This window comes from Longimicrobium sp., from assembly GCF_036388275.1.
In the GTDB taxonomy this organism is placed as follows: domain Bacteria; phylum Gemmatimonadota; class Gemmatimonadetes; order Longimicrobiales; family Longimicrobiaceae; genus Longimicrobium.
This window is the reverse complement of sequence record NZ_DASVSF010000108.1, coordinates 1-57,671: the sequence shown is the minus strand read 5'-3', so window position 1 is coordinate 57,671 and position 57,671 is coordinate 1. Positions and strand designations below refer to the sequence as shown.

General features: G+C 68.8%; 43 protein-coding genes, 1 pseudogene and 1 riboswitch (1 of these 45 running past the window's edge). Of the genes and pseudogenes, 29 read left to right on the top strand and 15 right to left on the bottom strand.

What is annotated here, in order from left to right:
• From VF632_RS24285 to VF632_RS24245, 9 genes are all read left to right on the top strand, one after another.
• A protein-coding gene (locus VF632_RS24285) for a putative bifunctional diguanylate cyclase/phosphodiesterase (protein WP_331025530.1) crosses the window boundary here: on the top strand, positions 1 to 2,078 show its 3' portion. Its footprint begins 40 nt before the window's first position; 2,078 of the gene's 2,118 nt are visible here — the last part of the coding sequence; its start codon lies beyond the left edge, outside the window; its stop codon occupies positions 2,076 to 2,078.
• A 90-nt stretch (positions 2,079 to 2,168) separates the two neighbouring features.
• A complete protein-coding gene (locus tag VF632_RS24280) occupies positions 2,169 to 2,810 on the top strand; it encodes an HD-GYP domain-containing protein (RefSeq protein ID WP_331025529.1) in 642 nt (213 codons plus the stop codon).
• A gap of 165 nt (positions 2,811 to 2,975) precedes the next feature.
• Entirely contained in the window at positions 2,976 to 4,415 is a 1,440-nt protein-coding gene (locus tag VF632_RS24275; RefSeq protein WP_331025528.1) for a TolC family protein, read from the top strand.
• 8 nt (positions 4,416 to 4,423) lie between these two features.
• Positions 4,424 to 5,596: an efflux RND transporter periplasmic adaptor subunit gene (locus VF632_RS24270; RefSeq protein WP_331025527.1), complete on the top strand. Its 1,173-nt coding sequence runs from the start codon at positions 4,424 to 4,426 to the stop codon at positions 5,594 to 5,596.
• Positions 5,597 to 5,843: 247 nt separating this feature from the next.
• The gene (locus VF632_RS24265) at positions 5,844 to 9,014 is read left to right on the top strand and encodes an efflux RND transporter permease subunit (protein ID WP_331025526.1); all 3,171 of its coding nucleotides are present in this window, start codon (positions 5,844 to 5,846) and stop codon (positions 9,012 to 9,014) included.
• 204 nt (positions 9,015 to 9,218) lie between these two features.
• A complete protein-coding gene (locus VF632_RS24260) occupies positions 9,219 to 10,499 on the top strand; it encodes a hypothetical protein (RefSeq protein WP_331025525.1) in 1,281 nt (426 codons plus the stop codon).
• Positions 10,500 to 10,504: 5 nt separating this feature from the next.
• On the top strand, positions 10,505 to 11,632 hold the full coding sequence (locus VF632_RS24255; protein ID WP_331025524.1) for a DUF262 domain-containing protein: 1,128 nt from the start codon (positions 10,505 to 10,507) through the stop codon (positions 11,630 to 11,632).
• 1 nt (position 11,633) lies between these two features.
• A complete protein-coding gene (locus tag VF632_RS24250; RefSeq protein ID WP_331025523.1) occupies positions 11,634 to 12,326 on the top strand; it encodes an MAE_28990/MAE_18760 family HEPN-like nuclease in 693 nt (230 codons plus the stop codon).
• Between the two features lie 426 nt (positions 12,327 to 12,752).
• Complete coding sequence (locus tag VF632_RS24245) at positions 12,753 to 12,923, top strand: hypothetical protein (protein WP_331025522.1); 171 nt, start codon at positions 12,753 to 12,755, stop codon at positions 12,921 to 12,923.
• Between the two features lie 95 nt (positions 12,924 to 13,018).
• Here the strand turns inward: VF632_RS24245 and VF632_RS24240 are convergent, their stop codons facing one another.
• Together VF632_RS24240 and VF632_RS24235 are read right to left on the bottom strand one after the other, a co-directional pair.
• Positions 13,019 to 13,519, bottom strand: coding sequence for a HEAT repeat domain-containing protein (locus VF632_RS24240; RefSeq protein ID WP_331025521.1), 501 nt, complete (start codon positions 13,517 to 13,519; stop codon positions 13,019 to 13,021).
• 1,001 nt (positions 13,520 to 14,520) lie between these two features.
• The gene (locus VF632_RS24235) at positions 14,521 to 15,756 is read right to left on the bottom strand and encodes a hypothetical protein (RefSeq protein WP_331025520.1); all 1,236 of its coding nucleotides are present in this window, start codon (positions 15,754 to 15,756) and stop codon (positions 14,521 to 14,523) included.
• A gap of 562 nt (positions 15,757 to 16,318) precedes the next feature.
• Positions 16,319 to 16,393, bottom strand: a riboswitch (cyclic di-GMP riboswitch).
• Between the two features lie 677 nt (positions 16,394 to 17,070).
• On the opposite strand from VF632_RS24235, the gene VF632_RS24230 reads away from it, so the two are divergent.
• Both VF632_RS24230 and VF632_RS24225 read left to right on the top strand, forming a co-directional pair.
• The gene (locus VF632_RS24230) at positions 17,071 to 17,256 is read left to right on the top strand and encodes a hypothetical protein (protein ID WP_331025519.1); all 186 of its coding nucleotides are present in this window, start codon (positions 17,071 to 17,073) and stop codon (positions 17,254 to 17,256) included.
• 148 nt (positions 17,257 to 17,404) lie between these two features.
• Complete coding sequence (locus VF632_RS24225; protein ID WP_331025518.1) at positions 17,405 to 18,064, top strand: DsbA family protein; 660 nt, start codon at positions 17,405 to 17,407, stop codon at positions 18,062 to 18,064.
• Between the two features lie 22 nt (positions 18,065 to 18,086).
• Here VF632_RS24225 and VF632_RS24220 read toward each other — a convergent pair whose 3' ends face one another.
• Positions 18,087 to 19,058, bottom strand: a complete 972-nt coding sequence (locus VF632_RS24220; RefSeq protein ID WP_331025570.1) for a carboxypeptidase-like regulatory domain-containing protein — start codon at positions 19,056 to 19,058, stop codon at positions 18,087 to 18,089.
• Between the two features lie 484 nt (positions 19,059 to 19,542).
• On the opposite strand from VF632_RS24220, the gene VF632_RS24215 reads away from it, so the two are divergent.
• Both VF632_RS24215 and VF632_RS24210 read left to right on the top strand, forming a co-directional pair.
• Entirely contained in the window at positions 19,543 to 20,652 is a 1,110-nt protein-coding gene (locus VF632_RS24215) for a hypothetical protein (protein WP_331025517.1), read from the top strand.
• A gap of 165 nt (positions 20,653 to 20,817) precedes the next feature.
• The gene (locus VF632_RS24210) at positions 20,818 to 21,936 is read left to right on the top strand and encodes a hypothetical protein (protein WP_331025516.1); all 1,119 of its coding nucleotides are present in this window, start codon (positions 20,818 to 20,820) and stop codon (positions 21,934 to 21,936) included.
• 42 nt (positions 21,937 to 21,978) lie between these two features.
• Here the strand turns inward: VF632_RS24210 and VF632_RS24205 are convergent, their stop codons facing one another.
• The 3 genes from VF632_RS24205 to VF632_RS24195 all read right to left on the bottom strand — a co-directional run bounded on the left by VF632_RS24205 (position 21,979) and on the right by VF632_RS24195 (position 23,880).
• Positions 21,979 to 22,227 (bottom strand): hypothetical protein, encoded by a 249-nt coding sequence (locus tag VF632_RS24205; protein WP_331025515.1) that lies wholly within the window; start codon positions 22,225 to 22,227, stop codon positions 21,979 to 21,981.
• A 607-nt stretch (positions 22,228 to 22,834) separates the two neighbouring features.
• The gene (locus VF632_RS24200; RefSeq protein ID WP_331025514.1) at positions 22,835 to 23,050 is read right to left on the bottom strand and encodes a hypothetical protein; all 216 of its coding nucleotides are present in this window, start codon (positions 23,048 to 23,050) and stop codon (positions 22,835 to 22,837) included.
• Complete coding sequence (locus VF632_RS24195) at positions 23,047 to 23,880, bottom strand: SPFH domain-containing protein (protein WP_331025513.1); 834 nt, start codon at positions 23,878 to 23,880, stop codon at positions 23,047 to 23,049. The genes VF632_RS24200 and VF632_RS24195 overlap by 4 nt, the downstream gene beginning before the upstream one ends.
• 398 nt (positions 23,881 to 24,278) lie before the next feature.
• Between VF632_RS24195 and VF632_RS24190 the strand changes: the two genes are divergently transcribed.
• Positions 24,279 to 24,731, top strand: coding sequence for a hypothetical protein (locus VF632_RS24190; RefSeq protein ID WP_331025512.1), 453 nt, complete (start codon positions 24,279 to 24,281; stop codon positions 24,729 to 24,731).
• A 167-nt stretch (positions 24,732 to 24,898) separates the two neighbouring features.
• On the opposite strand, the gene VF632_RS24185 is transcribed toward VF632_RS24190, so the two are convergent.
• Entirely contained in the window at positions 24,899 to 26,926 is a 2,028-nt protein-coding gene (locus VF632_RS24185; RefSeq protein WP_331025511.1) for a S9 family peptidase, read from the bottom strand.
• A 798-nt stretch (positions 26,927 to 27,724) separates the two neighbouring features.
• Here VF632_RS24185 and VF632_RS24180 point away from each other — a divergent pair.
• The 4 genes from VF632_RS24180 to VF632_RS24165 all read left to right on the top strand — a co-directional run bounded on the left by VF632_RS24180 (position 27,725) and on the right by VF632_RS24165 (position 33,103).
• Positions 27,725 to 29,044 carry a S8 family serine peptidase gene (locus VF632_RS24180; RefSeq protein WP_331025510.1) on the top strand — a complete coding sequence of 440 codons (1,320 nt, stop codon included), beginning with the start codon at positions 27,725 to 27,727 and terminating at the stop codon, positions 29,042 to 29,044.
• Between the two features lie 739 nt (positions 29,045 to 29,783).
• The gene (locus VF632_RS24175) at positions 29,784 to 31,640 is read left to right on the top strand and encodes a stage II sporulation protein M (protein ID WP_331025509.1); all 1,857 of its coding nucleotides are present in this window, start codon (positions 29,784 to 29,786) and stop codon (positions 31,638 to 31,640) included.
• 20 nt (positions 31,641 to 31,660) lie between these two features.
• Positions 31,661 to 32,158, top strand: coding sequence for a hypothetical protein (locus VF632_RS24170; RefSeq protein ID WP_331025508.1), 498 nt, complete (start codon positions 31,661 to 31,663; stop codon positions 32,156 to 32,158).
• Positions 32,159 to 32,248: 90 nt separating this feature from the next.
• Positions 32,249 to 33,103: an RNA methyltransferase gene (locus VF632_RS24165; RefSeq protein ID WP_331025507.1), complete on the top strand. Its 855-nt coding sequence runs from the start codon at positions 32,249 to 32,251 to the stop codon at positions 33,101 to 33,103.
• Between the two features lie 322 nt (positions 33,104 to 33,425).
• Here VF632_RS24165 and VF632_RS24160 read toward each other — a convergent pair whose 3' ends face one another.
• Both VF632_RS24160 and VF632_RS24155 read right to left on the bottom strand, forming a co-directional pair.
• Positions 33,426 to 34,538 (bottom strand): hypothetical protein, encoded by a 1,113-nt coding sequence (locus tag VF632_RS24160; protein ID WP_331025506.1) that lies wholly within the window; start codon positions 34,536 to 34,538, stop codon positions 33,426 to 33,428.
• Positions 34,539 to 34,698: 160 nt separating this feature from the next.
• A complete protein-coding gene (locus tag VF632_RS24155) occupies positions 34,699 to 35,127 on the bottom strand; it encodes a hypothetical protein (RefSeq protein WP_331025505.1) in 429 nt (142 codons plus the stop codon).
• Positions 35,128 to 35,257: 130 nt separating this feature from the next.
• Here VF632_RS24155 and VF632_RS24150 point away from each other — a divergent pair, with 130 nt between their 5' ends.
• From VF632_RS24150 to VF632_RS24130, 5 genes are all read left to right on the top strand, one after another.
• Entirely contained in the window at positions 35,258 to 37,894 is a 2,637-nt protein-coding gene (locus tag VF632_RS24150; protein ID WP_331025504.1) for a PIG-L family deacetylase, read from the top strand.
• A gap of 7 nt (positions 37,895 to 37,901) precedes the next feature.
• Positions 37,902 to 38,645, top strand: a complete 744-nt coding sequence (gene map / locus VF632_RS24145; protein ID WP_331025503.1) for a type I methionyl aminopeptidase — start codon at positions 37,902 to 37,904, stop codon at positions 38,643 to 38,645.
• Positions 38,646 to 39,271: 626 nt separating this feature from the next.
• A complete protein-coding gene (locus VF632_RS24140; protein WP_331025502.1) occupies positions 39,272 to 40,306 on the top strand; it encodes an extracellular solute-binding protein in 1,035 nt (344 codons plus the stop codon).
• 19 nt (positions 40,307 to 40,325) lie between these two features.
• Positions 40,326 to 40,577, top strand: coding sequence for a hypothetical protein (locus VF632_RS24135; RefSeq protein WP_331025501.1), 252 nt, complete (start codon positions 40,326 to 40,328; stop codon positions 40,575 to 40,577).
• 30 nt (positions 40,578 to 40,607) lie between these two features.
• Positions 40,608 to 41,669, top strand: a complete 1,062-nt coding sequence (locus VF632_RS24130) for an ABC transporter ATP-binding protein (RefSeq protein ID WP_331025500.1) — start codon at positions 40,608 to 40,610, stop codon at positions 41,667 to 41,669.
• Between the two features lie 100 nt (positions 41,670 to 41,769).
• Here the strand turns inward: VF632_RS24130 and VF632_RS24125 are convergent, their stop codons facing one another.
• Entirely contained in the window at positions 41,770 to 41,943 is a 174-nt protein-coding gene (locus VF632_RS24125; protein ID WP_331025499.1) for a hypothetical protein, read from the bottom strand.
• 199 nt (positions 41,944 to 42,142) lie between these two features.
• Here VF632_RS24125 and VF632_RS24120 point away from each other — a divergent pair, with 199 nt between their 5' ends.
• The 5 genes from VF632_RS24120 to VF632_RS24100 all read left to right on the top strand — a co-directional run bounded on the left by VF632_RS24120 (position 42,143) and on the right by VF632_RS24100 (position 52,393).
• Entirely contained in the window at positions 42,143 to 43,615 is a 1,473-nt protein-coding gene (locus tag VF632_RS24120) for an ATPase domain-containing protein (RefSeq protein ID WP_331025498.1), read from the top strand.
• On the top strand, positions 43,612 to 44,892 hold the full coding sequence (locus VF632_RS24115; protein WP_331025497.1) for a hybrid sensor histidine kinase/response regulator: 1,281 nt from the start codon (positions 43,612 to 43,614) through the stop codon (positions 44,890 to 44,892). Before VF632_RS24120 ends, VF632_RS24115 begins: the two co-directional genes overlap by 4 nt.
• A gap of 119 nt (positions 44,893 to 45,011) precedes the next feature.
• Positions 45,012 to 46,685 carry an iron ABC transporter permease gene (locus VF632_RS24110; protein ID WP_331025496.1) on the top strand — a complete coding sequence of 558 codons (1,674 nt, stop codon included), beginning with the start codon at positions 45,012 to 45,014 and terminating at the stop codon, positions 46,683 to 46,685.
• A 929-nt stretch (positions 46,686 to 47,614) separates the two neighbouring features.
• Positions 47,615 to 49,375 (top strand): hypothetical protein, encoded by a 1,761-nt coding sequence (locus tag VF632_RS24105; protein WP_331025495.1) that lies wholly within the window; start codon positions 47,615 to 47,617, stop codon positions 49,373 to 49,375.
• A gap of 690 nt (positions 49,376 to 50,065) precedes the next feature.
• On the top strand, positions 50,066 to 52,393 hold the full coding sequence (locus VF632_RS24100) for a DUF4344 domain-containing metallopeptidase (protein ID WP_331025494.1): 2,328 nt from the start codon (positions 50,066 to 50,068) through the stop codon (positions 52,391 to 52,393).
• 70 nt (positions 52,394 to 52,463) lie between these two features.
• Here VF632_RS24100 and VF632_RS24095 read toward each other — a convergent pair whose 3' ends face one another.
• Entirely contained in the window at positions 52,464 to 53,072 is a 609-nt protein-coding gene (locus tag VF632_RS24095) for a GntR family transcriptional regulator (protein WP_331025493.1), read from the bottom strand.
• 631 nt (positions 53,073 to 53,703) lie between these two features.
• On the opposite strand from VF632_RS24095, the gene VF632_RS24090 reads away from it, so the two are divergent.
• Complete coding sequence (locus VF632_RS24090) at positions 53,704 to 55,011, top strand: aminotransferase class V-fold PLP-dependent enzyme (RefSeq protein ID WP_331025492.1); 1,308 nt, start codon at positions 53,704 to 53,706, stop codon at positions 55,009 to 55,011.
• 72 nt (positions 55,012 to 55,083) lie between these two features.
• Here VF632_RS24090 and VF632_RS24085 read toward each other — a convergent pair whose 3' ends face one another.
• The 4 genes and pseudogenes from VF632_RS24085 to VF632_RS24070 all read right to left on the bottom strand — a co-directional run.
• Positions 55,084 to 55,407 carry a hypothetical protein gene (locus VF632_RS24085; RefSeq protein ID WP_331025491.1) on the bottom strand — a complete coding sequence of 108 codons (324 nt, stop codon included), beginning with the start codon at positions 55,405 to 55,407 and terminating at the stop codon, positions 55,084 to 55,086.
• Positions 55,408 to 55,588: 181 nt separating this feature from the next.
• Entirely contained in the window at positions 55,589 to 56,182 is a 594-nt protein-coding gene (gene pdxH / locus VF632_RS24080; protein WP_331025490.1) for a pyridoxamine 5'-phosphate oxidase, read from the bottom strand.
• Positions 56,183 to 56,206: 24 nt separating this feature from the next.
• A complete protein-coding gene (locus VF632_RS24075) occupies positions 56,207 to 56,851 on the bottom strand; it encodes a DUF2911 domain-containing protein (RefSeq protein WP_331025489.1) in 645 nt (214 codons plus the stop codon).
• A gap of 713 nt (positions 56,852 to 57,564) precedes the next feature.
• A pseudogene (locus VF632_RS24070) lies at positions 57,565 to 57,671 on the bottom strand (IS5/IS1182 family transposase); the annotation flags it as partial.

The following is a 57,671-nucleotide window of genomic DNA, read 5'->3' as shown; positions in this document are numbered from 1 at the left end:
CCGGCGCCGAGACCCTGCGCCGCCTGGCCGCGAACGCCGTCGCCCGGCTGAACCTGGGCGCCGCCGCCGTGCTGCTGGAAGGCGCCGGCCATCCTCCCGTGCACGCATCCGGCGCCCCGGAGCACCAGCAGGCGCTGCTGGCCGCCATCCTTCACCTGGGTCCGCCGCTGCGCGACGCCCGGAACGCGGGCGAATCCCGCACCTTCCGCGCACTCTCGACCGGCGATCCATCGCTCGTTTTTGGGCCCTCGCTCGCCCTCGTTCCGCTGCCCAACCCCGGCGAGGCGCCCGCCGGCTCGCTGGTGGCCCTCAACGTTCGGCCCTGGTCCGCGAGCGAGGTCGCCGCGCTGGAATGCATGGCCGCCGCGGCCATGGCCGAGGTCCGCGCGCAGGCCGCGGACGAGTCGCTGCGCGCGGCGCAGGCCCGGCTGGAGCTGCTGGAACGAGCGCTGGCGGCGGTGGATCGTGGGCTGACCATCACCGACGAGACGGGGGCCATCGTCTTCTCCAACCCCGCCGAGGCCCAGATGCATGGCTACCGGCTGGACGAGATGTACGGCCTTCCCGCCCGCGCGCTGGCCCCGCCCGAGCTGTGGAGCGCGCAGGGCGGCGTGCCCGCGCGCCCCGTGCGCCGCTGGGTGCGCGAGCGGGTGAACGTGCGGCGCGACGGCACCCGCTTTCCCGTGCGCCTGTGGTCGGACGTCGTCGCCGCCGACGACGAGCGGCCGATGGGGCTGGTGACGTGGTGCGAGGACCTGAGCGGGCGCGAGGAGTCGTCCGTCCCGGCCGGCGACGTGGACCGCGACGCGCTGACGCGCCTGCCCGACCGCGCCGCCTTCCTGCGCGCGCTGCAGCAGGCGTGCGAGGCCAAGGGCCAGCACGGAGCCGAGTTCGCGGTGCTGTTCGTGGACCTTGATCGCTTCAAGACGGTGAACGACCGCCTGGGCCACGCGGCGGGCGACGCGCTGCTGGCCGTGGTGGGCGAGCGCCTGGCCGCGTCCATCCGGCCCAGCGACATGGTGGCGCGCATTGGCGGCGACGAGTTCGCCGCGCTGCTGCACGGGGTGGAGCGCGAGCAGGACGCCCTCGCCGTCGTCCAGCGCATCCAGCGGCTGCTTGCCGTGCCCGCCACCATCGAAGGCGTGGAGATGTGCTGCTCGGCCAGCATCGGCGTGGCGCTGGGCGCGTGCGCGGAGACGCCGGAGGGGGTGCTGGCCATGGCCGACCGCGCCATGTACCGCGCCAAGACGCTGGGCGCCGGGCATCACGGCTTTTCCGAGCCGGGGGTGATGGCGCACGAAGAGGCCCTGCTGGAGGTGGAGAAGCAGCTTCAGCGCGCCATCGACCGCGACGAGCTGACGCTTCACTTTCAGCCCATCGTCTGCCTGGCCGACGGGGGGGTGGAAGGGCTGGAGGCGCTGGTGCGGTGGAACCACCCGGAGCGCGGGCTGCTGGGGCCGCAGGCGTTCCTTCCCGTGGCGGAAGAAACGGGGAAGATCGTGGACCTGGACCGCTGGGTGCTGGCGGCGGCGGCGCGGCAGCTGAAGGCGTGGACGGACCATCCCCTGCTGGGCGGCTTGCCCGTGAGCATCAACTTCTCCGGCCGGCACGTGGTGCATCCGCGCGCCGTGCAGGACGTTACCGACGCGCTGGCCCGCTTCGGGGTAGATGCGCGCCGGCTGATGATCGAGGTGACCGAGACCTCGTTCATGGAAGACTTCCAGACCGCCGCGTCCGTGCTGGCCACGCTGCGCGAGCTGGGCGTACGGATCTGCCTGGATGACTTCGGCACCGGCTACTCGTCCCTCGCCTACCTGCGCCAGTTCGGCTTCGACCGGCTGAAGATCGACCGCTCGTTCGTGCAGCGCATCGGCGAGAGCGCGGCGGACCAGGCCATCGTGCGCAGCATCGTGGGGCTGGCCGACGCGCTGGAACTGGCCGTGACGGCGGAGGGGGTGGAGACCGCCGCGCAGCAGGAAGCCGTGCACCGGCTGGGATGCCGCCACGCGCAGGGCTTCCTCTTCGCCCGTCCCATGCCCGTCGATGCGCTGGAGGGGTGGCTGGCGGCGCCGCGCTGAGGTGACGGCCCGCACGATCCCTCGTCATCCCCATGGACGCGGGTCCCCTCTCCGGACCGCGCCGCGTTTTCCCCCGCAGGAGAGTGACACGTGCTGGACTGGATGCGTCATCGGCAGCTGCACGGGCCGCCACCCCACGGCGTAGGTGACGGCGTGGACCCCGCGGAGCTGGAGGGCCACCTTCACGGCGCCCGGTCCCGGATCCTCGACGCCTTCGAACTGGCGCTGCAGGCGCGGGAGCCGCAGCTGGGGCTGATGGACCACGCCGCGCGGGTGGCGATGGTGGCCGGGCGCATCGCCGCGTCGATGGGCATTGGCGATGGCGACCGCTACATCCTGAACACGGCCGCGCAGCTTCACGAGATGGGGATGCTCTCGCTGCCGGCGGACCTGATCGAGCGCCGGGGCACGCTGTCTCCGCAGGAGCTGCAGTGGGTGCGCGGCCAGGCGCGGGTGAGCGCCGACATCGCCCGGGCGGCGTACCATCCCCGCATCGCCCTGCTGATCGAGAACCAGTACCGCGACCACACCGAGCTGCGCCGCGACGGGCTTTCCGAGCGCGACCTGGTGCTGGCCGGCATCTTTCGCGTCGCCGACGTGTTCGCCACCGTCACCTGGCCGCGCCCGTACCAGGCGGCCATGAGCGCGCCGACCCGCTCGCACCTGCTGCAGTCGGGCGCCGGCACCCGCTTCGATCCCCTCGCCGTCCACGCCGCGCTCTCCGCCCTGTAGCGCATCCAACGAATCCGCCGGAACGCGTGTCCTGTTGACGAGGGCCGCGTTCGCCGGGGGTTCAATCGCCCGTCCTCTGCGGCTAAATTAGCACCGTCCCGGTTCTTCCGGGCCGTTTCCCTCGCAGACGGCCGGCGCACGCGCCGGCCCGGGTGTACCTCCGTGATGACGAAGTTCCTTGCACGCGCCCCCCGGATGCACGGGGCCGCGTTTCTATTGCTGGCGCTGGCCGCCGCCGCGCCGCTTTCCGCACAGGCCGGCGACACGCTGGACCTGCCGCTGGAGCAGGCACTGCGCCTGGCCGGGCAGGGCGAAGAGGTCGGGCTCGCCGCGGGCCGGCTGGACGTGGCCTCCGCCGCCGTGGGCAGCGCCCGCGCGGCGCAGCTTCCCGCGCTGCGCCTCAACAGCAACTTCAGCCACGTCTTCGAGAACGCGCGCGCGCAGGCCGTGGGGCAGATCTTCAACCAGCCCAACACCTACGGCGCCAACCTGAACCTGTCCGTCCCCCTGTACCAGGGCGGCCGGGGGGTGCAGGGCATCCGCGCGGCCAGCCGCCAGCGCGAGGCGGCCGCGGCGGACCTGGAGGCCACGCAGACGGACGTGCAGCTGCTGACGCTGCAGGCGTACCTGCGCGCGCAGCTCGCCGAGCGGCTGGTGGCCATCCAGGACACCAACGTGGCGCTGGCCGCCGCGCGCGTCCGCCAGGCCGAGCAGTTCGAGGCGGCGGGCCGCGGCTCGCGCTACGACGTGCTTCGCGCACGGGTGGAGCGCAGCAACCTGGAGCCGCTGGCCATCCAGGCGCGCGGCGAGCGCGAGCTGGCGCTGCTGGAGCTGCGGCGGATCACCAACATTCCCGAGAATCGGCCCATCCGCCTGACCACCACCCTGCAGCCGGAGACGGTGGCCGCCATCGCGGATCGATCCGCGGGCGCGGCGCTGGTAGACTCGGCGGCGCTGGACGCGCTTCCCGGCGTGCGCGCCGCGCGGCTGCGGGCCCAGGCGTCGGATGCCCAGGCGCGCATCGCGCGCTCGGCCATGCTCCCCACCGTGTCGGTGAACCTGGTGAACGGCTGGGCCGCGTACCCGCAGGACTGGACGCTGCCGCTGCGGGTGGGCGCGCTGGAGACGGTGGACTGTCCCGCGGGCAGCGCCGACGACCGCGTGTGCACGCAGCAGAACGGCGGATGGTTCACGGACCGCTCGCTGCAGCTGGCCGTCAGCTTTCCCCTGTTCGACGGCATGCGCGGCCGCAACGACCTGCGCCAGGCGCGCGCCCTGGCGTCCGTGGCCGACCTGCAGGCGCAGCAGGCGCGGGAGACGGCGAACGCCCAGGCCGCCGCCGCGCGCGCCGAGATGGCCCGCGCGCGCGCCATCTTCGAGGCCGTGCGCCAGACCGTGGCCGAGGCAGAGGAGGCCTTTCGCCTGGCCTCGCTGCGCTACGCCCGCGGGCTGGGAACGCAGCTCGACGTGTCCGACGCGCAGCTGGCCCTGCTGACCGCGCGCACCAACGAGGCGCGCGCCACCTTCGATCTGTACCTGGCGGCGGCCGAGCAGGCGCGCGCGCTGGGCCGGCCCATTCCGTCGCCCTCGGCGACCGCACCGTGATCCCGTCGATGCACTTCCTGCATTCATCGCTTCGCGCCGTCGCCTGCGGCACCCTGCTGGCCACGGCGGCCGCCTGCTCCAAGGATGCGGGCGCCGAGACCCCCAAGGGCGGTCCGGGCGGCCCCGGCGGGGGGCGCGGCCCCTCCGTCACCCTGGCGGCTACGGACGTGACCACGCCCCAGCTGATGCCGCTGGAAGACGCCATTCCCGTCACCGGCAACCTGGAGCCGCTGGAGCGCGCCGAGGTGCGCGCCCGGCTGGAGGGCGACGTGGTGCAGGTGTACGTGCGCGAGGGGCAGCCCGTGCGCGCCGGCCAGCTGCTGGCCGTGTTCGAGGCGGGCGACCAGGCCGGCAACGCCCGCAGCGCCGACGCCGACGTGGCCGCCGCGCGCAGCGAGCTGGGCACCGCGCAGTGGACGCTGGACCAGAACCGCGAGCTTCACCGCGAGGGCGCCATCCCCGAGCGCGACGTGCGCGTGGCCGAGGGCGCCGTGGCCGCGGCCCGCGCCCGCCTGGCCAGCGCCCAGGCGCGCCGGGGCAGCACCCGCCGCGAGGTGGGCGACACCCGCGTGGTGGCACCCGTCAGCGGGGTGATCGAGCGCCGGACGGTGAACCCGGGCGAGCACGTCACGCGGAACGCCAGTCTGTTCACCCTCGTCCGCGGCGACGTGCTGGAGCTGGCCGCCGCCGTTCCCGAGCGCGCCGCCGCCGGGGTGGCCGCGGGGCAGAGCGTGCGGTTTACGGCGGATGGTTCGCAGTTCACCGGCCGCGTGGCGCGCATCAGCCCGTCGGTGGACCCCGGCAGCCGCTCGGTCACGGTGTACGTGCAGGTGCCCAACGCCGAGGGCCGGCTGCGCGCCGGCACCTTCGCCAGCGGGCGCATCGTTTCGCGCGTGGTCGAGGGGGCGATGGTGGTGCCCGCCTCCGCCATCCGCGAGGGGGGCGAGGGCGGTGGGCAGGTGGTCTACCGCGTGGTGGACGGCAAGGTCGACGTGGCCCCGGTGACCGTGGGCCTCAAGGACGAGGCGCAGGGGCTGGTGCAGGTGCTCACCGGCCTGTCGGAGGGCGACCGCGTGATCGCCGGCAACGTGGGCGTGCTGGGCGAGGGGATGGCCGTGCGCATGGCGGGCGAGGGCGGGCCGGAAAAGGGCAAGGGCAAGGGCGGCGCCCGCGGCGGCTGACGAACCCGACGCTGACTGGGCCCCCGCGCGAGTGTCATTCCGAAGGAGGCCCCGGGCGGATCGCAGCGGAGTGCCCCCACGCCCGGCGGGCCGACTGAGGAATCCGCCACGATGCAGGCGTGGTGCACCAGTGCGGAGTGTGTGGCGGATCCCTCGGTCGCTACGGTCTGTCGTTCAGACGGCAGCTTGATCGTGGCCGCTCCGTCGGGATGACATCCGAAAACCAAGAGACGAAGAGAAGGCGGGGATGTTCCTTTCGGACGTATCCATCAAGCGGCCGGTGTTCGCCACCATGATGATGGTGACGCTGGTGGTGCTGGGCGTCATCGGCTACCAGCGGCTGGCCATCGACGAATACCCGGACGTCAGCTACCCCATCGTGGTGGCGCAGACATCCTATCCGGGCGCCAGCCCCGAGGTGATGGAGCGCGAGGTCAGCAAGCCCATCGAAGAGGCGCTGAACACCGTGCAGGGGATCCAGGAGATCACCAGCACCTCGCTGGAGGGAAGCTCCCTGGTGCGCGTGCAGCTGCAGCTGGGCGTGAACGTGATGGCGGCCCAGCAGGAGGTGCAGTCCAAGATCGCCCGCATGCGCCGCCAGCTGCCCCCGGACATCGACGACCCGGTGATCATCCGGTTCGACCCCAACGAGCGCGCCATCATGTCCATCGCCGTGCAGAGCGGCGACCGCCCCCTGCGCGAGCTGACCGAGCTGGCCGACGAGGTGATCAGCACCCGGCTGGAGGCCATTCCCGGGGTGGGCGGCGTGAACCTGATCGGCGGCACGAACCGGCAGATCCAGGTGCAGCTGAACCCCGACGCCATGCGGGCGTACGCCATCTCGCCCCCGCAGGTGACGCAGGCGCTGCAGCGCGAAAACCAGGAAGTGCCCGCCGGCCGCGTGCGCCGCGGCGACGTGGAGCGACTGGTGCGCATCACCGGCCGCGTGGAAGACCCGCGCACCTTCCGCGACGTGACCGTGGCCGTGCGCGGCGGCGTGCCGGTGCGCCTGGGCGACGTCGGCACGGTGGTGGATGGCACGGCGGAGGCCCGCAGCGCCAGCTACCTGAACGAGGGGCGCGCGCTCTCCGTCGAGATCCTGAAGATCAGCGGAAGCAACACCGTGGAGGTAGCCGACCGCGTGCGCGCCGAGGTGGATGCCCTGCAGGCGCAGCTGCCGTCCGACGTGAAGATGACGGTGGTGAGCGACGACTCGCGCCGCATCCGCGCGTCGCTGGAGTCGGTGCAGCACGAGCTGATCCTGGGCGCCATCCTCTGCATCGCCATCATCTACTTCTTCTTGAACTCCTGGCGGTCGACGATCATCACCGGGCTGGCGCTGCCCATCTCCATCATCTCGGCGTACTTCGGGATGTGGGTGTTCGGGTTCACCATCAACACCATGACGCTGCTGGCGCTGTCGCTGGCCATCGGCCTGCTGATCGACGACGCCATCGTGGTGCGCGAGAACATCGTCCGGCACGTGTCGATGGGGAAGGACCATCACACCGCCGCGCGCGAGGGCACCAGCGAGATCGGGCTGGCGGTGGTCAGCACCACGCTGGCGGTGATCGCCGTGTTCATTCCCGTGGCCTTCATGGGCGGGCAGATCGGCCTGATCTTCTTCCAGTTCGGCGTCGTCGTGGCGTTCGCGGTGCTGGTGTCGCTGTTCGTGTCGTTCACGCTGGACCCCATGCTTTCCAGCGTGTGGCCGGACCCGGAGGCGCTGCACCATGGCGAGGCGCAGCCGCGGGCGCGCAACCCCATCCGCCGCGTGGCCCTGTCCTTCAACGCCTGGTTCGAGCGCGTCGCGGACCGATATCCCCGCGGGCTGGCCTGGGCGCTGGACCACCGCAAGACGGTCGTGGGATTCGCCGCGGCGTGCATCGTGGCGTCCATGCTCATCATCCCCCGGCTGGGCTTTACCTGGGTGCCGGACTTCGACGGCGGCGAGTTCAACGTGAACTTCCGCGTGACGCCGGGCTCTCGGCTGGAGTACACCGTGGCGCGCGGGCACGAGCTGGGGACCGTGCTGCGCAAGATGCCGGAGGTGGACTTCACCTACATGTCCATCGGCGGCGGCTTCCGCGGATCGCCGAACAACGGGCGCATCTTCGTGAAGCTGAAGCCGCGGGACGAGCGTGCGCGGTCGCAGCAGGAGATCCAGGACGACCTGCGCGGGCAGCTGGCCAGGATTCCCGGCGCGCGGGCGAACATCACCGGCACGCCCACCATCTTCGGCGGCTTCCGCCAGCCCATCCAGGTGAACGTGCAGGGGCCGGAGCAGGAGCGGCTGAAGCTGGCGGCCGAGCAGGTGATGGCGGTGCTGGAAAGCGTGCCCGGCGTGGCCGAGCCCAACAGCAGCCAGGAAGGCGAGATCCCGCAGCTGGACGTGGACGTGGACCGCGAGCAGGCATGGGCGGCGGGCGTGGGCATCGGGAGCATCGCGCAGACGCTGCAGCCGCTGTTCACCGGCCAGCGCGCCACCCAGTGGGAAGACGAGCAGGGCTACAGCCACGACGTGGTGGTGATCTACCCCGACTCGGTGCGCACCTCGGCGGCCGACGTGGCGGGGATCGTGGTGCCCAGCAGCTCGGTGGACGGGGCGAGCGGGCAGCCGGCGATGATCCCGCTGTCGCAGGTGGCCACGGTGCGGCCGGGGATGGGCCCGCAGCAGATCGAGCGGGCGTCGCTGGAGCGGCAGATCTCCATCTCCGCCGGCGTGCTTCCCGGCTTCGCGACGGGCACTGTGGCGGCGGAGGCGCAGGCGGCGCTGGACTCGGCGGGGCTGCCGGCGGGGTACCGCACGGTGTTCCGAGGCGACGTGCAGAGCCTGAACGAGACCAAGGGCTTCGTGCTGGCGGCGCTGGGGATGGCGGTGATCTTCATCTACATCATCCTGGCGTCGCTGTTCGGCTCGTTCCTTCAGCCGCTGGCCATCATGCTGGCGCTGCCGCTTTCGTTCATCGGCGTGGCGCTGGCGCTGCTGGCCACGGGCGGCAACCTGAACGTGTTCACCATGATCGGCATCATCATGCTGATGGGCCTGGTGACCAAGAACGGCATTCTGCTGGTGGATTTCGCCAACCAGCAGCGCGAGGAGGGGATGGGGCGGCGCGAGGCGCTGCTTTCGGCCGGGCGCACGCGCCTGCGGCCCATCATCATGACTACCGTGGCGATGATCTTCGGCATGCTGCCGCTGGCGCTGGCGCTGGGCGAGGGCGCCGAGCAGCGCGCCCCCATGGGCCGCGCCGTCATCGGCGGGCTGATCACGTCCACGCTGCTGACGCTGTTCGTGGTGCCGGTGGTCTACACGCTCCTGGACGACTTCACCAACCGCCTCTTCCGCCGCGGCGCGACGAAGGCGCACCGCGCGCCGGTGACGGCCCCGCGCCCGGAGCCCATCGCGGCGGACTGACGGCGGCGCGCGGAAGCGCGGCGAACGGAGGGCTAGATTTAAAACGAAGCGGCGCGGCTCCCGGCGGGGGCCGCGCCGCCTGCATGTTGTGCCTCTGTGCTTTGGCACCATGCTCATTCCAGAGGCAGTGTTGACATCGGCGCTGAGAACGATGAGAATGCTGCGTCTGAGTCAACACATTGACTTTGTCCTGAGCCGGAGCCATTGAGGAATCCGAAGCGCCGCGCGACCGAGAAAGGCAGTCGGTCGAATTGGTACAGCTACTATGCTGGTTATTCCGACCACTTCGTTCGAGATGCGCTCTCGTCCATCGGGTTGCACCCTGAGGCGCAGGTATTAGATCCGTGGAATGGAAGCGGTACGAGCACACAATTGGCCAGTGAGCTTGGATACCATGCGACAGGTTTTGACCTGAATCCGGTAATGGTAGTCGTGGCGAAGGCACGTCTCTTGGATTATCGTGCCCATGGGAGTTTAAGAAAGCTCGCCCGGGCAATCATCAATCAAGCAAGTCGTCTACCCTTAGATTCCACCGCAACAGATCCTCTAACCAGATGGTTCGATTTGACGAGTGCGTCTGTTATTCGAACCTTTGATCATGCGATTCAGGAGCTGCTGCTGGATCGCGATGAGTATCAGCGTCTGTACTGCTCGCCTCTCAGTGAGGTTTCCTCGTTAGCTGCGTTCTTTTACGTTGCGCTGTTTCGGTCCACGCGTGGATTCCTGGGGCCGTTCCTAACATCTAATCCGACCTGGATCAAAGATGGTGGGCCCGAAGATAAGCTGTCTGTTGACCGGACTACGGTGAACAATGCCTTTCTTAGCAACGTGGCAGAGATGGACTCGATTATCTCTGGCTCAACCTGCGCAACGGAGTCACACACCCGAAGACACTGCAGATTAGAGGTCGCCTCTGCGGATTCTATGCCCCTACCGGACGCAGGTATCGATGCAGTCGTAACGTCACCTCCGTACCTTACGAGGATTGACTATGTGGTGGCTACGCGACCCGAACTCGCGATCCTAGGTTGCTCACGTGCTGAAGACGACCTGATGCGAGATCGCATGACTGGAACTCCCACGATGGCTCGTCGGGAGATTAAGTTATCCCCGCATTGGGGAGCCACCTCTCACAACGTTCTGAAAGAAGTCGAGACTCATCGCTCGCGCGCGTCTTCTACTTACTACTTCAACTACTTCGTGCAATATTTTGATTCGATGTTCCGGTCCTTACAGGAAGTGGACCGTATTCTTGTGCCAGGTGGTAAGTCGGTGATCGTCGTCCAGGACTCCTATTACAAAGAACTACACATCAACCTTCCACGTATCGTGGTAGAAATGGGTGAGTCCATGGGTTGGTCAGTAGCGACTCAGACCAACTTCAAGGTTGGAGCGAATCTCGCGGCGATTCACCCGCGTGGTCGCGAGTACCGTAAAGTAACGAAGGCAGTAGAGTGTGCGCTCGTGCTCAACAAACAAGGATAAGCAATATGAGCATCAACCAAGAAGCTGCAGGAATCGATGTTATCTCTGCCGTGGACCAACGGATTGAAGTAGTCCGAACCCAAAGCCTTGATCTATCATTCAACGAATTATTGGACATGTACGCCAATGATGAACTGATTATCTCGCCGGACTATCAGCGACTATTTCGGTGGTCAGAAGGAAAGCAGTCCCGTCTGATCGAATCGTTGATTCTGGAAATGCCGCTCCCGCCACTGTTCGTCATCGAGCGTGCCCAAGGAGCTTATGAACTGATCGATGGGCTTCAACGGCTGTCCTCTTACATTCATTTCCGCGGTTTGCTGCGGGACGAGGGCGGAGAGCCGTTGGAGGGCCTCGCTCTCTCGGAATGCGACATCGTTCCCGAATTAAACGGGCTCACGTACGAGACATTGCCCCGCGCCCTTGCTATCAAACTCAAACGTGCATTCGTTCGTGTTGAGGTAATCCGTAAAGAGAGCGATCCGCGCCTGCGATACTACATGTTCAAGCGCTTGAACACTGGGGGCGAACTCGCGTCGGAGCAGGAGATTCGGAATTGTACCATCCGGCTGCTGGATCCAGCCTTCAACGAATTCGTTGCTACGCTGAGCCGTAATGAGGATTTTAAGACATGCATCGCCTATCTGTCGGAGGAGAAGCGGAAAGAGAAGTACGATCAGGAACTGGTGCTTCGGTTTTTTGCTTTCAAGAATGACATGCCCACGTACGTGCATAACATAGGCGACTTTCTTACGGAGTATATGGAGAAGGTCTCCAGCAAAAGCGTTCCCTTCGAGTACCAGAATGAGCAAGATCAGTTTGAACGGACGTTCCGAATCCTTCGGATGACCTTGGGTGAGAATGCATTCACTGGCGTTGTCGCCGGAGAACGTCGGCCAGCCCAGTTCCTGTCCCTCCACTATGAGGCATTCGCCCTGAGCTTGATTCCGCATCTTGGAATTATCGATTCTGATGATGCGGGGCAGATTGCGCGTATTCGCGAGCGGTTCGAGGGTGTCAAGCGCGATGGAGAGTTTAGAGAAATGACCACCGGTGGAGGAAAGAATTTCCGCCGGATGCTGGAACGACGGATCGAGTTCGTGACGCGCGAAGTATCTGCGGCGGTAGAATGATATGAATTCTGCTGACTTTCGTGCTCAGTTGGAAGGAGACCTCGCTTGGCGCTTGGATGAGCTACGGCTCCTTCGAAATCAACTGAGCAATATTCCAGTGGAGTCGGACAGACTCCGCTATCGTAAGGCTATTATTCTCGTGTTGTACTCGCACTTCGAGGGCTTCTGCAAAACCGCATTTGGGACGTATGCTAACGCTGTCAACGAGCAGAAGATCCGATGTGAGGATGCGAGCCCGTTCCTAGTCGCTGCCTCTCTCGATAGGGTTTTCAAGGCACTGTCCGATCCAAATAAGAAGGCAGATATTTTCCGACGGGCGGCGCCAGATGACGCACCCCTGCACCGCTTTGCCCGACAGGTGGAGTTTATTGAGGGGATCGCGGACGTCAACAGCACCACCGTCTCCTTGAATGTAGACGAGGTGATAGATATGGAATCCAACCTGAAACCCATCGTTCTTAGAAAGATTTTATTTCGCCTTGGCCTTGCCCACGATCAGTTCGCGGCGGACGAGGGAGCAATAAGCCGGCTGCTGGGGACACGTAACAACATCGCGCACGGAGCTGAACGCGGTGGGATCGATCAGGATGAGCTCGATGCCCTAGAGGCACTCACGTTGCGTGTCCAAACGAGGATAATGATAGGGCTGACAGACGCACTCTCCCATCGTAAATACCTCAAGGCTGCCGCATGAGGTCACTGCAGAGAACTAGCGTGTAGCTGTTTAGCGAAATCGGCTAAGTCCTCGGATCGCTTGCGTGCTAACGCCACAAGGACGGCCTGCCACCCTGCGGGCGGGTTTCTATAGCTGGCTGAGCCCGGATCCATCCGGGCCTGCCTGATCGTCTGAATTGAGACCCCTGCTGCTTCTGCGATCTCGGCGTGGCTGATGCAGCCGGCGACCCGGTCCGTAGCCGTTTTGAAGTCCATTTTTGTCGATGCAGAGGTTGACAAACGTCGGTCTGTCGATTATGATATAGACAGCAGGGCGAAAAGCAAGGCTGCCGGTATCCCCGCCAAGAGACGGCCGACAGCCTTACCGCGAACCGACCCGAAGGCCGCCCGCTCACCAAGAGTAGCCCTGCCGGGCGCCGAGGGTCAAGCCCATTGGAGGTGCACGATGCCCAGATTGCCCGCAGCCCCACCCGCGGACCCCAAGCCGAGCGGATTCGTGGTCGCGAAGTACGACGGGAGCCGCTACTGGATGGTGGTCGACCCGGAGGGGAAGCTGGTGTGCGTGACGGTGTACAAGCGGGGCGCGGTGGAGGTGGTGCGGCGGCTCGCCGCGTAGGCAGATGAGCTTCAACGTAAGCGGCGCGGCTCCTGAACGGGGCCGCGCCGCTTTTATTCAGGTTGGTCCCGTGACCCTGCTCACCCGCCGTGCCGTCAGCCGGCCTCCTCCAGCGACCTCAGCCACTCCCAATCGACGCTGCGAACAGGGTCGAACTCAGATCTATGGCTTGGAAACGGCCAACTTTTTTCCCCGGCACCTTTGCGGTGCGCGATGATGAGCGCGTCGTATGCTGCACGCCTGACGTCCATCGGTTGCGCTACGTCGCGGAGTACTGATAGCAGCAACCGCGTATCGCGATTGCGCGATGCGCTGGTCGACGTTCCGCCGATGGCGAATGCCGCAGCGCTCCGCACCATAGGAGTGGGATCGTTGCGCAGCATGTCGAAAGCCCGCAGCCGTGCAGATTCGTCCTTCCAGCGTGTGGCGAGCACCCGGATTGCCTCTTCGCGGATATCGGGATCGGCGTGGTCCAGCAGTTGGCGTAGGGCTTCGCGCAACTCCGGCACGGGCTCGCGGCCCAACCGATACAGCGCCTGCAACAGCTCGTCGGGATCGTTCCAGAAGGCGAGATGCGCCGCGGATGGTAAGCTCATCTCGAGCAGGGATACTCGTCGTAGTATGTAAGCCCGCGCGGTTTGCGTGTCGACGGAAACGAAGCCGAGCGCGGAAGTGAAGCGGGCACGCTGGCGGTGTCCTCGCAACGCGGACGCGGGCTCGCGATCCTTATGTTGCCGATACCTGCCGAGACGCGCAACGCCGCGCGGCAGCCCACCTATCAAGCGGGGCGCGGTCGAGGTGGTGCGGGGGCTCGCGGCGTAGCCAAGTGAGCTTCAACGTAAGCGGCGTAGCCTGCTGGAAGGGAGCCACTTTACCGGTGGCATGCGCGGCTTCCCTGGCGTCCGCCGGTACACAAGCTCGTTCAGCACGCGGCCGGCGGGGATGATCGGATCAAATACGGCGGCGGCCCTTGCTATCTCGCCCTACCTCCTCCTTGGCAGGAGACATGTGGCGGCTGTGCGAACGTCGAGAGGCTCAGTGGGATCCCCTCGGAGACGCTGCCGGACGGCGGCGATTCGTTCCTGGTAATCGACGGGTAGCGGCGTGTCTGTCCTTTGGAATTTCCCCGAGGCAACGCTCCAGCACCCCCCTGCAACAAGGCCGTCCGGCCTGAAGCCACCCACCAATTGGCTGTAATCGGAGATGAACCCCGGTCGCACCACGCTAATGAGGGCTGATGTCGCGAAAACACGCGCCTGCGTACTGGCCGACCGATCGATCGCGATCTCTTCGGCTGCTTCGAAGAGTCGCCGATCCAGCAGGTAGCCCGTGACGGACCAGTAGGGTCGCAGAACAGACGTGTCGGTCTCCGCACGAAGCCGACGGACGGCTTGGGCTACGGCCGCTCCTTGCTCTCCGGCACCGCACCCCGCGAGATAACCAAGTGCCCAGCGGAGATGGGGCACAGGGTGGCCAGTAACGACTACCTGCCGCGCTAACCGGCAGTCGTTCCGATGCTTCACCGAGTCAGGGGTAGCCTGACCGTCAAGAGTACCAGCCGCGAGCACCGTCGCGGCCGCCACGAACAGGAATCTCTTCATCGGTCGCCTGTGGTTCGGGAGGGCTGCAGCTTGCACGTAAGCATCAGCTTGTTCTTGTCATCGAATCCAGACTGCCGACCCTCCAAGGCCGTGATCGTCGGGGCGAGTAGAATGTCCGTCACTTCTCCTGCGTCCTGAGTCGGCGGCGAGTAGACCGTAGCGGCCTCCAGCATCTCAGAGCCAGCGGTTCCGAAGAACTCGGCAGCAATCTGATGGTGCCCACGTTCATGTGCCACAACCGACGCGAATGCCGATCTCATGAAAGCCGCATCACAGCGCCTGTAGCCATCTTGGTCCAAGCCACCCCGCTGCGCACGGAAGAATGGATCATCTGGGTAGAGGCCTGGGTTGATGAGGATGTGCGGTTCATTGATCTCCAGCGGTGCCCTCAAGTAGTACCAGTTCCGATTCGGACCGGTTCCGCCCCCGAGAGGGCCCGCTGGAAACCCGTATGAGTAAACATATTGCCCAAACACGCCCTCTCCAACCGCACCGCCAGGAGTCGTGACGGGCGGATACGGGAGCGCTGAACTCGGCTCCGGCTCCGGCATCGCAGGGAACGAAACTCGCCAATCGGCTCGGCGTTCAACTCTCACCTCAACTGGCTCGGCGCCGAGTGGCACGCCATTGACTTCGGCCGACACGTGCATGGTCCCGCCGACCACCATGATACCGCCCCAAGTCACGCGGTCCCCATTAGGACCGGGGATGTTGTTCCCGGCTGTATCAATGAAGGTCCACCGTACGTTCGTGAGCTGGGCCGTCACAGGTTCTGGCTTCGCGGTGCAGTTCATCTCATTCCCCCGTGTCACCGGGTTAGGGGTGCACTCCAGCGACAGCGCAGCCTCACGTACCGTAATCGAATTGCTGGTCGCGTAGTAATCCTCGCGGAGCAGGTACCACCGTCCATAGACCTGCATTCTTCCGCCGCTCGGCGGCACAAACGTGCAGCTGGCCGTCATTCGACGGCACTCGTCAGGGTACACCCATTCGTTCACGTCCTCTCGCAGAAATCTCCAGACGAGTTCTGCCGTGCCCGGATACGTGACGACGTCGAACGTGACCGGCTGTCCCGGTGCCACGACGCTTTCACGCGCCTCCACCTGGATGAGCGTTACCTTCTCAGCAAGGATTCGGGTTTCGCCGCTGATCGAGTACCCCGCCATCCGGCCCCTCTGGTAGGGGTCGGGGCATGCCAGACAGTTCGGCTGGCCGGGCATGCCGTCGCGCATCGCCTGCAACTTCCAACCGGGGCGAACATGCATCACCGCCTCCAACTGTCCATCCGGTGTGACGAGCGGCGACCATGAAGAGCCGCCCCCATCAGGCCCAACTGCACGAACGTGTACTCGCAACGCGCCGAACTGGCCTATGCCGGCCCCACCAGCCGAGCCCGTTCCAAACGCAGGGCCGGCATCACCACCGGTGCAGAACGCGCCTCCGCAGTCCCTGAAGTTGTCGTACAATGGTGACCACGAAACCTGCCCCGTCGTGCGGACCCGAATCCACATTTCCTGCCCGAATGCAACCCCGATGTCTCGCCAGCTTAGCTGGCCCATCGTGGCATCTCCATTGTCAGGTGCCGTAGCAATGGTTCCGCTCGCGGAGAAGCCAGTCGGGTCCACGGGACTGGAAAATTCCACGGGCTCTCCAACGGGCACGATGCGGGGCGAATCCGCCGCCGTTGGCGGGAATGCATCGCAACCGCCGAGGACAACAACGGCCGTGATCAATGACGCAAACCATGATGAAGTCCTGTCCCTTCGGCTGCCGCTGGCCGTATCGCTTCCGGCTTTCGGCGGCTGGGCTGCCTCAGTGAGGCCCCGGGCTCTGCGGCCCCGCCTGGCGGCGGGTGTGCTCTTGTCGGTTCCGATGTCGTGCACGGGTAGCTCACCAGTTGCAGAGTTAAGGAACATCGATTTTGGAAAGCACGTATTCACTAAAGCGTTGTCCCGGCGGGTACGGATGAACTTGGTTGTCCGAGGCAGGGGGAGGAAAACTAAGGAGCACGCACCTAAATCGCCACATTTGTAGAATGGGCCGGTCGGCGCCATAACATCGACCGTCCCCGGCGACTCATCGCGCAGCCTCCACTGCCGCGTAAGAGCGCCGCGGCTGCCAAGGCCCTTCCGCAAAATCGCCGGACGTTCGCGCTACCGCCGCAATCGAGCTAGTCGCCGCCAGGTAAGGCGCAGGCTCGCTGGGGCCGCTACTGGATGGTGATCGATCCGGAGGGGAAGCTGGTCTACGTGACGGTGTACAAGCGGGGCGCTGTGGAGGTGGTGCGGCGGCTCGCCGCGTAAGCAGGAAGCATCAACGTAAGCGGCGCGGCTCCTGGGCGGGGCCGCGCCGCTTCGTGGTGGCTGGCAGCCAAGCGCGGCCGATCCGCGGCCATCACGCGCCGATGGGAGGAGTCCCGCTCCAGTCGCACCGCAAATCAAGTGCGTCTGAAAGAGTTCGCCGCGCCGCTTGCCTGCCTCAGCCGTATCCGTTACCCTTTCCGACACCTGCTGGTACGTCTTCCTCACCCTTCTGTGGAGCCCACCATGAAGAAGCTGTTCCTCCTGGCCTGTACCCTCGTGACCGTCGCTGGCGGGTCCACCCTCCTGTGGGCGCAGACCGAGCTGGTGCCGTGCAGCCCCGTTCCGAACGGCTGCCGTGTGATCGAAGGCTGCAAGTGCGATAACGTAGGTGGCACGAGGGTCTGCTCGGACAAAATCGAGTGCGGCTGAGCGTGAAATCCGACTGTTGATCTAGCAAGGTGCTCGCGCAGGACGACAGTCTCTGTGGCATCGTCTTGCGCGAGACGCTCTCAACGCGCGCTGGATATCCGACCGGAAACGCCAGGGCAATTCAGCCGACTCCACCTCGATCAGGAACATGCGGGAGCGCCTTCTGAACGTTGCTGTGGTTGTAATGGCCGGCGCAGCTCTTGTGACCACCGGGCTCGTCGTGCGGCGCCAGTTCGCTCGCGAGAGCCACACGGTCGTTACCGACGGAACTCTGATCGAAGGATGGCAGCGGTACCTGGACGACCGAGAGCCTGTCGGAGCGCACGCGGCGGCGCTGACGATCATCGAATACTCCGACTTCCAGTGCCCGGCCTGTAGGGCGTACGCAGACACCCTCGACCGCGTTCGAGAACTCTATCCCAACGACGTGGCGATCGCCCACCGGCACTTTCCCATCGATCGCTACCCGCATTCGTACGAAGCGGCAATGACAGCCGAATGCGCACGTGAACAGGGACGGTATCAACAAGTCCGGGACCTGCTTTTTGCCAGGCAGGACTCCATTGGCACGATTCCGTGGGTCGCGTTTGCCACCGGGGCTGGCGTGCCTGATCAGACCGGGTTCGCCCGGTGCATGAAAACGAAGGCGCATGCCGCGCGGATCGAGTCGGACCGGCGGGACGGGCGGGCCATCGGGATGGAAATGACCCCGACCAGCCTCATCAACGGCGTAAAGGTTTCAGGAATCATTTCTGTGGCTGAATTGGCCAAGCGGATCGAAGCTGCTAAAGAGCAGCGAGTGAACTGACATTCCACCCTTTGGGCGGCGCCTATCGGCTCCACCGACGCCAATCGACGAACTCGTGCCTCTCGAAGTAGTAGCGGCCCCCTGTAGTCTTCCTCCAGAACCGTGTTTGGTGAGCCAGCAGAGCTCGTCCCGTGGCTGACTCGGGTTGGTAGTAGGACGCCTCGCCGCCCGCATCCTCATCCGGGCGTGGAGTGCGGAACGCCCAGCGCGCGTTCGCCAGGATCGTATCTCCCGATAATCTCAGAACCCCCTCGATCTGCCCAACCAGTGGCTGCCGGCTTCGCGGGCAGAAGCTGATCATCATCTCGGTCGGCCCGGCCTGCAGCAGGGCAAAGGTATGAGCTTGCCCGAAGTACGTGCCGGTGAAGTCCTGCATCTGGCCGAAGTCCAGGGCTCGATAGTTCCAGAAGGCCGTCCGCTCACCGGCCCCACCAGCCGCGGGAGTGGCATATCCAGAGCGCGCCATAGCCCAAGGTGGGGCCGTGACCAGGGCGCTGGTGGTCCAGCCGCGGCTGGACCGTCCCGTTTCGGCCTGGTCGAGCTCCTGCTTGGTTCCTGTCCCCCGGCGCACCTCGTGGAAGCCGAAGATGAACACCGTATCCGCGTGCTCCGGCCAATAGCGGCTGCGCATGCGCTCCCAAAGCATGCGTGCCCGGGAATTTTCCACGTTGGGGCAGAGGCGGCGCGGCGCGGCAGAGACGATCACGGGAGCCAGCGCCAGGGGCGCCGCCTCCAATACTACCTGGAGCCTTGAATCCTGGGAGGGAAGCGCCATGGTTCGGGTGCGATAGCCCATCCCCCGGAAGCTCAGGAAAACAGCCCCCGAAACCTGGGCGCGGCCGGAGATGGTGAAGCGCCCCTGCTCATCCGTCTGTACGCTCTCCACGGTTTGGCCACCAACCCACGCTTCGACGACCACTCCGGAGACAGGTCGCCCGGACGGCTCGATCACCGTGCCCTGAACCTGGCTCGTGGCCGGCGCAACGAGCGCCATGGTGAGCACGATGGCGATGGGAAGGATGGATCGGCCACGAGGGCAGAAGCAGGACACCAGTCGTTGAAGCATTGGAGAGATTCGCAAAGAACCTGGGCCGAACAGGAGGTTGATTCCGCCATGACCGGGAAAGACTAGTCGGATTCCCCTCGGAACGTAACCTTCAACTGCATCGCCGCCAATCCCGTCCTGGCCGCCAAGCGACAAAGCGCTTTGGAGGTCTGGAGGGGCTGCCCAAGCAGCTTCCCTATCGATACAGTGCTTGTCCTTTTAGCCGAGTGTTGCGAGGCATCAAATTCTTCGCCCCCGTCGTTTGCCGCCCGGAATCGTCGTTTTTGCCTTGCCAGCACTCAGCCAGGCCGATACACTTCGGATGCTCCCGTTACACCTGATCCGAGTGCCCTCCCCTCCCGTGTCTAGCGATCACAGCGCCCAACCTTGCCACCGCGTCCAACTCATTGGAACGGCGATTCTGCTCTCGTTCGTGCTGGCCGCCTGCGGTTCCGAGCGGGATGCTCGCCCAAGCCAAGGTGAGCCGGCGATCGTCGAAAACGCCGCGGCCGTCTGGCCGCAAGGTGCAGAATGGAGTGTGGGAAGCGAGCCGGTTGTCGATATCGGCTCAGAGAATCAGCCCGGGCACCAGCTGCACGGTGTTGCAGGGGCGATCCGCCTGGCTGACGGCAAGATCGCGGTCGGCAACGGCGGCTCCAGCCAGGTGCATGTTTTCGATCGGAGCGGACGCCTGCTCGCCACTGCGGGGCGCGCAGGCCGAGGACCGGAAGAATTCCGCAGCCTCGAGGCGCTCGTCTCTTTCCCCGGTGACTCGCTGGCGGTGCTCGACGCCGGGAACGGCCGCTTTACGATCATCAGCCCGGAGGGCAGGGTCGCCCGGTCGGTTTCGATCCGTTCGGTCGGTCCCGGAGCCGTGCTGGTCGGGGTGCTGAAAGATGGCTCGTTCATCATGGGCGTGCACCGCCCCGCTGCGCCGCGGGAAGGCGTGAGCCGCGATTCCGTGGCCTATGTGCGCTTCTCGCGCGAGGGCAGCCGGATGGACACGATCCATACTGGCCCGGGGACTACGCAGTTCCAGCGCATCTCAGGCCGTCGAGTCTCCCGCATTACGGTGCCCTTCGCCCCGGCGCCGAGCGCCACCGCCCACGGCTCCCACATCTATGTCGGCAGCACGGACGCATATCAGATCCGGCAGTATGGAGAAGCTGGGCGGCTTGAGCGGATCATCCGGAGAGACGTTCCGCGCCGGCCTTTCACCCAGGCGCACCTCGATCGCTTCGTTGAGAGCTTCCCCCGCTTAGGCGAAGCCCTGCAGGGAATGCCCCGTCCCCCGTACCTGCCGGCCTTCTCGGCCATGCTGACCGATGCGGACGGAAACCTCTGGGTACAGGACTACCAGGAGCTCGGCAGCCCCGGCAGTACGTGGGCGGTATTTCAGCAGTCAGGGCGGCTGCTCGGAACGGTCAGGCTTCCCGATGGCTTCCGGGCGACGGACATCGGGCGCGAGCATGTGACCGGCGTCTGGTCGGATGAGTTCGACGTCGAGCACGTCCGCTCCTATCCGCTGCACAAACCACACTGATCAGCGGATACGAACTGCGATACCGTAGCGATAGGAAATGAGTTGGGAGTTACCGTCGACTGTCGTCGATACTCGTCAGGGCAGAAACCAACTCTGAACGCTCTGATTTCGCACCCGAAGGTTTCTGCCGTCGTCCAGTTTGCACTGCTGGTCGGCGGGTACTCGTTGCTGGCCGCCCAGGCGCAGGTGCCGCTCTGGCGGGTGGCCCCGGAAGTCCGCGCGGGTACGGGCGATGGGCCGGGCGCGCTGTCCGCCGTGTCGGATGTTACGATCGGCCGCGACGGGAGCGTGTATGTTTCGCAGCCGCAGGAGAACGTCGTAAAAGTCTACGACGCGCGGGGGCGCTACCTCCGCTCCATCGGACGCGAGGGTGGCGGCCCCGGCGAGTTCGAGCGCCCGGCCTCCCTGGGGTGGCGAGGTGATACGCTGTGGGTAGCCGATCCCCCGCAGACGCGCATCAGCCTGTTCCTGCCGAACGGAAGGTTCGTTCGCTCCATCTCCTTCTCCCGCGCCGCACCGTTGACCGACGGACGTCCGCACATCCCGGGCAGCCTCCTGGCGGACGGCTCTGTACTGGGCTTCTGGCAGGCGCCCCTGTTCGTGATCGCCGGGTCCAAACCCGTCAGCGTCCCAATGGTGCGCTTCACCGCGCGTGGCGAGCCCATCGGGCTGCTCGCGCGCCGCGAGGACCGAAACGAGTTTGGCGTGATCTCGGAGGGGACGAGCCGGACCTACTTTCCGCAGCCGTTCACCGACACGCCGCTGACCGCCGTTTCGCCGGATGGTTCCACGGTGATCATCGTGCGACGGAACGCCGCGACGCGTCCGGATTCGACCGTGTTCTCCGTCCAGCGCCTCCGTTACTCAGGGCGCGTCACACTCTCCAGGAACTATCAATATCGGCCGCAGCCCCTGACGCGTGAGAGGGTGGAGCGCGCGGTGGACGAACACGTCGGGGGGCTCGGGGAAACCCGGATCAGGACTCCGGAGGCCGCGGTGCTTCGCCGGCAGATCAGGCAGAACCTGTATCGCCCCCACTTCCTGCCGCCTGTCACCGAACTGGTGCTCGGCCGCGACGGCACGATATGGCTTCGCCGCGAGGACTTGGGCCGCGAGATGGCGTGGTGGCACGTGCTTGATGCGAGCGGCCGGATGATCGCGCGGGCGTGGGTGCCGGCCGGGGTGCGTGTAGCGTACGCGGACCGCACGCAGGTCTGGGCCGTCGAGAAGGACGAGCTCGACGTGCCCACGCTGGTGAAGTACAGGATCGTTCCGGGAGGATGAGCCGAGCACTCGCTGCCTCCCGGCTGCCCACACCTTCGCGGGTCAGGTCTGGCTTGCTGGCGCGGTGGCGCAGCTCGGGTCGGCGAAGCGGACGACGGTGCCGGAGTAGGTGGTGGAACCGGACGAGGACGCTACCGACACCGGGCCGTTGTTGACGATGACCGTCTCACCGCGCGGCTCCTGGATGGAAAGGCCGACGATAGCATCGCCGCCCATGGCGCGTGCCCGGCTGCGCATGGCGTCGAAGATGTCGGCCAGCGAGTCGAAGCGGGTGCGGGGCTGTGCCCTCACCGCGGATACAGATGATTCGGCGACATGTCCACTGCGTGGGACATCCCGGTGCGCGATGGGGACGGTGTTTGGCGGCATGTCCCGCCTCTGCGGGAGCGGGTGAACCCGTCGTAACCAACAGCGGAAAGCCCGACGCGGGCCGCTGACGCGTTCCGTCGGGCTTAACCTGCGCGCAGGCGCAGTCGGGCTTGCACCGGAGCATGGGCGCGCACGACCGCCGGAGGCACACGAAAGCGTGCAGTCCGCGCAGGCGGACATCGTGTGTTTGTTGCAGCGAATTCATTCGCCCGTGCAGAGTCGCGGCCTCGGCTCCATGGGCCCGGCCAGCCGACGCACCGGTGCATCAGGCAGCGTGTGTGGCGGATCCCTCAGTCGCTGCCGATTACGGTGTACGGGCAGGGCCGCCGGGGCCGCTCCATCGGGATGACATCGTGCGGGTTCGGCAGGTGCGGTGTGCGTGCAGGGGAAGCCCCGGGCGGGACGCGATAGCGGCTTGAGCCGGGGCTTTCCGCAGATCCAGCCGCGGGTTCACCCGCCCAGATGACGAAAAGGGGCTGCCGTGGCGTGCACGGCAGCCCCTACCCCGTCCAGCCCCGGCGGAGACCGGCTACGCGGCGGGCGGGCGAGTGCCCACGAGCCGCCTGACCTTGCCGGCATCTTCCAGCAGCACCGCCTCCAGAAGCTCCCGGTCCCGCGACCGCTCGCGCTCCAGCTCCGTGAGCTGCCCCCTGAGCCCCGCGATCTTGTTGTGCGCCGAGACGTGGGCCGCGATGGACCCGCCCGCCACCAGGATCAGCAGGAGAAAGACGGCCAGGCCGATCATGGCGCCTGGCTCTTCCAGGTATCCATCACGCTCCCGCCGATCACGCAGGTCTGCACGCCGCGGCACGCCTGCGACAGGCCCTGGCTCATCGCCTTGGCGCTTTCCAGCTGGATCAGCGCAGGGTTCGCGGCATACGACCGCGCCTCCAGCTCCTTGGCGCGCGCATCCGCCTCGGCGCGCATCACGCGGCCGCGCGCCTCTACGCTGTCGATCACGAACTGCTTCTGTGCCTTGTCCAGCACCTGGGCCTGCTGCGCCGCCGCGATGCGCGCCTGCTCGATGGCGGGCGGAATGCGGATGTCGCGCACGAACACCTGGTGGATGATGGCGCGGTTGCCCAGCTTCGACTGGATCTGCCGCCGCACGTCTTCCGACAGGTTGGCGCGCTGCGCCGAGAAGATGCGGTTGACCGTCCACGCGTTCAGCGCGTTGCGGTAGCCCTCGCGCACGGCGTTCAGCACCTCCGTCTCGGCGGCCTCGGGCGTGCGCTTGTCCAGGAACACCTGGTAGATGGAGCTCGGGTTGTAGCTCCAGGTGACCGCGACGTCGCCTTCCACCGTCACCGGGTCGGCCGTGGTGGCCTGGATCACTTCCTTGCCGTCCTCGTTCTCGGGAAAGTTGCGCTGCGTCATCTTGAAGCACGTGGGGTCCGAGAGCGGGGTAAAGTTCAGCCCCGTGCTCATCTTGCGCTTCACCACGGATCCGTAGCGGGTCAGTACGCAGTGCTCGGTGCTGTCTACCCGCGTAAAGGAGTTGGTGCCCATAATGAACACCAGGAGGAGCAGGAGGAACGCGCCTCCGCCCATCATCACGGTCTTTGCGTTTTGCATCGGGTTGGGCCGGTTGCTGGAGAACGGGGAGCGCTTGCCCCCCACGTTGATCGTCGTCTTTGTCATGCGGCGCACTACGAGGGGTGAAGCCCGGCGGTTTCGCGCGCGAGCCGGCGCCGGGTGGGGTCGGCTCGCGCGCGTGCGTGTGGGGGATGTTCGTGGTGGGCGTACTATGGGCGCGGCGCCGGGCCATGGCAAGGATGCCGATGCGCATTGCGGCGTACGGGCAGCCGCGCCGATGCGGACAAACCAGGTGTTGACACGCGTGCACGCCGCGTTTACTCTCGAATGGCGGCCGGGCAACGATCCGTCTCGGCACGATTCCAGGGTCGGGCTGCGACGGTGCGCGCCCGGCTCCGGCCAACTTCATCCCTCCCTCGCTCTCTCGGTACACCCCCATGAACGTCTTCAGCTTGCGCGCCTTCGTGGCGGCCGCGTCACTTTCGTTGTGCGCCGCCGGCGCCGCCTGTACGCAGGGAAGCCCCCCGTCCGGTGGTGCCCCCCCCGCCGTCTCGCCGGCTCCCGCAGCCACTCCGGCCGCGCGCGCGCCGCGTCGCGACCGCAATCGCCTCACGCGCGAAGATCTGGCGGCCCGAACGGAAAGCGACCTGCTGGCGCTGCTGCAGGGGGCCCGCCCCGCGTGGCTGCGGGCCCGCGGGCAGGTGTCCATCACCCAGGGGGCCGAGCAGGTGTGGGTGTACCGTGACGGCATTCGGATGGGCGGCATTCAGGTGCTGGAGCAGATGCGGCCCGGCGAGGTGCGCGAGATCGAGTTCCTGCCATCGCACGAGGCGACGCAGCGGTATGGCCTGGACCACGGCGCCGGCGCAATCCTGGTGACGTCGCTCTGACGGCACCTGTCCGTAAGACGAAAGCGGCGCGGCTCCCGGTGGGGGCCGCGCCGCTTTTCGTGTGCTCCCGGCTGCCGAGGCATGCCCCGGCAGCCCATCGAACCCCGACGCAGTGCTCCCCTCTCCGCACAGCAGTACCGTGCGGGGAGGGGCCGGGGTGGGGCCCCTCAGTGCGAAACGTACCGCTCGAAGTACTCCAGCGTCCTCAGCATGTGGTCCACGCGGTGCTTGGGCTCGCCCGCGCGGGTGAGCTCGTGCCCCTCGCGCGGGTAGCGCACGAACTCCACCTCGCGCCCCAGCACCTTGAGCGCGCGGTACATGGCCTCGGCGCCCGCGACGGTGGTGCGGAAATCCGTGTCGGCGTGCAGGAGCAGGAGCGGCGTGCGGATGTTGGCCACGTACGTCAGCGGCGACTGCTGGCGCACCACCTCGGGGTCTTCCCACGGGCGGGTGCCGAACTCGCCCTCGAAGAGCCGCCAGGTGTTCGACGATCCGTACCAGATCGCCAGGTCGTACACGCCACGGGCCGCCACCGCCGCCCGGAAGCGCTCCGGCGACTCCTTGGCGATCAGCCACGCCGTCATGAACCCGGCGTAGCTGCCGCCCGTCACCACCTGCTTGGCGGGATCGGCCAGGCCGCGCGCCAGGATGGTGTCGGCGCCGATCAGGATGTCGCGGGCGGGCGGCGTACCCCAGGCGCGCTGGATGCTGCGCAGCCCCTCGTTGCCGTATCCGCCGGAGCCGCGCGGGTTCGAAAAGAAGACGGTGTATCCGGCGCCGGCCAGCATCTGGTACTCCAGCCACATCGACGCCTCGCCCGGCCCCCACATGGCGTGCGGCCCGCCGTGGATCTGCACCGCCAGCGGCGCGCGCACGCCCGGCCGGTGGCCGATGGGGAGCAGGTACCAGCCCTGGATGCGCCGCCCATCGAACGAGGGATACCACACCTCGTGGTACGGGCTCGTGTACACACGGGCGAGCAGCGAGTCGTTCAGCGCCGTCAGACGCCGGGCGCCGCGGCCGGCGGCGTCGGCCACGTACACGTCGCTGGGGCGCTCGGGGTTCATCTCGGCCCAGGCCACGCGCCCGCCCGCCACGTCGAAGGCCAGCACACCGCGCGGGCCCTGCACCACCGGCACCGGGGCGATTCGGTCCAGCCGTGTGCGGTACAGCGGCTGCGCGCCCTCGGACTGCACGGTGAAGTACAGCCAGCCGTCGCCGGTGATGGTGAATGCGCCCACGCCGCGGTCCATCGCCCCGGTGACGCTGCGGCGGTCGCTGCCGTCGCGCCGCATCACCACCAGCTCGGTGTTGGTGGCGGTAAAGAACTCGGCCTGCAGCGAGCGCGTGTAGACGATGTACCGGCCGTCGGGCGACACGATCGCGTTGTTCTCGGCGAAGCGCGGCTCCGCGAGCGTCCGCGGCGTGCCGCCGCCCGACGCCGGGGCGATCACCAGGTCGCTCTCCATCTGGTAGTCGGGGTGCTGCCCGGCCGCGGGCGGGCCGGCGCTGAACACCAGCGAGTCCCCGCGCGGCGTCCACTCGGGCGCGCCGATGCCGTACGCGGCGCGGGTGATCTGCACCGGCCGCGCGCCCTGCCGCACGTCGACCACGTACACCTGGCCATAGCGCTCTTCCTCGATGGAGGTTTCGCCCAGGTAGTCCAGCCGGGTGACCACGCGCGGGTCCTGCTCGCCGGCGTTGGCGGCCAGCAGGGCGCGGATGGAGGCCAGCGCCGCCTGCCGGTCGCGGTGGATGTTGCGCACCGCCGCCCCGTCCACCCGGCCGCGCGCCGAGTCTGCACGGGTGGAATCGGCGGCCGCGGCGGAGTCCGTGGCCGCCAGCTGCTGGGGCGTGAGCTGCGAGGTGAAGGCGATGCGGCGTGAGTCGGGCGACCACACGGGGCCGCCGGCGCCGGTGGGCAGGCTGGTCAGCGGCCACGCCTCGCCGCCCTCGGCCAGGGGAAGGATCCACACCTGCCCGCGCCCGCCCTGCCGCGCCTGGCTGAACGCCAGCATCCGCCCGTCCGGCGAAAACCGCGGCGCGCCGATGGCGGCGGCGTTGGTCCACGTCAGCCGGCGCAGCCCCGTGCCGTCGGTGTTGGCGATCCACAGGTCGCGCCGATAGCGGTTCTCTGCCGAATCCACCTCCGTCTGCACGAACACGACGCGACGCCCGTCCGGCGAAAGCGCCACGCCGCCCGCCCGTGCGCATCTGGTACAGGTCCAGCGCGGTCAGGGGCCGCCTCTCTTGCGCGGCGCCGGGGCTGGCCGCGAGCGCCGCGCCGGCCAGGGCGGCGAGAACAGGGATACGGATACGCATGATCGTCCAGGGGTTCTGGGGTGTCGCCGCGAGGAGCACGCCGCGGCCTCGCGCCCAAGCTGCCGGGCGTTCGCCCCGCGCCGCAAGAGCGCCATCCGTCCCGTGGTGCGCAACCATCTGTCATCTTCGGTAGCAGGATGGCGCACGAAAGCCCTGTCATCCTGAGCCCCAAGCGCACCGCACTCTCCCGTACGACGGGCCACGCGGGGCGAAGGATCCAGCCGCGGATGCGTACAAGCCAGGGCGCGGGCAGCGGTCACTGGAGCTGAGGCCTCGGCTGCCGTGGGGCCCTCACCCGGCCGCGCTGACACGCGTTCCACCCTCTCCCACAAACAGCGTGGGAGAGGGGGTACACTTCAGGACCTGGGTAGCGGCTCCTTGTTCCTGCCACACCTTCGTGTAGCAGTTAAGTGGCTTCGCTCGCACTGATTGAAAGCGACGCCCGCCCCAGATGGTGCACCAGAACGGTGCGCGGTGCATCGGAACGTGCCATCCGTGCAGAGTAGCTGCATCGACCCAAACGATGAAAACACAAGCAGTTACGCGGAAACACACGGCGGCTTCCGAGTGGCGCGCTCGTTGCCTTACCCCGATGCATCACACCGAACGAGCGGACCTGTCCAATCCCGTCAGGCGTATCGTTCACGCACCATCCCCCTGCAAGGAAGCCCATGTACCGTTACCGCATCGCAGCCGCCGGGCTGCTCACGCTGGCCGCTGCCGCCTGCGCCGACGCTCCCAACGCCCCCGAGGCGCGCCCCACCGAGATCGCCCCGCGCCAGTCGGTGTCGGACGCCGTGGTTCCCGGCGAGGTGCTGGTGAAGATGAAGCCCGGCTTCTCGATCACCGACCTGACCGGCCGTGCGGACGGACCTTCGTTCAACCGTGCCCTGGCCTCCGCCAGCCGCACCTCGGTGGTGGGTGTGGAGCGCGGCGCTGAGCGCGCCGAGGCCGAGCGCCTGATGCAGGACGAGCGCGTGGAGTACGCGGAGCCCAACTTCCTGCGCCAGCCGCTTGCCATCAACCCCAAGCTGTGGGCCTTCTACAACCCGGGCGGCATGACGGCGTACTTCAGCGATCCGGCTGACTCGCGCTACGGCCAGCCCCTGCCCGCCTCGTATGCCTCGGTGCTCGACGCCGACATGGACGTGGTCGAGGGCAGCGGCGCCGGCGGCTCGCCGGTGGTCATCAGCAGCATCGACACGGGCGTCGACATGGACCACCCCGAGTTCACGGGCCGCCTGATCGCGGGCAAGGACTGGGTGACCGGCGACAACAACCCCGAGGACGAAGACGGCCACGGCACGCACACCAGCGGCACCATGGCCGGCAGCACGGTCGGCGTGGCGGGTGTCGCCGGCGCCGCCAGCAACGTGAAGATCCTCGTTCAGCGCGTCTGCGGCCCCAACGGCTGCCCCACCTCGGCCATCGTCAACGCCATCTACGCGGCGGCTGACTACCCGGGCATGGTGGCGATGAACCTGTCGCTGGGCGGCAGCATCGAGTCGCGCTCCGAGAAGGAAGCCATCAAGTACGCCGCCGTGACCAAGGGCGTGCTGGTGATCGCGGCCGCCGGCAACAGCGGCAGCGGCAAGGTTGGCTGCCCCGCCTGCGACCCGTACGCCATCTCGGTGTCGGCGCTCAACTGGAGCGGCACCCTGACCACGTACTCGCAGTACGGCAGCGGCCTGGACATCTCGGCCCCGGGCGGCCAGCTGTACAGCAACACCACGGACGAGATGGGCATCTGGGCCTCGTACCTGAGCGGCGGCTACGCCATGCTCCAGGGCACCTCGATGGCCACCCCGAACGTGACCGGCGTCGCCGCGGTGATCGCCAGCAAGACGGGCCTGCGTGGCAACGCGCTGCGCAGCCGCCTCGAGAGCACCACCGACGACATCGGCACGGCGGGCTACGACACCAAGTACGGCAACGGCCGCGCGAACCTGTACCGCGCGCTGACCGGCACCTCGCTGGGCGCCGGCCTGTAACCCAGGCAAGCGGAGCGCGCCGGGGCCAACCCGGCGCCTCACACGAAAAGGGCCCCTCGCGAGAGGGGCCCTTTTCGTTGTCGCACCAACGGCGTGGCACCTGCCGAAGCCGCACGATGTCATCCCGATGGAGCGGCCACACCGAGCGTACCCGAACGCCGTGGACGGCAGCGACTGAGGGATCCGCCACACACTCCGCGAGGCGCCCCGCACCCGCGGACCCACCGGAACCCTGACTCTTTCCTGCCCGATCGGGGTTCACCCGCCCCTGGATTCGAGGCCCAACTCCCCCCTCGTTCTCGGCCCTCGGCTGCCACGCCGGCCTTCGCGCCCTGCCACCGCCCTGGCGCCGGCCCCGGCACGGGCGAATGAATTCGCTGCAACGACCACACGAAGTCCGCCTGCGCGGACTGGCTTGCTTGGGTGTGGAGGAGGTCCGGGTGGCACGTCCGGGTCTCTCGACCAGGGAATGGTGTGCGGGATGCGCCGGTGCACGTCCGCAGGTGTGTGGCGGATCCCTCAGTCGCTGCCGATTGCGGTGCGTTGGAGGGTTCGCCGGGGCCGCTCCATCGGGATGACATGGGCGCTCGTCGGCCGCTGAGGTGTGTGTGTAGGCTTTCCGCTGTTGTTGCGGCAGATTCATCTACTCCCGCTCGCGTCATGCTCGGATCGCTCTTACATTCTCCGCGCGCCGCATCGCGCACTCCCGCGATCCATCCCCCCGGTTTCCCGAACGCCGATGGTCCAGGCACCTCCCGCACCCGCGCACGTCCTCGCCGACCGGCAGGTGGACGTCGAAACGCCCGAGCACGTGGCCATCGGCTACGAATTGGCCGACCTGGGCTCGCGCTTCACCGCGCTGCTCCTGGACCTGCTGATCGTGGTGTTCACCAACCTGGCGTTCCTGGCCACCGCCGCCTTCTTCGTGTGGATGGTGGGAGGCAAGAACATGCTGGGCGGGGTGGGATGGGGCATCTACCTGTTCCTGGGCTTCGTGTTCTTCTGGGGATATTTCGCGCTGCTGGAAGGCCTTCGCGACGGGCAGACGCTGGGCAAGAAGTGGATGGGCATCCGCGTGGTGCACGACGGCGGGTATCCCGTCACGGTGCGCGCCTCCGCCATCCGCAACCTGGTGAAGCTGGGCGTCGACATCCAGCCTGTGGGCTCGTGCGCCATCGGCGGCCTTTCGATGATGCTTCATCCACAGACCAAGCGCTTGGGCGACATGGCGGCGGGAACGGTCGTGGTGCGCGACCGCACCGGGCAGCCCATCCCCGAAGACAACCCCGCCGCCGCCGACGCGCCCAGCCTGGGGCGCCCGCGGCTGGCCGACGACGAGTTCGCGGCCGTGTCGATGTTCGTCTCGCGCCGGCTTTCACTGGACGGGCACGTGCGCGCCGAGCTGTCGCGCAAGCTGATGGCGCGCGTGGAGCATCACGTGGCCGACGACCCGCGCCGGATGCAGGTGAGCCCCGACGCGTACCTGTGCACGCTCCACGCGGACGAGACGGCGCGGCGGCAGGCCTCGGGCGCCGGGGGGCGCGCGGGGACGGCGCAGGCCACGGCCCTCGTGCGGCGGCAGCGGGAAGAGTGGAACGAGTACCAGAAGATGCTGGAGATGGCGCGCAAGCAGGGTCTCGACAAGCTGGGCGAAACCCGCGTGTCGCGCTTCGCCACCCTGTACCGCGGCGTGGCGGCAGACCTGGCGCGCGCCCGCACCTACGGCGGCTCGCAGGAGCTGCTGTACTCGCTGGAGCGCATCGTGGGCAGCGGCCACAACCTGTTCTACCGCCCGCCCGTGCGCTCGTGGCGCCGCTTCCGGGTGTTCCTGGCCGGCGGGTTCGCCGCGCTGGCCCGCCGGCTGTGGCGGCCCATCACCGTGGCGCTGGCGCTGTTCTACGTGCCCGCCGTGCTCAGCTTCGCCGCCATCCGCACGCAGCCCACGCTGGCGCGCGAGATGATCCCCGCCGAGATGATCGCCCGGGCCGAGAACGCGGCGGCCAAGGAGGCGCGGGGCGAGGGGTACTACGACGTCACCGAGGTGGAGATGCCCGGGATGGCGAGCAGCCTGATCAGCAACAACGTGGGGGTTACGTTCACGGCCTTCGCGGGGGGCATCCTGGCCGGGGCGGGAACGGTGCTGATCCTGGTGTTCAACGGGCTTCACCTGGGCTCGGTGGCCGGGCTGTTCGCGAACCAGGGGCAAAGCCTTCATCTGTGGACCTTCGTCGCGGGCCACGGGGTGATCGAGATCACCGCCATCTGCATCGCGGGCGGTGCCGGGCTGTGGCTGGGCTCCGCCATCCTGTTCCCCGGCCGCCTCACGCGGCGCGAGGTGCTGCAGCGGCGCGCGCGCGAGGCCGTGTCGCTGATCGGCGGAACCGCCGTCATGCTGATCATCGCCGGGCTGATCGAGGGGTTCATCAGCACCTCGCCCCTGCCGACCGCCATCAAGTTCACGCTGGCCGCCATCTTCGGGCTGGCGATGGTCTGCTACTTCGCCCTGGCCGGCCACGGCGAACGGTACCAGGCCGACGCCGACGCCGCGGCCGAGCGCGATGCAAAGCCGGCGGCGCCCCGGCCCGCCGCCGCGTGACTCACTTTCCTGCACCGCACATGAACCGGATCCACCTTCGCCTCTCCGCCGCCGCGCTGCTCTCCCTGGCCGCCTGCCAGGACGACGGCGGGGCCGGCCGCCCCGCATCGGCCGATTCCACCACCATCGCAGCGGCCGATTCCGTTCCGCGCGACACGGCCCCGGCCGCCCCCGCGCCCCCGGCGGACACCGCCGCGCGCACGAGCGCGCCGTCCGCGGACGCGGACCTCACCGGGACGGTGACGAAGCTCGGCGAGCGGCGCTACACGATCGATGGCCGCACGCGCGGGGCTACGACGGTGCAGCTGACGGTGGAGGATGGGCACGACGTGCTCTACGGCCCTGTCGACGTTCCCGTCACCGGCGGCAGCTTCCGCGCGGAGGTCACGCTGGAGCCCACGCAGCGGCGCACCGTCTACGCCTACCTGTCCGACCCGGCTGGAAAGCGCCAGTGGGTGGTTCCCATTCCGCTGGACAGCGCGCGCGTGGCCATCGACGCAAAGCCCGAAGGCTCCTGATCGGAACGCCGCAGCCGTCTTCCGCGAGGGGTGCGCACGGCGTATGCTACCGGCGGGCCAAGCATCGGAAACCGAGCGGAAAAGCAGACCGTGAGCGAGACGGACGGGCGGGAGCAGGCGGCGGGGCGCGCGTCGCTGGAGGGGGTGGTGGTGGTCCTGTGGCAGACACAGGACTACGTGAACATCGCGGGAACCATCCGCGCGATGAAGAATTTCGGCCTTTCGCGGCTGCGGCTCATCCAGCCGGCGCTGTGGGACCCGTGGCGCATCGAGGGGATCGCCCACGGCACCCACGACCTGGTGGAGCGCACGGAGATCCACGACTCGCTGGAAAGCGCGCTGGGCGACTGCTCGTACGTGATCGGGATGACGGCCCGCTCGCGCCGGGCCAAGCGCGCCGTCACCCGCCCGCGCGAGATCGCGCCGGAGCTGCTGGTGCGCGCGCGCCAGTCGGTGGCGGGGGAGGGCGGGCCCGTGGCGCTGCTGTACGGGCGCGAGGACCACGGGCTGAGCAACGAGGCGCTGGACATGTGCCACCGCACCTGCATCATCCCCACCTCCGAGCACTCGTCGCTGAACCTGGCGCAGGCGGTGCTGGTGATGGCGTACGAGATGTGGATGGAGGCCGAGGGCGCCGACCAGGCGTTCCGCGCCCCCCGCCGCGGTGACGCTCCCCCGGCGGACGTGGCCGCCCTGGAGCGCCTGTTCGACGACACGGAGCGCGCGCTGTGGGCGGTGGACTTCTTCAAGGCGCGGCAGACGGAAACGGTGATGAGGACCCTCCGCGAGCTGGTGCGCCGTGCCGACCCCGACATGCGCGAGGCGGGCTTTCTCCGCGCGATCTTCATCGAGGTGGTGAAGTACGTCCGCCGCATCGGCGGTCTGCCACCCGAGGCCGAGCCCCGCGACTTCCGCTCGGCGCCTCCGCCGGTGGACGGCGAATAGAAATAAGCAGAGACATGAAAGCGCGCCGGACCTGTATCCAGGTTTCGGCGCGCTTCTTCGTTGGGGGCCCCTCCCCCGGCCCCTCCCCGCACGGTACTGCTGTGCGGAGAGGGGGGAACTTCGATCGGGGTTCGACGAGGTTCGGTGCATGCCTCTGGGAGCCCCCTCCCCCCGGCCCCCATCCCCCGCTTCGCAGGGGAGGGGGAGACCTGAACTGCGCCCCGGCTGGCCTGGTGCACTCGGGCGTGCGTGCAGTCCGCGAAGGCGGACTTTGGGCCGTCGTTGCCGCGACTTCAGTCGCCCCAGCAGGGCCTGGGCCAGCTCAGCCCTTCGCAGCCTCGACTTGCGCGGTCGACGCGTCCTGCGGCGGCGCCTCGTCCGCCGAGCCCGAGACGATGACCACGGGAGCCACGGGAACGCCGGTTGCGATGATGGCGTCAGCGGGCACCTCCGGTACGTCCGGCTCGGCCGGCGCCACGGCCGGGCTCGCGGGGGCGGGGGCAGGCGTGTCCTGCGCGCCGCTCTCGGGAACCAAGCTGCGGATCAGGTCCTGCACCTGCTGCTTCACATCGGCGCCCGCCGCGATCTGCTCCTGGAGCTGCACCAGCTTGCCCGCCACGACCAGCCGCGCCTGCACCGCGTCTTCCTGCGCCCGGGCCGCCACGGCCTGCTCGCGGATGGCCGCCTGCTCCTTCTGCCCGCCGCTGAACAGGTCTTCCAGCGTCTCCACCAACCGGTTCAGAATCCGATACACCGCCTGGGCCGAGAACCCGCCCAGCAGCGCGATGGTCGGCTTCGCCAGGACCTGCGCATCCGCGCTGTCGATCCCCTCCGTCGGCACCATCGCGACCAGGATGAATCCCGCGACCACGCCCAGGAACACCTTGATCCAGTACGCCGGCGCATCGTCCGGATCGAACGTGCCCTTCGAGATGGTTTCGTTGATCTGGAAGAGCACGGCGAATGAAGCTCCGACGCCGGCGGCGGCCAGCCAGTAGACGTTCTCGACGAATGCATGCGCGACTTGCGACATCTGCGCCTCGCCGCCGCCAGGGCTGACCACGATCAGGTGGTAGATGCTGAACACGATGAAGGCCAGCACGCAACCCATCGAGAACAACACCAGCTGCCGGACGACGGAAACCGGGCCCAGCGATCCGAGCCGGCTGGGCGCCTGGTGGCTGCGGTCCAGCAGGTAGAGCGTGGACGGGCTCGCGGGAGCCACCAGCTTGGCCAGCCGCTCGTGGATGGTCGCGAGCGCGGCCAAGTCGATCGGCTGGCCGACGTTGCGCGCCGACTCGTAACCCGCCGCGGCCTGCACCAGGGCGGCGGGTGCGCGCATTCCCTTGCCCACCAGGTGGCGGACCATGGAGCACGATTCGTCGACGAGCTGGTCCTGGAGTGTGGGCGCGGAAGGCCCGGTGTTGGTCGGCATTGGCGGGATGGCGCTGGAGGGCAGATGCAGCGGAGATTTCTCTATTGTAATGGCCGTGACGGGAAAGGGGAACACTTGTGTTCGGAGGAGTGCCTGAATCGAGCGAGGCGCCCCCGGTCCGGGGACGCCTCTCGATGGATGACCCAGGCTGCGTGTGGGCTCAGCGCAGGTTCGATCCCCGCACCCGCACGTGCCCCTCAAACACCACGCCGTCCTGCCGAACCGCCTCACCGTTGTGGATCACGCGGACGTGGTACACCCCCGGGTCGAGCCCTGTGATCACGCCCTGGTACGCCTGGGTGCTCAACGCGGTGAAGCAGCCGGTCGGCTCCTGGCCCTCCACCCTCAGCGTCAGCTCGCGCCCGGCGCCCTGGAGGGAACCCTGCAGCGTGCCCGTCGTGCATGGAAAGGTGAAGAGGCCGTTCACGCGGATGGTGCCGCCGTCACTCATCACCTGCGGCACCACCGGCTCGGCCGCCGACGGCGCGACGGAGGCGGTGAAGGTCAGCTGCTCATCGGAAACGAGCGTGGCGTCGCTCTCACATGAGGCGAGCAGGAGCGCGGCGGCAAGCAGGGCGATTCGTTTCATGGTGCGCGATGTGTCTGGTCGTGTCCGAGGGTCGGCTTCTGCTTCGAGGTGGAGAACGTGCGAGCGCCCGCCGGGCTGACACACGCCCGGCCAAGTTGTGCCACCCGTGGCCCTGCCGTAGCTTTGCGGAATGATGAGACGCCGCATTCCCGTCGCGATCCTTGCCGCGGCCGTCACGCTGGCGGCCGCGCCCCGTCCCGCCCCCGCGCAGGACGCCGGCTCCGAGTACCGCGGAGCCGCGGCGCTGGGGCTTTCGCTGCGCCGCCTGGGCGTCAGCAAGCGCGTGCTGATGGTGGGCGCGCACCCCGACGACGAAGACACCCAGCTCCTGGCCCGCTTGGCGCTGCAGGAAGGCGCCGACGTCGCGTACCTGTCGCTGACGCGCGGCGAGGGCGGGCAGAACGGCATCGGGCCGGAGCTGGGCGCGGGGCTGGGGCTGCTGCGCACCGAAGAGCTGCTGGCCGCCCGCCGCGTGGACGGCGCGGAGCAGTTCTTCAGCCGCGCGTACGACTTCGGCTTCAGCAAGTCGGCCGACGAGGCCTTTCGCCACTGGCCGCGCGAGGAGCTGCTGCGCGACGTGGTGCGGGTGATCCGCCAGTACCGGCCCGACGTCATCGTCACCGTGTTCAGCGGAACGCCGCGCGACGGCCACGGGCAGCACCAGGTGTCGGCCATGGTGGCGCACGACGCGTTCACCGCCGCGGGCGATCCCGCGCGCTTTCCCGAGCAGATCGCCCAGGGGCTGCGCCCGCATCACGCGGCCAAGCTGTACCAGTCGCTGCGCGGGCGTGCGGACGGCGCCACGGTGCAGGTGCGCGTCGGGGAGTTGGACCCGCTGATCGGCCGGTCGCCCTTTCAGCAGGCCATGGCCAGCCGTTCGCGCCACCGCTCGCAGGACATGGGCGCGCCGGAACTGCCGGGTGCCCGCACCAACTACCTGCGCCGCGTCTTTCCCGAGGGCGCCGGGCCGGAGCCGTCCATCTGGGCGGGCATCGACACCACCTTCGCCCCCAGCGAGCGTCCCGAGTCCGCCGCCGCGCGCGGGCTGCTGCGCTATCACCAGTCGGTGGAGGCGCTGCGGGCGCGGTTCAACCCGCTGGAGCCGTCTGCCTTGGCCGCCGGCCTCGCGGACGCGCTCGTCACGCTCCGGCAGGCGCGCGCGGCCATCCCGGCGAGCAACGGCACGGCGGACCTGGTGTTCGCCATCGACGAAGAGATCCGCCAGGCCCAGGCCGCGGCCATGCAGGCGGCGGGTGTGGTGGTGGATGCGGTGGCGAGCGACGCACGCATCGCCCCGGGCGAGGCGTTCACGCTGGACCTGACGGTGTGGAATGGCGGCCCGGGCCCCCTCAGCGTCCGCGTCCTGCAGCCGGAGCTTCCAGCGGGGTGGAACGCCGCGCCGGTGGACTCCGCCTCGCGTCCCGCGGGATCCGTCATCGCCCCGGGCGAGCTGTACGTCCGCCGTTTCCGTGTGACGGTGCCGGCGGACGCGGCGCTCACCGAGCCGTACTTCCTGCGCCAGCCGCTGGAAGGCGACCTGTACCGCTGGCCGCGGAACGACTCCGCGCTCGCCCATCCCTTCGAGCACGCCCCGGTGCGGGCGCGCGCCGAAGTCGTCATGGGCGCGCGGGGCGCGGACGCGGCGATGGAAACCGTGGCGGACGCCACGTTCCGCGAGGTCGATCCGCGCCAGGGCGAGCTGCGGCGGCCGGTGATGATGGTGCCCGCCGTGTCGGTGCTTCTCGATCCGCCGGCGCGCGTGCTGTCGACCGCATCGGGCCGGCCGCTGGAGTACACGGTGCGGCTCGCGTCCGAGGCGCCGGCGGGGATCAGCGGCACGCTGCGGCTGGACGTTCCCGAGGGCTGGAGGATTCGCGAGGGCGCCGTGCCGGTGCGCTTCACCCGGCCGGGCGAGGTGCGCGAGGTGCGCTTCACCATCCACACGCCCGCGGGCACGGTGGCGGGAGACTATCCGGTCGCCGCCGTCTTCCAGGCGGAGGACGGGCGCCGCTTCACCCGCGGCGTGCAGATGATCGACTATCCGCACGTGCGCGCCCGGCCGCTGTACCACGCCGCCACGTCGCGCGTGCGGGCGTTCGACGTGCGCGTGCCCGCGGGGCTGCGCGTGGCCTACATCGAGGGCGCGGGCGAGGAGGGGCCGCGGTTCCTGCAGAACCTGGGCATCACCCCCGAGCTGCTGGATGCGGACGACCTGGCCGAGGGAGACCTGTCGCGCTTCGACGTGATCGTGGCCGGCAGCCGCGCGTACGAGGTGCGCACGGACCTGATGGCGCACAACCAGCGTCTGCTGGACTGGCTTGCGCGCGGCGGCACGATGATCGTGCAGTACAACAAGTACGAGATCGTGGAGGGGCGGTTTACGCCGTACCCCATCACCATGGCGCGCCCGCACGGCCGGGTGACGGACGAGGCCTCGCCGGTGCGCACCATCGACCCCGCGCATCCCGTGCTGACCGCGCCCAACCGCATCGGGCCGGCGGACTGGGAGGGATGGGTGCAGGAGCGCGGGCTGTACTTCGCCCAGACGTGGGACCCGGCGTACACGCCCGTGCTGGAGATGGGCGACCCCGGCGATGCGCTGCGCGGCGGGCTGCTGGTGGCGCGGCACGGGCAGGGAACGTACGTGTACACGGGGCTGGCGTTCTTCCGCCAGTTTCCGGAGGGCGTGCCCGGCGCCTATCGCCTGTTCGCCAACCTGCTGGCGCTGGGCGCCCGGGAAGGCGCGGCCACACCCCGCAGACCTTGAGGCGCCGATGTCCATCGAAACGCATGACGAGCTGGAGGGGATGAAGCGCGCGGGGCGCGTCGTGCGGATGGTGATCCGGGCGATGGAAAAGGCGTTGCGCCCCGGCGTGACTACGGCCGAGCTGGACGAGGTCGGGGGCCGGGTGATGCACCGCGAGGGGGGACGCTCGGCGCCGAAGATGGTCTACGGGTTTCCGGGCGAGGTGCTGATCAGCGTGAACGACGAGGTGGTGCACGGCATTCCGGGGAGCCGCGTGATCCAGGCCGGCGACCTGGTGAAGCTGGACGTGACGGTGGACAAGGACGGCTACGTGGCCGACGCCGCCGTAACGGTGCCGGTGGCCCCCGCGCCGGAGCGCGCGCTGAAGCTGGCGGCGTGCGCACGGGCCGCGTTCGCCCGGGCGATGGAGGTGGCGCGCGTGGGGAACCGCGTGAACGACATCGGCCGGGCGGTGGAAGACGAGGTGCGCCGCCGGGGCTTCCGCGTGATCCGCGACCTGAACGGCCACGGCATCGGCCGGACGATCCATGAAGAGCCCAGCATTCCCAACTACTTCGATCCCCGCCTCACGCGTAGGCTGACGGAGGGGCTGGTGATCACGGTGGAGCCGATCGTGGGAGAAACGTCGGGCCGCTTCGTGGAGGACCCCGACGGCTGGACCCTGCGCACGGAGGACGGCGGACTGGCCGCGCACTACGAGCACACGCTCGTGATCACGCGAGGCAAGCCGATCCTGCTGACGGCCGCCTGAGCGCTCCCAAGACGACGGAGCGCCAGTGCCTGTCATCCTGAGGCCCAGGCGCACGGAAGCGGCCCGCAGCACCGACTTCGCGGGCCGAAGGATCTAGCGGCGGCAGGGAAACAAGTCCGGGCGCGGCAGCGGTGAGGAGGCCGAGGCCTCGGCTGCCGTGGTGCCCTCACCCGGCCGCGCTGACACGCGTGCCACCCTCTCCCACAAACAGCGTGGGCGAGGGGGTACACTTCGGGACTGGGGTGTGGACAGGCAGGCCCGGTGCTCGGGCCGGCGCCCCCCATCCCCAGCCCTTCCCCCGCAAACAGCCGCGGGGGAAGGGAGCCAGTTCGTTGCGCGAGGCCAGCCGAAGCGTGGTTCAGGTCTCCCCCTCCCCTGCGCAGCGGGGGACGGGGGCCGGGGGGAGGGGGCTCCCAAGGCATGCGCCGGCAGCCAGCCTCACCCGGTGTGACGTTCTCCCCTCTCCCGGCGCAGTTTGCCGGGGGAGGGGCCGGGGGAGGGGCCCGCCGCGGCACGCGCCGAAGCCGGTCGAACCCCCACCGCAGTTCCCCTCTCTCCCGCGCCGTTTGCGGGGAAGAGGCCGGGAGAGGGGGGCTTTTCGCAGTTCGAACCTGGATCGACCAACCATGCTGACCACCGCCCGCGGGCTTTCCATCCTGGCACTCGCCGCCCTCACCACCGCCTGCGGCGGCGGCGACGGCCGGCAGGTGCTCACCGTGTACTCGCCGCACGGGCGCGAAATGCTGCAGGCGTTCGAGAAGCGCTTCGAGGCCGCGAACCCCACCATCGACCTGCAGTACGTCGACATGGGATCGCAGGAGGTGTTCGACCGCGTCCGCTCGGAGAAGGCGAACCCGCAGGCCGACGTGTGGTGGGGCGCCCCGGCCAACATGTTCGAGCAGGCCGCCGCCGACTCCATGCTGCAGCCCTTCACCCCGTCGTGGGCCACGGCCGTCCCCGCCGAGGCGAAGGACCCGGAGGGATACTGGTTCGGCACCTACATCACCCCCGAGGTGATCGCGTACAACACGCAGGTGGTGTCCGCCGCCGAGGCACCCAAGGACTGGGACGACGTGCTCGATCCCAGGTGGAAGGGCAAGGTGCTCATCCGCGATCCCATGGCCAGCGGCACCATGCGCACCATCTTCGGCATGGTGGTGCAGCGCGGCCTCCGCGCCACCGGTGATACGGCGCAGGGGTTCCAGTGGCTTCGCCGGCTGGACGCCAACACCAAGCAGTACGTCCTCAATCCCACCATGCTGTACCAGATGCTGGCGCGCCAGGAAGGGCACGTGACGCTCTGGGCGCTGCCGGACATCGAGATGGTGCGCGCCCAGTACCCGATCGAGTATACCATCCCCACCAGCGGCACCCCGCTGATCGTGGATGCGGTCGCCATCGTGCGCGGCGCGCCGAACGCGGAGGCGGCCAAGGTTTTCGTGGAGTACATCGGCGGGAACGCCGCGCTGGTGCCGGCCGTGCGCGAGTTCTTCCGGCTCCCGGCGCGCACCGACTTTCCGCAGGACAGCATGCCTCCGCGCCTCCGAGCCGCCCAGGAGAAGCTGGTTGCCGAGCCGATGGACTGGAAGCTCCTCCAGGAGCGCGGCAACGAGTGGATGCGCCACTGGGACGAGAACGTCCGCAACCGCGGTGCACGGTAATCCTTAATCGGAGTAGCCCATGCGCGGCATCGTACGGATAATCAACGACAACAGCGGTCTCGCAGCCGTTGAGCTGGATGTGGATGATTGGACCATCTTTGAACCATTAGGCGCATCTGATGCCGACCTCGACGACGTTGTTACAGGAAATTTGACTTCTCTCGGATCTAATACATGGATAAACGAAACGCGACACCAGCGTTTCTCCGTGTATGTCCAAGATATCCATGCCAGTGCGGAGGTTGCGCTTCGTACTGTCCGCGGGTTCTAAATGCCTGATATATACTCCTCTGAAATACTCGTGCTGGACGGCCTCACCCGCCGGTTTGGCGAGACGACGGCGGTGGATGCGGTGTCGCTGCAGGTGCCCGCGGGCGAGTTCCTGACGCTGCTGGGCCCCTCCGGCTGCGGAAAGACGACGACGCTGCGGATGATCGCCGGCTTCGAGCATCCCACGGCGGGCCGCATCGTCCTGGGCGGGCGCGAGGTGACGGCCCTGCCGCCGCAGAAGCGCGACGTGGGGATGGTCTTTCAGAACTACGCGCTGTTCCCCCACCTGGACGTGTGGGAGAACGTGGCGTTCGGCCTCAAGTCGCGCGGCGACCGCAAGGACGTCGTGGGGCCGCGGGTGGAGCGGGCGCTGGGGCTGGTGGAGCTGGCCGGCCACGGCAAGCGCAAGGTGCAGGAGCTGTCCGGCGGGCAGCAGCAGCGCGTGGCGCTGGCCCGCGCGCTGGCGCCCGAGCCGCCGCTGCTGCTGCTCGACGAGCCGCTGAGCAACCTGGACGCCGCCCTGCGCGAGCGCACCCGCGACGAGCTGCGCGCCCTGCTCAAGAGCCTGGGGATGACGGCCATCTTCGTGACCCACGACCAGGAAGAGGCGTTCGCGCTGTCGGACCGCATCGCGGTGATGGAGCGCGGCCGGCTTCAGCAGGTGGGCTCGCCCGAGGAGCTGTACGGATCGCCCGCCAATGCGTTCGTCGCGTCCTTCCTGGGGCGCGCCAACTTCCTGGATGCCACGGTGGATTCGGGGGATGGAGATCGCGCCGTCTGCCGGCTTGCGGGTGGGGCGGCGTGGACCGCGGCGCTCTCGGCGGATGCGCCCCGTGCTCCCGGCGCGCCGCTGCGGGTGATGGTGAGGCCCGAGGGGCTGGAGCTCGCCGGGACCGATGCCGCGGGCGCGCTCCCCGGCCGCGTGCTGGACCGCCGGTACGCGGGATCGGCCACGTTCTACCGCGTGGCGCTGGACGGAGGCCCCGAGGTGCTGATCCACGGTCGTCCGCACGAGGCGTCGGCTGGTGACGCGGTGCGGGTGGCGCTGCATCCGCGTGCCGAGCCGGTGGCGTATCCCGTGGAGGCGCGGTAGGTGGGTCCTCCTCTCCCGGCCCCTCCCCCGCAAACAGCGCGGGAGAGGGCGGGAGAGGGGGAACGTTACACCGGATGGGGGGCTGCCTTTCAGGAAACGCTCAGACGCACTTGTGCGGCCCGCACGAATCCGCGTCGGGGTCGCTGGTGGGATCGGCGGCGCACAGTTCCCAGCACGCCGTCCCCTTCTCGGCTTCGGCGACCACGACGAGGTTGGCGGTTTCGAAGGTCTCGACGTGCAGCGTGTTCAGATCCAGGGCTGTCTTCGTTTTCACGGGTTTTCTCCAGATGAGGGCCAACGCGCGCCGTACGGCGCAATCCGTTGAGTATCGTCGGAAAACGCAAACTCGCAAGGGACATCCCTTCACCCGCGAAGGTTCGCGGTCCCAACGTCCGTGACGTGGCGCGGTTCATGTATTCGGGATCGCCCGAACGCTTCCGGCGGCCTTTCCAAACATCCAGCGAGGATCTTACGTGGATACCGGCACTCCGCGGCGCCCAACGGGGCTGCCTGGCCTCGACGAAGTGCTTCATGGAGGCCTGGTGCCGGAACGCGCGTACCTGGTGCGCGGCGGCCCCGGCACCGGCAAGACCACGCTGGGGCTTCACTTCCTGCTCACCGGCGTGGCGCTGGGCGAGCGGGCGCTGCTGATCACCCTGGAGTCGTCGGAAACGCAGCTTCGCAGCGACGCGGAAGCGCAGGGGCTGGACCTGTCGGGCATCTCCTTCCTGGACCTGAGCCCCACCCGCGAGTTCTTCGCCCAGAACCAGAGCTACGACATCTTTTCCCCGGCCGACGTGGAGCGCGACCCCACCACGCGGCAGATCGTGGAAACCATCGAGGGGCTCAAGCCGCAGCGGGTGTTCGTCGACGCGGTCACCACGCTCCGCTACCTGGCCCCCGACGCCTTCCAGTTCCGCAAGCAGGCGCTGTCGTTCGTCCGCTACCTGGTGGAGCACGGCGCCACGGTGCTGCTGAGCTCCGAACCCACCGACAGCGTTCCCGACGACGACCTGCGCTTCATGAGCGACGGGATCATCGACCTCGAAATCTCTGCCGAGCACGGCGTGCTGCGCCGGTACCTGAGCGTCAGCAAGCTGCGCGGGTCTGACTTCGAGGGCGGCCGCCACTCCATGCGCCTGACCGCGGCCGGCATGGAGGTGTACCCGCGCCTGGTGCCCGCCGCGCACGAGCGGCCCTTCGATCCCGAGCCCATCCCCTCCGGCATCGGCGAGCTGGACGAGATGCTGTGCGGGGGCATCGAGCGCGGCACCATCACCATCCTGAGCGGCCCCAGCGGTGTGGGAAAGACCACGCTGGGCATGCAGTTCATGAAGGAGGCGGCCACCCGCGGCGAGCGCTCGGTGGTGTACGCGTTCGAGGAGGGGCTGGAGACGCTGCTCCACCGCTGCGACAACGTGGGCATCTCCGTGCGTGACATGATGGCCGACGGGTCGCTCCACGTGGTGGAGATCGAGCCGCTGCGCTTTTCGCCCGGCGAGTTCGCGCTGATGGTGCGCCGCGAGGTGGAAGACCGCGGGGTGCGGATCGTGATGATCGACGGCGTCTCGGGATACCGACTCACGCTGGCCGGCGACGACCTGGTGACGCACCTGCACTCGCTGGGGCGCTACCTGAAGAACATGGGCGTCACCGTGCTGCTGGTGAACGAAACCGATTCGATCACCGGCGACTTCCGCGCGACCGACATCGGCGTCAGCTACCTGTGCGACAACCTCATCTTCCTTCGCTACCTGGAGATGGGGGGCGAGCTGCGCAAGGCGGTGGGCGTGCTGAAGAAGCGGCTCAGCGACTTCGCCAAGACGCTGAGGGAAATCGAGGTCACCTGCGACGGGGTGCAGGTGGGCGCCCCCCTCGTGGGGCTTCGCGGCGTGCTGACCGGCATGCCGGAGCGGGTGAGCCACGACGAGCCCGCGCGCGAATGAACGGCGCGCCCGTCGCGGACCCCGCCCGCGCCACGCCCGAGGCGACGCGCCCGCCGGAGGGGCGCGGCAGCCGCATCCTCCTGCTCCTGGACCAGCCCGAGAACCGCTCGCTGCTGGCCTGCGAGCTGTCGCGCGACTACGCGGTGGTGCCGGCGGAAGACGATGAGGCGCTGGACGGCGACTTCGACCTGTGCGTGCTCGACGGCCGCGCGCTGGACCGCCTGTGGGAGCGGGTGCAGCGCCGGAAAACGGCCGAGCACCCGGCCTTTCTTCCCGTGCTGCTGGTGACCTCGCGGCCGGGGGTGAAGATGATCACCCGCCACGTGTGGCGCAGCGTCGACGAGCTGATCGTGGCCCCCATCGAGCGCCCCGAGCTGCGGGCGCGGGTGGAGATCCTGCTGCGCGCACGGCGGCTGTCGCTGGAGCTGCGCCGCCGCGCGGAGGAAGCGCGCGCCCTTGCACAGCGGCTGGAGCAGCGGGCGGCCGAGATGCAGGCCCAGTCCGAGGCGCTGGAGCGGCGCACCCGCGAGCTGCAGGCCACGACCGAGCAGCTGGAGGAGCGCACCGGCGCGGCCGAAGAGGCCAACCGCGCCAAGAGCCAGTTCCTGGCCACCATGAGCCACGAGCTGCGCACCCCCCTGAACGCCATCGGCGGGTACGCCGACCTCATCGAGATGGGCATCCGCGGGCCCGTCAGCGAGCAGCAGCGCGACGATCTGGCGCGCATCCAGGCCAGCCAGCGGCACCTGCTGGGGCTGATCAACGAGGTGCTGAACTACGCCAAGCTCGAGACGGGCACCGTCCACTACCAGATCGGCGAGGTGACCGTGAGCTCCGCCCTCGCCTCCGCCGAGGCCCTGGTGGCGCCGCAGGCGCAGGCCAAGGGGCTGGCGCTGGAGGTGGAGACGTGTGAGGACGACTTCGTCGTGTGCGCCGACGAAGAGAAGCTGCGCCAGATCCTGGCGAACCTGCTTTCCAACGCCGTAAAGTTCACGGATGCCGGCGGAACGGTGACGCTGCGCTGCGACTCGGTGGGCCCCAACGCCGTGTTCGTGGTCGCCGACACGGGAATGGGCATTCCGCCGGACAAGCTCGACGCCATCTTCGAGCCGTTCGTGCAGCTGCGCTCGGACCTTACGCGCACCGCCGAGGGAACGGGGCTGGGGCTGGCCATCAGCCGCGACCTGGCGGTGGGCATGCGCGGCGACCTGACGGCCGAGAGCGCACCCGGGCGGGGAAGCACCTTTACGCTCACCCTGCCGCGCGCGACGACCTAGGAAAACCTCGTCTCACGCGGAGGCGCGGAGGTCGCGGAGAACTGCGGAACTCTTCCGACTCCTCCGCGGCTCTCGCTTTTTCTTCCGCGGCTCCGCGTGAAAGCCTTCTCGATAGCCGGATGAGCGAACGCAACCATATACAGCGCACCTCGCGCGGCACCCTGGCGCTGATGGCGGCGGTGGCCTTCGTGCTGCTGTGGCTGGTGCTGTACCCCAACCTGTTCGTGCTGGCCGACAGCGTGCTCGACGGCGGGCGCTTCACCACCGAGCACTACGCGCGCTTCCTGGGCAGCCGCTCGGAGCGCGAGGCGCTGTGGAACAGCGTGTGGATCTCCCTGGCCAGCGTGGTCCTTTCCGCGCTGATCGGGGTTCCGCTGGCCTTTCTCTTCGCCCGGCGCGACTTTCCCGGCCGGCGGGTGCTGGGCGCGCTGGCGGCCATGCCCGTGCTGCTTCCCCCGCTGGTGGGAACCATCTCCTTCCTTTTCCTCTACGGCGAAAGCGGGTTCCTGACCCGCGGGGTGCAGGCGCTGTTCGGAATGGACCAGGCTCCGTGGCGGATGAGCGGCGCGTGGGCGGTCCTGCTGGTGCACGCGTACACGATGTACGTCTACTTCTACCTGTTCACCTCCGCAGGGCTGTCGCGGCTGGATTCCGGCTACGCCGAGGCCGCCGCGGCCCTGGGCGCCGGGTGGTGGACCACCATGCGCCGCGTCACCCTGCCGATGCTGGCTCCCGCGCTGGGCGGCGCCGCGCTGCTGGTGTTCATGACGTCGATGGCGTCGTTCAGCGCGCCGTACGTGTTCGGGGGCGGCTTTCGAGTGCTCACCACGCAATTGTTCAACAGCAAGCTGAACGGCGAGGACGGGCTGGTGGCGGTGGAGGCCGTGGTGCTGGCCGCCGCATCAATGCTGTTCCTGGTGCTGCTTCAGCGCTACGAGAGCAGCCGCGAGTACACCGGTGCCGGCAAGGGGCTGTCTGCGGCGCCGCCGGCGGCGGGCGGGCGGGGGCGGATGCTCTCCCTCGCGGCGACGGCGCTGGTGGGCTTCCTTCTGCTCCCCCATGCCACGGTGCTGTTGATCTCGTTCGTCCCGGAGGGCACGTGGACCACGCAGACGCTCCCGCCCTCGTACTCGGCCGAGAACTACACGCGGCTGTTCGGCGATTCGCAGCGGCTGGTGCCCATCCTCAACTCGCTGCGCATGGCGACGGTGGCTACCATCGCCAACGTCATCTTCGCCTACGGCGCGGCCTGGCTGATGTCGCGGAAAAAGCTGCGCGGGCGCGGGCTGGTGTCGGCGCTGGTGGCGCTGCCGTGGGCGCTTCCGGGCACGGTGCTGGCCATCGCGCTGGTGTTCACCTTCAACGTGCACCAGCCGCTGGCCGGCCGCTTCGTGCTGGTGGGCACCTTCGCCATCCTGCCGCTGGCGTATTTCATCCGCAACATTCCGCTGGTCACGCGCGCCGCGCTCGCCAGCTTCCGGCAGATGGACCCCGCGCTGGAAGAAGCTGCCGCCTCGCTGGGCGCCTCGCGCTGGACGACGGCGCGGCGTGTGGTGCTGCCGCTGGTGCTTCCCGGGCTGGCGGCGGGGGCGCTGCTGGCCTTCGTGACGGCGCTGGGCGAGTTCGTCGCCAGCATCCTGCTGTACACGCACCGCACGCGGCCCATCTCGGTGGAGATGCTTTCCAGCCTGCGCGGCTTCGACTTCGGCGGCGCCGCGGCGTACGGGGTGATCCTGATCGTCCTGGTGGGCGTGGTCTTCGCATTCGGGCACAAGAACGTCGCGGGGGGATAGGGATCGTTTCGAACGGGCACGGTGCGGGCCCCGAGGCGCCCCCCATCCCCAACCCTTCCCCCGCAAACAGCCGCGGCGGAAGGGAGCCAGCCCGGCGCGTCACCCCGGCCGAAGCGGCACAGCCTGTCATCCTGAGTCTTTCACCGTCCTCCGGCCGACCCTGAGGGATGAAAAGGGCTCGCGGGCGCCGTTTATGATTTGGACGAATTGGACTTTTTCTATTCAGGCCCAGGCGCACCGCACTCGCCCGTACGCCACCCCACGCGGGCCGAAGGATCTTGCCGCGGAAGGGAAACAAGCCCGGGCGCGGCAGCGGGCACGAAGCCCAGGGACTCGGATGCCCGGCATGGGAGCGCGGACACCCTGTCTGGGACCCACCCCTGCACGAGCAGAGACCTCGGCCCCCGCTGGGGCGAATGAATTCGCTGCAACAACCACACGAAGTCCACCTTCGTGGACTGGCTTGCCCTGGCGCGAGTTGCAATCTGGTGCGCGCCTGAAATCTGGTGCAGTTCTCCCCTCTCCCGCTTGCGGGAGAGGGGCCGGGGGAGAGGGCAGCCGCGGCATGCGCCGGCCCCGTTCGAAATGCCTCGACCCTGCGGCCTCTGCACTGATGCCCGCTGCCGCGCCCTGGGTGGTACGTGTACGCGGTTAGATCCTTCGGCGCGCGAGGTCTGGCGTACGGGATGGGACGGTGCGCCTGCGCCTCAGGATGACAGGGCCGTGTGTGCGCCGAAAGTGTGGACGCGCACGACACTGGCTCCCTTCCCCCGCGCAGTTTGCGGAGGAAGGGCTGGGGATGGGGGGCACCGGCCGACGCGCCGAACCTGGCCGATACACGATCGAAGTTCTCCCCGCTGGCCCGCGCGATGCAGCGCATCCATCCAGTCCAGCTTCGCCGCACCACTCCTCACGCAGGGGCGCCGCGCATGGTTCCAACCCTCGTCCGAAGCGCAGTTCTCGCGGGTGCCGTCCTCGTCCCGTTCACCGCATCCGCGCAGGCCCGGCTCACCGCGGGCAGCGCGCCTCCCGCCAGCGTGCAGAGCGTGGATTCGGGCGCCGTGCTGCGCCAGGCGCGGAGCGCGCAGTCGGCGTTCGAGCAGTTTCGGTACCGCTACATCCCCATCAGCCACAGCGGCGTGGGCAGCTCGCAACGGTGCGACCACCGGGTGGGCCGGTTCTGCTTCTGGCTTGACGACGACAACGAGCAGGACCCGCCGCCCGAGCACCGCCGGGTGCCGCCCCGCCGTGCGGAGCTGATCGCGGCGCTGGACCGGGCGGCGGCCGCGCTGCCCGGCGACGGGTGGATCGCCGGGCAGCGCGTGCGCTACCTGTCAGAGGCGGGGCAGGCGGAGCGGGCCGTCGCCGCCGCGCGCGAGTGCCGCGCCCAGCCGTGGTGGTGTGCCGCGCTGGAAGGGTACGCACTTCACGACGCCGGCCGCTTCGCCGAGTCCGAGGCCGCGTTCGGTCGCGCGTTCGGCACCATGCCCGCCGCCGAACGCGAGGAGTGGACGGACCTTCTGCCACTGCTTCCCCCGGATGGGGGCCGCGCCTGGCGCCGCGCGAACGCGGCCGAGCGCGAGGCGCTCGCCCGGCGAGTGTGGTGGCTGGCCGACCCCCTGTGGTCGGAGCCGGGGAACGACCGCTGGACGGAGCACGCCACCCGCTGGGTGTTCCACCGCATGCAGCAGCGCGCCCGGATCACCGAGGGACTGCCGTGGGGGGCCGACTCGGGCGAGCTGCTGGTGCGCTATGGCCGCCACGTGTGGTGGGAGCGTTACGTCCGCGGCGCGGGGAGGCAGGACGGGCTGGTCAGCTACGTGAAGCCGCGCACCAGCGAGTTCCTTCCGCCGCTCGCCGCCGCCATGGACCCGGCCCGGCTGGATGAACGGGCGTGGGAGGACGACGGCGTTCCCGACGTCACGCGGTACGCCCCGGTCTACGCCCACCGGTTCGTGCCGCTGCCCCACGACCTCGCCGTCTTCCGGCGGGGCGCGGAGGCCGAGCTGGTGGGCGCGTACGCCATGGAGCGCGACAGCCTTCCGCCCGCGCCCCGCATCCGCGCCGCCCTCGTCACCATGGCCGAAGTGGACGCGCCCGCCCTCGTGGTCCGGGCCACGGGCGACTCGCCGCGGGGCGCGCTGCGGCTGCGGCTGGCGCCGGGGGCCACGGTCGTCAGCCTGGAGGTGCGCGAGGATTCCACGCGCATCGTCGGCCGATGGCGGCAGGCGATGGTGGTGCAGCCCGGCGAGCACGCGTCGGACCTGATGCTGCTCGCCGACGCGCAGGCCCGCCCGGCCACCCTGGACGAGGCCGCTCCCCTGGCCCGCGGCAGCGGCACCGCGGCCCCGGGCGAAACCTTCGCCGTGTTCTGGGAGATGTACGACGTCCCCCCGGGGACGGACAGCATGGGCGTGGCGCTCCAGCTGGTACCGGGGCAGCCCGGATGGGGGCGCAGGCAGCTGGAGGCGGTGGGGCTGGCCCGCGCGGGGCGGGCGGTGAGCATGCGGTGGAACGAGGAGGCGCAGAGCGGCCCCATCGTCGGCCGCTCGCTGGGCGTGAGGCTTCCGCCGGACCTGCGCCCGGGCGAGTACACGCTGGAGGTGGAGGTGCGGGTTCCCGGGCGCGCTCCCGTCGTCATCCGCCGCCCCCTCAGCGTCGCCCGCCCGCGGGAGGACGGAAGACGCTGATCGACGGGGGACGGGCGACTGAAGTCGCTGCAACGACCACACGAAGTCTGCCTTCGCAGACTGGCTGGCCGTGGTGCGAGTTCGGCCCTGTGGCGCGACCGGAGCGTGGTGCAGTTCTCCCCCTCTCCCGCTTGCGGGAGAGGGGGCCGGGGGGAGAGGGCAGCCGGGGACTGCACGGCCGATCTCGAAACGTCTCGCCGCTCGCCAGGGTCGTAACCGACGCGCGGCAGCGGTCACGGAGACCGAGGCCGCCCCAAGCACGGGCAACTGAAGTCGCTGCAACGACGACACGAAGTCCGCCTTTGCGGACTGGCCTGCACTGGCGTGGCGGAGGTCTGGGCGGCGCGCCCGGACTTCTACGGTAGCCGCGGCGCAATCCGAAACCCCGATGCGTCTCGATGGGTGTGTGGCGGATCCCTCCGTCGCTGCCATCCACGTCGTGGCGAGAACGATGGTGTTGCCGCTCGCTCGGGATGACAGGCGCGCTTCGGCAGTTGCGGCGCAAGCGGCGAACTGCAACGAGCTGCTGGACGCGGGGGCGGAACCATTTATATTGCAGCCCGGTAGGACCAGACGGGCTCCGGGCGCCGATCCCCTCGCGCGCCCGTCCTTTCTCTCCCTGCACTTCCCGCGGGACCGCGTTCGCGCCCCACTCTCCCGCTGAACACCCACCTTCGTTCATTCACCGGAATGATGAACCGCACATCCGCTCCGCTGCTGGGCGCCGTCCTGGCGGCCCTCTTGGCATCGTCGCCCGCCGGCGCGCAGCAGGCCATCCGCGCCGGCCAGACCGTCAACGGCTCGCTGGCGGCGTCGGACCCCAAGCTGGATGACGACTCGCACTTCGACCTGTACGTCTACCGCGGCAGGGCCGGCGAGCGCATCACCATCAGCATGAACTCCACCGCCTTCGACGCCATTCTGGCCGGCGGCCCCACGATCCAGGGCGGCCGGGTGCAGACGGCGGACATGGACGACGACGGCGGGGGTGGCACCAACGCCCGCATGGAGGCCACGGTGCCCGCGAGCGGCGTCTACTACTTCCACGCCAACTCGCTTTCCGGCGGGGAGACCGGCGCCTACACCCTCTCGGTGCAGGCCGGCGGCGCGCCCGCCCCCGAGCCCGAGCCCACGCCCACCCCGCGCCGCACCGGCGGGCAGGCGCAGCCGGGCACCATCCGCTCCGGCCAAACGGTCAACGGCCAGCTCGCCGCGTCGGACCCCAAGCTGGGCGACGACTCGCACTACGACCTGTACACGTACCAGGGAACGCCGGGCGAGAACATCGAGATCACCATGACGTCCGCGGCGTTCGACGCCTACCTGGGCGGCGGTCCCGGCGCGAACGAAGCCATCCAGGGCACGGACACGGACGATGACGGCGGCGGCGGAACCGACGCGCGGCTGCGGGTGGAGGTGCCCGCCAGCGGGCGCTACGTGATCCGCGCCAACTCGCTGCGCGGCGACGTGACCGGCGCGTACACGCTGTCGGTGCAGCCGGCCGGGCGCGTGGTGCGCCGCCGCCGCCGCAACGAGCCGCAGCAGGCCGCGGGGAGCTACCCGGCCGTGCGCATCGGCCAAACGGTCAGCGGGCGGCTGGAAGCGTCGGACCCCAAGCTGGACGACGGCTCGCACTACGACGTGTTCACCTACTCCGGCAACCCGGGCGACGAGATCGCCATCACCCTCACGTCCACCTCGTTCGACCCGTACCTGACCCTGGCCCGCATGTCCGGCGGCGACGTGGAGCGGGTGGCGCAGGACGACGACAGCGGGCCGGGAAACAACGCGCAGGTGCGGGCGACGCTCGACCAGAGCGGCACGTACGTGATCATGGCCAACTCGTTCGGTGCCGACGAGACGGGGCCGTACTCGCTGATCGTGCAGCGCGGCGACCAGGTGCCCACCAGCCAGGAGCGGGGCAGCGCGTCGGGAATGGCTTCGCTGCAGGCCGGGCAGCCGGTGACGGGGCGGCTGGAGCGCAGCGACCCCATGCTTTCCGACAGCTCGTACGCCGACAACTTCCTCTACCGCGGTACGCCCGGCGAAGAGGTGCTGGTGACCATGCGCTCGTCGGACTTCGACGCCTTCCTCACCGTGGCGTCGACAGATGGCGAGGACGTGAGCGACGTGCGCCACGACGACGACGGCGGGGGCGGCACCAACTCGCAGCTTCGCGTGCGGGTGAACGAGAACGGGCTGTACCTGGTGCGGGCCAACTCGGTGCAGCCGCGCATCACCGGCTCGTACACCCTGACGGTGGAGCGCGCGCCCGTCGAGGGCAACCGGGGCGGGAACAACGTGCCGCAGGGAAGCACCCGTTCCCAGCTGACGGGCAAGTGGGTGGCCGGCTACCCCGCCGTCCGCAACCCGCAGTACAACACCATGCGCGAGCAGGTGCAGGCCGAGCAGCGGATGGAAGCGTTCGCCCAGCAGCTGAACGCCAACTTCCCGCTGCCCCGCAACGTTCCGCTGCTGTTCAGCGAGTGCGGCGACCCCAACGCCTTCTACAGCCCCAGCGAAGGCCGGGTGACGTTCTGCTACGAGATGATCGAGTACCTGAACGCCATCTTCAGCCAGGCCACGAACAACGCGGACGAGCTGCGCGAGAAGATGGACGGGGCGTTCGCCTTCATCATGATGCACGAGGTGGGGCACGCCCTGCGGCACCAGCTGGACCTGCCGGTGACCGGGCGCGAAGAGGACGCCGCCGACCAGCTGGCCGCGCTGGTGCTGCTGCAGGACGGCGACAAGGGCGCCAACGCGGCCGTCGCCGGCGCGCTGGCCCTGCAGACGGGCAACCAGTTCGACGATTCCGACTACGCCGACGAGCACTCGCTGGGGCCGCAGCGCCTGTACAACATCGTGTGCTGGATCTACGGCTCCGATCCGCAGAAGTACCAGCACTGGGTGACGAACGGCCTGCTCCCCCAGTCGCGCGCGGTGCGCTGCCCGGCGGAGTACGAGCAGATGGCCAAGGCCTGGACGCGCCTGCTGGGAATGCACTACGACAACTGACGGCGCACCCCCGCCGAAACGCGAAAGGCCCGCGGCAACCGCCGCGGGCCTTTCGTTCGTCCCGGCCGGATCACTCGCCGTCGGGGAGCCAGTCGAGCAGGCTTTCCATCGAGAACCGCCAGTTGCTTTCCAGCAGCGGCACCGCGTCTGCGATCTCGCCGGCCACGACGTGGGCGACGATCTGCTCGTGGGTGCGGGTGGACACGGGAATGAACCCCGCGTTCAGCATGTACGCGTACTCGTAGCGGCGGATCACCCGCTTCATGGCGTCGATGGTGCCCAGCAGGTACTCGTTGCCGCACGTCTCCAGGAGCGTGCGGTGCCAACGCGCGTCCAGGTCGATGCGGCGCTCCGGGTCGTCCTCGCCCTCCAGCTGGGCGTTGATCTCGGACAGCGCCGCGCGCCGTGCGTCCGTCAGCGGCGCGGCGGTGCGCAGGGCAAGCACCTCCAGCGTCCACAGCACGGGGTATACGTCACGCACCTCGCGCTGCGAAAGCGGCTTCACGAAGAAGCCGCGGCCCACGTCGGCCATCAGGAACCCCTCACGCTCCAGCCGAAGCAGCGCCTCGCGAATGGGCGTGCGGCTCACGTCCAGCTCACGGGCCAGCGCCGTGTCGCTGATCCGCGCCGATGCCTTCAGCTCGTCGCGCAGAATGCGCTCGATAATCGCGTGGTGCACCTGGTCGCGGAGCGGAACCCGGGAAATCGCGCGCCCGTTTCCGTGTGGCGGCTGGGCGTGTGGTATCAGTGCCATGGGTTTTCTGAGAGATGATACATGCTGGCGCGACAGGATCGCAGCAGACGGGCGGGCGCGCAACCCACGACAGGAGAGGGATGGAGGGGGACTTCGGCAGCCACTCCCGATTGTCCGACGCTTTATTGACCCGAATGGTTCACCGCTCCGCGCCGGACGCCGAGCGATGTCATCCCGATGGAGCGGCCACGGCGAACCTGCAATCCCACGGTGCTCTGCAGCGACTGAGGGATCCGCCACACACACTGCGAGAGGCACCACGGCTGTCTACCGGCTGATGCACCGGCTGGTTCCACGCTGCTCGCGATTCTACAGGAAACAACGGGATCGGTGCTTCCGGAGTTTCGGCGCAAGCCCCAGCTGTGTGGCGGATCCCTCGGTCGCTGCCGTCCATCGTGCGGGGGCTGGGTTCCGGGTGGCCGCTCCGTCGGGATGACAGGCGCTTCGATAGCTGCTTCGGCGTGCGTGCAGGTGAAGCCCCGGGCGGGATGCTGATCCGCTCTGGCGCCTTTGGATCGCGTGGACGATGTTCAGCCGTGGCATCCCTCGACCCCGCTTGAACAACGCCATGGTCTCCCGCCGCGACTTCCTTTCCACCGCCGCACGCGCGGCGCCGGCTGCCTGGCTCGCGCAAGGCGGCCCGGGCCAGCTCCGCGAGATCGGCGAGGAGCTGGCCCGCTTTTCCGGCACGCCGGAGGAGATCGCCCGCGACGAGCGCTTCTGGGCGCCGGTGCAGCAGGCCTTTACGGTCAATCGCGCCATCATCAACCTGAACAACGCGGGCGTCAGCCCCTCGCCCGCGCTGGTGCAGGACGCAATGAAGCGGCACCTGGACTTCAGCAACGAGGCGCCGGTGCACACCATGTGGCGGGTGCTGGAGCCGCTGCGCGAAACCGTCCGGGTGGGCCTGGCGCGGATGTTCGGCTGCGACGCCGAGGAGATCGCCATTACCCGCAACGCCACCGAGGGGCTGCAGATCTGCCAGATGGGCTTCGACCTGCGGCCCGGCGACGAGGTGGTCACGTCCACGCACGACTACCCGCACACGATCTCCACCTGGCGCCAGCGCGAGCGCCGCGACGGAATCGTGCTCAGGCGGGTGGAGCTCCCCGCCCCCGCCGAGGACGGTGACGAGGTGGTGCGGATCTTCGAGCGCGAGGTGACGCCCCGGACACGGCTGATGCTGGTGAGCCACGTGACCTGGGTGACCGGCCAGGTGCTGCCGGTGCGCGACGTGGTGCGGATGGCGCGCGCCCGCGGCATTCCCGTGATCGTCGACGGGGCGCACGGCTTCGCGCACTTCCCGTTCACCCAGCGCGACCTGGAGTGCGACTACTACGCGGCCAGCCTTCACAAGTGGCTCTTCGCGCCGCACGGCACGGGAATGCTGTACGTGCGCCGCGACAAGGTCCCGGAGCTCTGGCCCCTGCAGGCGTCGGACGAGGCGCGCCGGGCCGACATCCGGAAGTTCGAGGACATCGGCACGCACCCGGCTGCCAACGCGCTCGCCATTGCCGAGGCAATGACGTTCACCAACGCCATCGGCATCGCCAACAAGGCGGCGCGCCTCGTGTACCTGCGCGACCGCTGGGCGAACGCGCTGCGTCGGCACCCGCGCGTGCGGCTGCACACCAGCCTGCGCCCGGGTCACTCGTACGCCGTCGCGATGATGCAGGTGGAGGGGATCGAGGCGGGAAAATTGTACGACGAGCTGTGGACCAGGCACCGCATCATCACCAGCCCGACGAAGTGGGGCGGCGTGGAGGGCATCCGCGTAACGCCCAGCGTCTACACCACCTTGGACGAGATCGACCAATTCGTCGAGGTGATGTCCGCGATCCTGCGCAGGCCGACGTCGGGCTGATCGTCGGGACGCCGAAGGGGCCGGCTTCCGTGCATGGAGGCCGGCCCCTTCGTTCGTGCGAGCGGTGGCGCGTCAGTAGCTGCAGCGGTATCGGCGGCTGGCCGAGGCCGTGCCGTTGCCGTCGTTCACGGTAGCCGTGACGGTGACGATCTGGTTGTTGTACGTCCAGCAGGGCGTTGCCGTGCTGGTTTCACCGACGGTGTTGTTCGGGTTGGCGTTGGTCCAGGTCCAGGTGTAGTTCCCCGACCCTCCGGCGGCAGTCGCCTCGCAGTAGCCGTACTCGCAATACATTCCTACCGACAGCACCGACGAGGGCGCCGCCGGTGCATACGCGAAGGCGGCGAGTCCGGCGGTCATGGCCAGGGCGGCGAACGAACGTGCGGCAACGGCTTTCATCGGCGTCTCTCTCGTGCGGCAGGGTTCCAAAGACTCGCTTTTGTGCGAGGTAGGTCCGGAAACGTACCACCTGACGGACCCGCAGACAAGTACGGTCCCGCTGGGTGACAAGAAACAACACCCTCCTCCACGCGGCGGTGGAGGAGGGTGTTCGCGCATGCGATGGATCCGGCGGAGCGCGCTATGGATACAGGTTCTGCACGCGCCACAGGTTTGGGTCCGCCGGGTCCAGGTCGAAGCGCTCGCGTTCGTGAAGGCGGTTGGGGCGGCCCTGCCAGAACTCGATGCGCGAGGGGATCACCCGGAACCCGGACCAGTGCGGCGGACGCGGGATGTCGTCGCCCGTGAAACGCGCCTCGTACTCCTGCACGCCGGCCATCAGGTCCTGATACGAGCCCAGCGGCTGGCTTTGCAGCGACGCCCACGCGCCGATGCGGCTGCCGCGGGCGCGAGACGCGTAGTACTCGTCGGCCTCGGCGGCGGAGACGGGCTCCACCCGCCCCTCGATGCGCACCTGCAGCTCCAGCGGCTGCCAGAAGAAGCAGAGCGCCGCGTGGGCGTTTTCCGCCAGCTCGCGCCCCTTGCGGCTTTCCAGGTTGGTGTAGAAGACGAAGCCGTCCTCGTCGAAGCCCTTCAGCAGCACCATCCGCACGGACGGGTGCCCCTGGGCGTCGGCCGTGGCGAGCGCCATGGCCGTGGGCTCCGGCACCTGGGCCGCCAGCGCGCGCTCCATCCATTCCGCGAAGCGGCGGAAGGGCTCCGCGCGCTCCGCCATCCTGCGTTCCGACTCCATCCGCCGCTACCGTGCGCCGCCGTTGACGATCTCGATGGGCACCCAGGCCCGCGTGTTCTCCCACTCCATCACCAGGTTCACGCGGCTGGCGCCAGGGTCGGCGTTCAGCGAGATGGTGAACTGCTCCACCGGCGCGGCCGTGCGGCCCACCTGCATGGGAATGCGGGCCAGGTCCTGCGCCTGCTGGTACACGGTGCCCCACTGCCCCGTCTGGCGGCTGACGATCAGCTGCCACGCGGTTTCGCCGGGAAGCGTGTACAGCGTGTAGGTGCCCGCCGGAACCGATACGTTTCCGATGCGCAGGTCGTGCTGCGTCATCAGGTGGGTGGCCTGGTTGGCGCCCGTGCGCCACACCTGCCCGTACGGCACCAGCCCGCCCATGACGGTGCGCCCGCGCATGTACGGCCGCCCGTAGTCCACCATGATGCGGCGCTCCGCGAAGACGATCTCGGCCGTGTCGCGTGGGCTGGCGGGCTGCTGCGCCGACGCGGGTCTCGCGGCCGGAGTCGCGGAGGGCGCGGGCTGCGCGGGGGCGGTCTGCGCGGGCGTCTGCTCGGGCGGTGGCGGCTGCTGCTGCCCGGCGCAGGCGGCGAGCGACGCAGCGAGCACCAGGGCCAGCGCGGCGGGGTTGGATGTAACGATGCGGGTCATGCCGACAGCCTCTCGTGTGAGCGGTTCGATTCGATCGAAGGATTGTACCGGCGCGCCGCCCCGCCCGGCAAGCCGCGTCCCGCCGGGCAGGCGACCTCGCGCACACCGCACCCACGGAAGCGCGCTGTCATCCCGACGGAGCGGCCACGGTGCACCTGCCCGTACCCCGTCCTTTGCAGCGACCGAGGGATCCGCCACACACTCGAGGGAACGCGGGAGTCCCGCGGCGCTCCCGATCCAGGAGCGCGGCCCCTCCCCCGGCAAACTGCGCCGGACTTGAGCGGGCTGAGGTGCGCATCGAAATCGGCGGTGCAATTCCGGCCGCCCCCCATCCCCAACCCTTCCCCCGCAAACTGCGCGGGGGAAGGGAGCCAGCCCGGCGCATCACGCAAACTCGTTGCAACGCCACACCCTGTCATCCTGAGCCCCAGGCGCACCGTACCGACCCACACTCCAGACTACGCGGGGCGAAGGATCTAGCCGCGGACGCCTTGAAACTTGGGCGCGGCAGCGGGCACGGTACCCAAGGATTCGGCTTTCCTCGGGCCCAAGGGTCGGGGGTGAGGTGCGGGGGCGGAGCTACCGCGGCCTCGGGCTTGGTGACCGCTGCCGCGCCCGGGCTAAGAAGTGGCCGCGGCTAGATCCTTCGGCCCGCGTGGTGACGGGTACGGGCGGGTGGGGTGCGCCTGGGCCTCAGAGGGTGTTGAGAAATGTCAACTTGGCCGAAGCCGACGGAGCATGAGACCCGACATCGCAAGATGGATCCATGCTTCGCTACTCTCCGGCAGGCCCTCGTAGTCCTTGCTCAAACGGCGGCAGC

Coding starts and splice junctions, on each gene's coding strand:
- VF632_RS24160 (WP_331025506.1), bottom strand. CDS start 34,538: ATGCCGACCAACACCGGGCCTTCCGCGCCCACACTCCAGGACCAGCTC.
- VF632_RS24275 (WP_331025528.1), top strand. CDS start 2,976: ATGACGAAGTTCCTTGCACGCGCCCCCCGGATGCACGGGGCCGCGTTT.
- VF632_RS24250 (WP_331025523.1), top strand. CDS start 11,634: ATGAATTCTGCTGACTTTCGTGCTCAGTTGGAAGGAGACCTCGCTTGG.
- VF632_RS24180 (WP_331025510.1), top strand. CDS start 27,725: ATGTACCGTTACCGCATCGCAGCCGCCGGGCTGCTCACGCTGGCCGCT.
- VF632_RS24135 (WP_331025501.1), top strand. CDS start 40,326: ATGCGCGGCATCGTACGGATAATCAACGACAACAGCGGTCTCGCAGCC.
- VF632_RS24225 (WP_331025518.1), top strand. CDS start 17,405: ATGCGGGAGCGCCTTCTGAACGTTGCTGTGGTTGTAATGGCCGGCGCA.
- VF632_RS24140 (WP_331025502.1), top strand. CDS start 39,272: ATGCTGACCACCGCCCGCGGGCTTTCCATCCTGGCACTCGCCGCCCTC.
- map (WP_331025503.1), top strand. CDS start 37,902: ATGTCCATCGAAACGCATGACGAGCTGGAGGGGATGAAGCGCGCGGGG.
- VF632_RS24150 (WP_331025504.1), top strand. CDS start 35,258: ATGATGAGACGCCGCATTCCCGTCGCGATCCTTGCCGCGGCCGTCACG.
- VF632_RS24200 (WP_331025514.1), bottom strand. CDS start 23,050: ATGATCGGCCTGGCCGTCTTTCTCCTGCTGATCCTGGTGGCGGGCGGG.
- VF632_RS24195 (WP_331025513.1), bottom strand. CDS start 23,880: ATGCAAAACGCAAAGACCGTGATGATGGGCGGAGGCGCGTTCCTCCTG.
- VF632_RS24235 (WP_331025520.1), bottom strand. CDS start 15,756: ATGCGCGACGGCATGCCCGGCCAGCCGAACTGTCTGGCATGCCCCGAC.
- VF632_RS24105 (WP_331025495.1), top strand. CDS start 47,615: ATGGTTCCAACCCTCGTCCGAAGCGCAGTTCTCGCGGGTGCCGTCCTC.
- VF632_RS24100 (WP_331025494.1), top strand. CDS start 50,066: ATGATGAACCGCACATCCGCTCCGCTGCTGGGCGCCGTCCTGGCGGCC.
- VF632_RS24115 (WP_331025497.1), top strand. CDS start 43,612: ATGAACGGCGCGCCCGTCGCGGACCCCGCCCGCGCCACGCCCGAGGCG.
- VF632_RS24155 (WP_331025505.1), bottom strand. CDS start 35,127: ATGAAACGAATCGCCCTGCTTGCCGCCGCGCTCCTGCTCGCCTCATGT.
- VF632_RS24270 (WP_331025527.1), top strand. CDS start 4,424: ATGCACTTCCTGCATTCATCGCTTCGCGCCGTCGCCTGCGGCACCCTG.
- VF632_RS24230 (WP_331025519.1), top strand. CDS start 17,071: ATGAAGAAGCTGTTCCTCCTGGCCTGTACCCTCGTGACCGTCGCTGGC.
- VF632_RS24085 (WP_331025491.1), bottom strand. CDS start 55,407: ATGAAAGCCGTTGCCGCACGTTCGTTCGCCGCCCTGGCCATGACCGCC.
- VF632_RS24245 (WP_331025522.1), top strand. CDS start 12,753: ATGCCCAGATTGCCCGCAGCCCCACCCGCGGACCCCAAGCCGAGCGGA.
- VF632_RS24190 (WP_331025512.1), top strand. CDS start 24,279: ATGAACGTCTTCAGCTTGCGCGCCTTCGTGGCGGCCGCGTCACTTTCG.
- pdxH (WP_331025490.1), bottom strand. CDS start 56,182: ATGGCGGAGCGCGCGGAGCCCTTCCGCCGCTTCGCGGAATGGATGGAG.
- VF632_RS24110 (WP_331025496.1), top strand. CDS start 45,012: ATGAGCGAACGCAACCATATACAGCGCACCTCGCGCGGCACCCTGGCG.
- VF632_RS24265 (WP_331025526.1), top strand. CDS start 5,844: ATGTTCCTTTCGGACGTATCCATCAAGCGGCCGGTGTTCGCCACCATG.
- VF632_RS24175 (WP_331025509.1), top strand. CDS start 29,784: ATGGTCCAGGCACCTCCCGCACCCGCGCACGTCCTCGCCGACCGGCAG.
- VF632_RS24240 (WP_331025521.1), bottom strand. CDS start 13,519: ATGAGCTTACCATCCGCGGCGCATCTCGCCTTCTGGAACGATCCCGAC.
- VF632_RS24220 (WP_331025570.1), bottom strand. CDS start 19,058: ATGGCGCTCGTTGCGCCGGCCACGAGCCAGGTTCAGGGCACGGTGATC.
- VF632_RS24170 (WP_331025508.1), top strand. CDS start 31,661: ATGAACCGGATCCACCTTCGCCTCTCCGCCGCCGCGCTGCTCTCCCTG.
- VF632_RS24075 (WP_331025489.1), bottom strand. CDS start 56,851: ATGACCCGCATCGTTACATCCAACCCCGCCGCGCTGGCCCTGGTGCTC.
- VF632_RS24255 (WP_331025524.1), top strand. CDS start 10,505: ATGAGCATCAACCAAGAAGCTGCAGGAATCGATGTTATCTCTGCCGTG.